General features: G+C 54.0%; 50 protein-coding genes (1 of these 50 running past the window's edge). 29 read left to right on the top strand and 21 right to left on the bottom strand.

What is annotated here, in order from left to right; all coding sequences use genetic code 11:
• The 15 genes from D467_RS0112595 to D467_RS0112525 form a co-directional block, all read left to right on the top strand.
• On the top strand, positions 1-589 hold the 3' portion of the coding sequence (locus D467_RS0112595) for a mandelate racemase family protein (protein WP_018917879.1). Its footprint begins 566 nt before the window's first position; only the last 589 of its 1,155 coding nucleotides appear in the window; the start codon falls outside the window, past its left edge; its stop codon occupies positions 587-589.
• 105 nt (positions 590-694) lie between these two features.
• Positions 695-2,488 (top strand): sodium:solute symporter family transporter, encoded by a 1,794-nt coding sequence (locus D467_RS0112590; RefSeq protein WP_018917878.1) that lies wholly within the window; start codon positions 695-697, stop codon positions 2,486-2,488.
• Positions 2,489-2,843: 355 nt separating this feature from the next.
• Entirely contained in the window at positions 2,844-3,662 is an 819-nt protein-coding gene (locus D467_RS0112585) for an oligogalacturonate-specific porin KdgM family protein (RefSeq protein WP_018917877.1), read from the top strand.
• A 29-nt stretch (positions 3,663-3,691) separates the two neighbouring features.
• Positions 3,692-4,447 carry an oligogalacturonate-specific porin KdgM family protein gene (locus D467_RS0112580; protein WP_018917876.1) on the top strand — a complete coding sequence of 252 codons (756 nt, stop codon included), beginning with the start codon at positions 3,692-3,694 and terminating at the stop codon, positions 4,445-4,447.
• Between the two features lie 69 nt (positions 4,448-4,516).
• Positions 4,517-6,094 (top strand): SGNH/GDSL hydrolase family protein, encoded by a 1,578-nt coding sequence (locus D467_RS0112575; protein WP_018917875.1) that lies wholly within the window; start codon positions 4,517-4,519, stop codon positions 6,092-6,094.
• Between the two features lie 37 nt (positions 6,095-6,131).
• Entirely contained in the window at positions 6,132-7,229 is a 1,098-nt protein-coding gene (locus D467_RS0112570) for a pectinesterase family protein (protein WP_018917874.1), read from the top strand.
• A gap of 15 nt (positions 7,230-7,244) precedes the next feature.
• Positions 7,245-8,960, top strand: coding sequence for a hypothetical protein (locus D467_RS0112565; protein ID WP_018917873.1), 1,716 nt, complete (start codon positions 7,245-7,247; stop codon positions 8,958-8,960).
• A 310-nt stretch (positions 8,961-9,270) separates the two neighbouring features.
• Positions 9,271-10,188 (top strand): 5-dehydro-4-deoxyglucarate dehydratase, encoded by a 918-nt coding sequence (gene kdgD / locus D467_RS0112560; protein WP_018917872.1) that lies wholly within the window; start codon positions 9,271-9,273, stop codon positions 10,186-10,188.
• A 45-nt stretch (positions 10,189-10,233) separates the two neighbouring features.
• Entirely contained in the window at positions 10,234-11,094 is an 861-nt protein-coding gene (locus tag D467_RS0112555; RefSeq protein ID WP_018917871.1) for an amidohydrolase family protein, read from the top strand.
• Positions 11,095-11,157: 63 nt separating this feature from the next.
• Positions 11,158-11,955, top strand: coding sequence for an NAD-dependent epimerase/dehydratase family protein (locus tag D467_RS0112550; RefSeq protein WP_018917870.1), 798 nt, complete (start codon positions 11,158-11,160; stop codon positions 11,953-11,955).
• Positions 11,956-12,062: 107 nt separating this feature from the next.
• Complete coding sequence (locus D467_RS0112545) at positions 12,063-12,782, top strand: FadR/GntR family transcriptional regulator (protein ID WP_018917869.1); 720 nt, start codon at positions 12,063-12,065, stop codon at positions 12,780-12,782.
• A 49-nt stretch (positions 12,783-12,831) separates the two neighbouring features.
• Positions 12,832-14,409, top strand: coding sequence for an aldehyde dehydrogenase (NADP(+)) (locus D467_RS0112540; RefSeq protein WP_018917868.1), 1,578 nt, complete (start codon positions 12,832-12,834; stop codon positions 14,407-14,409).
• Positions 14,410-14,525: 116 nt separating this feature from the next.
• Complete coding sequence (locus D467_RS0112535; RefSeq protein WP_018917867.1) at positions 14,526-15,539, top strand: Ldh family oxidoreductase; 1,014 nt, start codon at positions 14,526-14,528, stop codon at positions 15,537-15,539.
• Between the two features lie 110 nt (positions 15,540-15,649).
• Positions 15,650-16,597, top strand: a complete 948-nt coding sequence (locus D467_RS0112530) for an AEC family transporter (protein WP_018917866.1) — start codon at positions 15,650-15,652, stop codon at positions 16,595-16,597.
• 164 nt (positions 16,598-16,761) lie between these two features.
• Entirely contained in the window at positions 16,762-18,009 is a 1,248-nt protein-coding gene (locus D467_RS0112525; RefSeq protein WP_051081740.1) for a PQQ-dependent sugar dehydrogenase, read from the top strand.
• Positions 18,010-18,072: 63 nt separating this feature from the next.
• Here the strand turns inward: D467_RS0112525 and D467_RS0112520 are convergent, their stop codons facing one another.
• Positions 18,073-19,452, bottom strand: a complete 1,380-nt coding sequence (locus tag D467_RS0112520) for an aminotransferase-like domain-containing protein (protein WP_018917864.1) — start codon at positions 19,450-19,452, stop codon at positions 18,073-18,075.
• Between the two features lie 136 nt (positions 19,453-19,588).
• On the opposite strand from D467_RS0112520, the gene D467_RS0112515 reads away from it, so the two are divergent.
• Complete coding sequence (locus D467_RS0112515) at positions 19,589-20,761, top strand: MFS transporter (protein WP_018917863.1); 1,173 nt, start codon at positions 19,589-19,591, stop codon at positions 20,759-20,761.
• Between the two features lie 11 nt (positions 20,762-20,772).
• Here the strand turns inward: D467_RS0112515 and D467_RS0112510 are convergent, their stop codons facing one another.
• Complete coding sequence (locus D467_RS0112510; protein ID WP_018917862.1) at positions 20,773-21,708, bottom strand: cation diffusion facilitator family transporter; 936 nt, start codon at positions 21,706-21,708, stop codon at positions 20,773-20,775.
• Positions 21,709-21,806: 98 nt separating this feature from the next.
• Between D467_RS0112510 and D467_RS0112505 the strand changes: the two genes are divergently transcribed.
• The 5 genes from D467_RS0112505 (at position 21,807) to D467_RS0112485 (ending at position 27,829) form a co-directional block, all read left to right on the top strand.
• Positions 21,807-22,367: a GNAT family N-acetyltransferase gene (locus tag D467_RS0112505; RefSeq protein WP_018917861.1), complete on the top strand. Its 561-nt coding sequence runs from the start codon at positions 21,807-21,809 to the stop codon at positions 22,365-22,367.
• 110 nt (positions 22,368-22,477) lie between these two features.
• A complete protein-coding gene (locus D467_RS0112500) occupies positions 22,478-23,314 on the top strand; it encodes an alpha/beta fold hydrolase (protein ID WP_018917860.1) in 837 nt (278 codons plus the stop codon).
• A gap of 196 nt (positions 23,315-23,510) precedes the next feature.
• On the top strand, positions 23,511-26,138 hold the full coding sequence (gene acnA / locus D467_RS0112495) for an aconitate hydratase AcnA (RefSeq protein ID WP_018917859.1): 2,628 nt from the start codon (positions 23,511-23,513) through the stop codon (positions 26,136-26,138).
• A gap of 37 nt (positions 26,139-26,175) precedes the next feature.
• Positions 26,176-26,907, top strand: coding sequence for an ABC transporter substrate-binding protein (locus D467_RS0112490; protein WP_018917858.1), 732 nt, complete (start codon positions 26,176-26,178; stop codon positions 26,905-26,907).
• A gap of 10 nt (positions 26,908-26,917) precedes the next feature.
• Positions 26,918-27,829 carry a GntR family transcriptional regulator gene (locus D467_RS0112485; protein ID WP_018917857.1) on the top strand — a complete coding sequence of 304 codons (912 nt, stop codon included), beginning with the start codon at positions 26,918-26,920 and terminating at the stop codon, positions 27,827-27,829.
• 60 nt (positions 27,830-27,889) lie between these two features.
• On the opposite strand, the gene nirD is transcribed toward D467_RS0112485, so the two are convergent.
• From nirD to D467_RS0112470, 3 genes are all read right to left on the bottom strand, one after another.
• The gene (gene nirD / locus D467_RS0112480; RefSeq protein ID WP_018917856.1) at positions 27,890-28,279 is read right to left on the bottom strand and encodes a nitrite reductase small subunit NirD; all 390 of its coding nucleotides are present in this window, start codon (positions 28,277-28,279) and stop codon (positions 27,890-27,892) included.
• 170 nt (positions 28,280-28,449) lie between these two features.
• Positions 28,450-30,960 (bottom strand): nitrite reductase large subunit NirB, encoded by a 2,511-nt coding sequence (gene nirB / locus D467_RS0112475; RefSeq protein ID WP_018917855.1) that lies wholly within the window; start codon positions 30,958-30,960, stop codon positions 28,450-28,452.
• 2 nt (positions 30,961-30,962) lie between these two features.
• A complete protein-coding gene (locus D467_RS0112470; RefSeq protein WP_018917854.1) occupies positions 30,963-32,246 on the bottom strand; it encodes an NAD(P)/FAD-dependent oxidoreductase in 1,284 nt (427 codons plus the stop codon).
• Positions 32,247-33,069: 823 nt separating this feature from the next.
• Here D467_RS0112470 and D467_RS0112465 point away from each other — a divergent pair.
• Complete coding sequence (locus tag D467_RS0112465; RefSeq protein WP_018917853.1) at positions 33,070-35,805, top strand: nitrate reductase; 2,736 nt, start codon at positions 33,070-33,072, stop codon at positions 35,803-35,805.
• A complete protein-coding gene (cobA, locus tag D467_RS0112460) occupies positions 35,765-36,679 on the top strand; it encodes a uroporphyrinogen-III C-methyltransferase (RefSeq protein ID WP_018917852.1) in 915 nt (304 codons plus the stop codon). The genes D467_RS0112465 and cobA overlap by 41 nt, the downstream gene beginning before the upstream one ends.
• Here the strand turns inward: cobA and D467_RS0112455 are convergent.
• Positions 36,644-37,903 (bottom strand): MFS transporter, encoded by a 1,260-nt coding sequence (locus D467_RS0112455; protein ID WP_018917851.1) that lies wholly within the window; start codon positions 37,901-37,903, stop codon positions 36,644-36,646. The genes cobA and D467_RS0112455 overlap by 36 nt on opposite strands.
• Positions 37,904-38,057: 154 nt before the next feature.
• Between D467_RS0112455 and dkgB the strand changes: the two genes are divergently transcribed.
• Together dkgB and arfA are read left to right on the top strand one after the other, a co-directional pair.
• Entirely contained in the window at positions 38,058-38,876 is an 819-nt protein-coding gene (gene dkgB / locus D467_RS0112450) for a 2,5-didehydrogluconate reductase DkgB (protein ID WP_026285746.1), read from the top strand.
• 115 nt (positions 38,877-38,991) lie between these two features.
• Positions 38,992-39,138: an alternative ribosome rescue factor ArfA gene (arfA, locus tag D467_RS19715; protein ID WP_018917849.1), complete on the top strand. Its 147-nt coding sequence runs from the start codon at positions 38,992-38,994 to the stop codon at positions 39,136-39,138.
• A 73-nt stretch (positions 39,139-39,211) separates the two neighbouring features.
• On the opposite strand, the gene D467_RS0112440 is transcribed toward arfA, so the two are convergent.
• From D467_RS0112440 to D467_RS0112425, 4 genes are all read right to left on the bottom strand, one after another.
• Positions 39,212-39,457: a hypothetical protein gene (locus tag D467_RS0112440; protein WP_018917848.1), complete on the bottom strand. Its 246-nt coding sequence runs from the start codon at positions 39,455-39,457 to the stop codon at positions 39,212-39,214.
• Between the two features lie 304 nt (positions 39,458-39,761).
• A complete protein-coding gene (locus tag D467_RS0112435) occupies positions 39,762-41,609 on the bottom strand; it encodes an ABC transporter ATP-binding protein (RefSeq protein WP_051081742.1) in 1,848 nt (615 codons plus the stop codon).
• A 117-nt stretch (positions 41,610-41,726) separates the two neighbouring features.
• Positions 41,727-42,257: a chromate transporter gene (locus tag D467_RS0112430; protein ID WP_018917846.1), complete on the bottom strand. Its 531-nt coding sequence runs from the start codon at positions 42,255-42,257 to the stop codon at positions 41,727-41,729.
• The gene (locus tag D467_RS0112425; protein WP_018917845.1) at positions 42,254-42,811 is read right to left on the bottom strand and encodes a chromate transporter; all 558 of its coding nucleotides are present in this window, start codon (positions 42,809-42,811) and stop codon (positions 42,254-42,256) included. Before D467_RS0112425 ends, D467_RS0112430 begins: the two co-directional genes overlap by 4 nt.
• A gap of 170 nt (positions 42,812-42,981) precedes the next feature.
• On the opposite strand from D467_RS0112425, the gene D467_RS0112420 reads away from it, so the two are divergent.
• Both D467_RS0112420 and D467_RS0112415 read left to right on the top strand, forming a co-directional pair.
• On the top strand, positions 42,982-43,671 hold the full coding sequence (locus D467_RS0112420; protein ID WP_018917844.1) for a GntR family transcriptional regulator: 690 nt from the start codon (positions 42,982-42,984) through the stop codon (positions 43,669-43,671).
• 81 nt (positions 43,672-43,752) lie between these two features.
• Complete coding sequence (locus D467_RS0112415; protein ID WP_018917843.1) at positions 43,753-44,328, top strand: DUF1415 domain-containing protein; 576 nt, start codon at positions 43,753-43,755, stop codon at positions 44,326-44,328.
• Positions 44,329-44,355: 27 nt separating this feature from the next.
• On the opposite strand, the gene D467_RS0112410 is transcribed toward D467_RS0112415, so the two are convergent.
• The 11 genes from D467_RS0112410 to D467_RS0112360 all read right to left on the bottom strand — a co-directional run bounded on the left by D467_RS0112410 (position 44,356) and on the right by D467_RS0112360 (position 55,585).
• Positions 44,356-45,267, bottom strand: a complete 912-nt coding sequence (locus D467_RS0112410; RefSeq protein WP_018917842.1) for a hypothetical protein — start codon at positions 45,265-45,267, stop codon at positions 44,356-44,358.
• A 126-nt stretch (positions 45,268-45,393) separates the two neighbouring features.
• Positions 45,394-47,049, bottom strand: a complete 1,656-nt coding sequence (locus tag D467_RS0112405; RefSeq protein ID WP_018917841.1) for a methyl-accepting chemotaxis protein — start codon at positions 47,047-47,049, stop codon at positions 45,394-45,396.
• Between the two features lie 140 nt (positions 47,050-47,189).
• The gene (locus tag D467_RS0112400; RefSeq protein WP_018917840.1) at positions 47,190-47,660 is read right to left on the bottom strand and encodes a GNAT family N-acetyltransferase; all 471 of its coding nucleotides are present in this window, start codon (positions 47,658-47,660) and stop codon (positions 47,190-47,192) included.
• 124 nt (positions 47,661-47,784) lie between these two features.
• Positions 47,785-48,090: an AzlD family protein gene (locus D467_RS0112395; protein ID WP_018917839.1), complete on the bottom strand. Its 306-nt coding sequence runs from the start codon at positions 48,088-48,090 to the stop codon at positions 47,785-47,787.
• Positions 48,091-48,092: 2 nt separating this feature from the next.
• Positions 48,093-48,755 (bottom strand): AzlC family ABC transporter permease, encoded by a 663-nt coding sequence (locus D467_RS0112390; RefSeq protein ID WP_081621241.1) that lies wholly within the window; start codon positions 48,753-48,755, stop codon positions 48,093-48,095.
• A gap of 44 nt (positions 48,756-48,799) precedes the next feature.
• Positions 48,800-49,792, bottom strand: coding sequence for an LLM class flavin-dependent oxidoreductase (locus tag D467_RS0112385; RefSeq protein WP_018917837.1), 993 nt, complete (start codon positions 49,790-49,792; stop codon positions 48,800-48,802).
• A gap of 170 nt (positions 49,793-49,962) precedes the next feature.
• Positions 49,963-50,649 (bottom strand): SDR family oxidoreductase, encoded by a 687-nt coding sequence (locus tag D467_RS0112380; RefSeq protein WP_018917836.1) that lies wholly within the window; start codon positions 50,647-50,649, stop codon positions 49,963-49,965.
• Positions 50,650-50,754: 105 nt separating this feature from the next.
• Positions 50,755-52,005, bottom strand: coding sequence for a nitrate regulatory protein (locus D467_RS0112375; protein WP_018917835.1), 1,251 nt, complete (start codon positions 52,003-52,005; stop codon positions 50,755-50,757).
• A 92-nt stretch (positions 52,006-52,097) separates the two neighbouring features.
• Positions 52,098-53,450, bottom strand: coding sequence for an MFS transporter (locus D467_RS0112370; RefSeq protein ID WP_018917834.1), 1,353 nt, complete (start codon positions 53,448-53,450; stop codon positions 52,098-52,100).
• Positions 53,451-53,755: 305 nt separating this feature from the next.
• A complete protein-coding gene (locus tag D467_RS0112365) occupies positions 53,756-54,775 on the bottom strand; it encodes a patatin-like phospholipase family protein (protein ID WP_018917833.1) in 1,020 nt (339 codons plus the stop codon).
• An 84-nt stretch (positions 54,776-54,859) separates the two neighbouring features.
• The gene (locus tag D467_RS0112360; RefSeq protein WP_018917832.1) at positions 54,860-55,585 is read right to left on the bottom strand and encodes a murein L,D-transpeptidase catalytic domain family protein; all 726 of its coding nucleotides are present in this window, start codon (positions 55,583-55,585) and stop codon (positions 54,860-54,862) included.
• A 105-nt stretch (positions 55,586-55,690) separates the two neighbouring features.
• Between D467_RS0112360 and D467_RS0112355 the strand changes: the two genes are divergently transcribed.
• Together D467_RS0112355 and D467_RS0112350 are read left to right on the top strand one after the other, a co-directional pair.
• Positions 55,691-57,331 (top strand): L,D-transpeptidase family protein, encoded by a 1,641-nt coding sequence (locus D467_RS0112355; RefSeq protein ID WP_018917831.1) that lies wholly within the window; start codon positions 55,691-55,693, stop codon positions 57,329-57,331.
• A gap of 132 nt (positions 57,332-57,463) precedes the next feature.
• On the top strand, positions 57,464-57,671 hold a 208-nt coding region (locus D467_RS0112350), incomplete at its 3' end, for a transposase (protein WP_018917830.1).

Below are 57,671 nucleotides of genomic sequence, written 5' to 3'. Positions count from 1 at the left end.
CTGTGAGGCCGTTCGGGAAGCAGTAGGGCCCAATGTGGCGCTCATGCTGGACGGCTATCATTGGTACAACCGCCTCGATGCCCTGAAAATCGGCCGCGCGCTTTCGCGTCTTGACTTCGCCTGGTTCGAAGAGCCGATGCCCGAGGATTCCATGGAGTCCTACCGCTGGCTGACCCAGCAGGTAGATGTGCCGGTTATCGGCCCGGAAACCATTGGCGGAAAGCACCAGAGCCGTGCCAGCTGGGTTCAGCACAATGCCTGCGACATCCTGCGCGCCGGTGTGGCCAACGGCGGGGGTATCACGCCCTGCATCAAGGCGGCGCATCTGGCTGAAGCGTTCGGTATGGACTGCGAAATTCACGGCAACGGCGCGCCGAACCTGGCGGTCGTGGGTGCTATTACCAATTGTCAGTGGTACGAGCGCGGCCTGCTGCACCCGCATATGGATTACGACGAGGCGCCTGCTTATCTGAACGTCATTGTCGATGAAATGGATGCACAAGGCTTCGTTCACTTGCCCGATCGACCAGGTCTGGGTGAAAGCATCAATTTTGATTACATCAAAAACAATACGTCAGAGAGCTATTAGTTCGGCTAACGGCCCGGGCTAGTTCACCGCGTATATTCCAAAGCGCCAGCTTTATAACTATTCGGCAACGCCGATGTTCCAATAATAAAGTGATAAGGGGTTCTTATGAGCGTCGATGTCTGGGTAATATTAATTTACCTTGTCTTTCTGGTAGTCATTGGTTGGGTTTTCAAGAACTTTAATACCAATACCAGTGACTACTTCCGCGGCGGCGGTAACATGCTGTGGTGGCTGGTCGGCTCGACCGCTTTCATGACGCAGTTCTCGGCCTGGACCTTTACGGGGGCGGCTTCCCAGGCCTACGTGAGTGGCTTTGCGATCATCTTCCTGTTCATGGCCAATGCTGCCGGCTATTTTCTGAACTATGTGTATTTTGCGCCACGTTTCAGGCAACTGCGTGTGGTCACAGCCGCTGAAGCATTGAAGATGCGCTACGGCAAGCCCAGTGAGCAGACCTTTATCTGGTTCAGCATGTTCGATGGCCTGGTGTCGGCAGCAACGTGGCTCAGCGCGCTGGCCATCATCACATCGGCCGTTTTCGACGTGCCGCTTGAAACCGTTATCCTGCTGGCCGGCATCGCGGTAGTAGCCATGTCCGTTACCGGTGGCGCCTGGGCAGTAGTAGCCTCTGACTATGTACAGATGCTCATCATCATGTCGGTAACCTTCGTCTGCTTCTTCGTTGCCTGGGGCAATACCGACAGCATCGGCACTATCATCTCAAGCTACGATGGCGAGTTCTTGACCGGCAGTGGATACGGCTATGCATGGCTATTTGGCTTCTGGGTGTTCATGCTGATCATCAAGCAGATCTTCATGATGAACAACACGCTCAACGGCTACCGCTACATGTGTGCCAAGAACAGCAAGAATGCCCGCTATGGCGCGCTATTCACGCTTTGCCTGGCGCTTATCGGGCCGATTGTGTGGTTCTTTCCGGCCTGGTTCATGCACGCCTATAGTCCTGAGTTCGCTCAAAACTTCACTTCGCTGGGTGCCAGCGCTAATGAGGCGGTATTTGTCGCGTTCGTCAGTGAATACATGCCGGCTGGTATGTTGGGTCTTCTGATGGCGGCCATGTTCGCTGCCAGCATGTCCTCCATGGATTCTGGCCTGAACCGTAACGCCGGTTTCTTCGTGCGTAACTTCTATCTCTCGGTCATCAAGCCTCATGCGACCGAAAAGGAAATGCTGCGCGTATCGCGGATCGTCACACTCTGCTTTGGCGCCATCATTATCGGCATCAGTCTGTTCATCAACTCGCTCAAGAGCATGAGCCTGTTTGAAATCCTGCTGACGGCCAGTGCCTTGATCACATTCCCGATCACCATTCCGGCCATGCTTGGATTGATCGTTCGCAAGACACCTGACTGGTCAGGCTGGGGAACGCTGGTAGTAGGCTGCATGGTTTCCTACGCTGTCGGCGCCTGGTTGAGCCCTGAGCTTGTGACCAGTGTGACGGGCATGGAGATCAGTCCGCGCGAGTGGTCCGACTTCCGCGTTGCCTTCGCTATCGGTGCCCACGCCGTTATCACAGGTGGCTTCTTCCTGCTCAGCAGCCTGTTCTACAAGTCTGAAGCACACTCGCCCGAGCGCGCGGCTGAGCGTCAGGAGATGTGGCAGCGCTGGGAGACTCCGGTCGAGAGCACTGATGCCGATCCTGCCGCCGACGCGGTGGACTATGGACAGAAAATCATCCTGGGTCGGCTGATTCTGATTGGCAGTGTCATGGTCATGGGGCTATCGCTACTGCCCAACTCGACCGATGGACGTCTAATCATGTTGCTGTGCGGAGCGTTGCTGCTGGTGCCTGCCGTCCTGATGCTGCTATCCGCTCGTTCTAGCAAACGGGCTATAGACAAGCATCAGCGTTTGAGCCAGCAACCTGCATATAAGTAAGTAGCAGGTTTAAGGTAAGTGGATAGATGGTGGGCAGGTTCAAAGTAGTATTACGGTTTACTGACATAATATGTATGACATGTGATGCTTATTGTTACCTGCCCGTCAACACATTGTTAACCACATAGTAAATGCATCTTGCGCAAGCGTGCCTTTTGTCGCAATGAACACATTGTTATTAAAAGGCAGGCCGCAGATTTATAAAAAGTGAACATGGCGTTATTGGGGTATTGCAATGGTGATGTGCTATGTCCCGCCATCAGGATGCACTTTGGTGCATATCAAACGAGTTAAATGAATATCTGATCTCAATCCTTGGGAGAGATATTTGCTTTCTAACAATAATGGGGAAGTCATGATGTTTCGTGCCTTAAACAAAAAAATAATGGTTGGGCTCTTGCTGGTAACTGCGTCACCAGCACTACTTGCCTCTGAAGGAAGGACAACGCTTCAGCTTGAGCACAATTTCAAGACCACAGACCGTCGACATAATGACTCTGTCAAACTTATTCATCGAATGCCAAGCCAGTGGCAGTTCGAGGTTAAGTTTGGCGCGTCAGGCGGCGGTGGACGTAACTATGATGTTGCTTTTGATGACATGCAAGGTGGTTCTGGTGGGTTGGTTGTTCAGCGTAATTTCAAGCTTGATGACGTCAATACGCTGACACCGCAAGCCGAAGTGTCGTTTGGCAATTCGTCAGTTACTTATCAGGGCGGGGCCAGGTTGTCTCATCGGGTTAACAGTGATTGGTCCGTTTATGGGCGCTACCGCTACGAGTATCGCAGCCGCTCAAATAACGATAGCTATCGGTCAGTGAGGCATAACGATAGCGATATTGATACTGTTTATCGCTCTCAGTCTGATACTGGGCGTCACCGATTTGATACTGGGTTTAGTTGGCGGGCAACCTCCAATTTGCAGTTAGGCTATACCCTCAACGTTTATCTTGGCGAAAATCTGAATAGTTCTTGGAATTATACCGATAACGAATTTGTGCCTAGAGGGTATGCCGCTTTTAACGGTAACCGCTGGGATTACGCCAACGAATTTAAATTACAGTATCGGATGGGGCAGCTAAGTCCCTATTTTGAAGTGCATGATGTTTCTGTTTCTGGAGACTCAAGTTCGCGCCAGGCGCAGGTTAAGTTCGGTATCAAGTATCAATTCGATTGATTTAATAATTACAAATAAGGAGTTAAAGCATGAAAAAGTTTCTTTCTTTAACAGGTATAACGCTGGGCGCGATGCTGGTCGGCAATACAGTTTCAGCCTCGGATACCTATTTTCACTACGAGCATAGTTACGCGACCGAGAATCGCTACCATGGCGACGAATTTGGGATATTTCACCAAACGGATATAGGGGCGTGGGTCGGTGTCGCCATTCGTCTTTATAACCAAGAGAGCGATGCTGTATTGGAAGATGTGGTTTCCAACTCCTATTCGTTGAAAACCGGTTACGACTATGCGCTTAGCCCTGAACTGACGCTTACTCCTAATCTAGAAACACGGTTTTACAGCGGTGGTAGTACAGATCAGGGGTTTGGTGAGGATCCGGGTGATTCTCAAAAGGCAGGCGCCCGCTACACCCCAGGCTTGAAGTTGAGCTGGCAAGCCGCCGAACCACTCAACCTTTATACCCAATACCGTTTCGATTACCGCAAGGTAACGCGCTCTATTGCCGATGAAGGCGAACAGAATCACCGCCGCCACCGCATCGAAGTGGGGGCTGATTACGCAGTGCTGGATAACCTCACGCTTTCTTATACCGCCTACTATTACGACGGCAATTATTGGCTGGCCGACAGTAAAGAGCATGACTACCGCCAGGATTTCGATATTGCTTTGGATGTTACTCCTCAATGGCAGCTCAATCTGGGCGCAGAAGACGTAGCACGCAGTGCCATCGAGAGTGGTCGAGAAGCGCGTATAAAAGCAGGCTTCACTTACCTTTTTTAATGACTGTTCCCCCAACGCTGGTTGTCAGGGTTGGGCATGTTCAGGGTTTAGAAGCTCGGGAGAATAATAATGCGTAACCCCGTAAAATTAGCCGTTTTATTATGCACGCTGCCGGTAGCTGCCCAGGCCGCTACCGTTCTGGAAGGTAGAGCAATTGCTGAAAAGCCCTTTGCTGATGCAAAGGTAACCATCATTGATAGTACGGGTAAACAGTTAGACACGATGACGGATAGCACGGGCCATTATCGTATTGATATTGATAGCTTAAGCCCGCCCTTGACGCTTTCTGTCATGGACAATGGCGAATCAGCTGACTGCCTTAACAGCGATATCCGCCGCGCCCGCTGTATGGCTTCATTGCTGGTTGATGTCCAGGACGATGCCATCAATACCGCCAACATTACTCCCTTTAGTGACCGCATCGTAGCCGAAGTGGCAGGAGAGCTGGGCTATGTAGGTCCCCAGCAATGGGTAGAACGCGGGGACCCTAGTGAGCTGAATGCACAACTGCTGGACGAGCCCCTGGCTAATTTCCAGCAGGGCATGGCAGGAGCACTCAGCGAATTGGCCATGCCGGTAGACGTTGACCCCGTACGTACGCCTATTCAGGCGGGGGATGGCATGACCCAGCTGTTATCGGTCATCAACCATAACCGGGGTTATCACAACGACAGTGGTGAAGCGGGCAGTACGATTCTGACCGATAGTGCGTTTCGCCCGATAGTAGGTCTACAGAACCACGGGCCGTGGGAGCCCTTCGATCTACAGCGCGCTCTACGCGATAAAGAGGCAATTACCGAAGCACAAACGCGCATTCTGATCGTTAGTGATTCAACAGCCGCGACCTACGAAGTTAGCCGCTTGCCCCGAATGGGCTGGGGGCAGGTGTTTCATGAGCAGTTCCAGCCAGAGAGCGGAGTCGTGATACTCAACGGCGCGCGAGCAGGGCGTTCCAGCCGAGATTTCTACAACGAGGGCTGGTACCAGCAAATGGCTCAGTACCTGGAGCCGGGCGATTATGTGCTGATAGCGCATGGCCATAATGACCAGAACTGCAATAGTGAAAAACCGGTTCGCGGCGCTGCGGATGTTCGCAATCTGTGTACTTATCCCAACGATGCAGAGGGTAACCCCCAGTATCCGGAAGGTCGGCCGGAAATGTCGTTTCAGCACTCGCTAGAGCGCTATATCACCCTGGCGCGTGACAACGATGCGATTCCCGTACTGTTGACACCTACCACTCGCGTTAAAAATGAAGCAGGCAAGACGGCTTTCGTAAACGGGCCAGATGATAGGGTCGTAAGCAGCCACTTTACACGTGACCGTGAGGGCTACCTTTTCAGCGGCGATTACGTCGCCACCATCAAGCAGACTGCCAGCGATAATCAGGTGCCTCTGATCGACCTGGAAGATGAAACCATTGCATTTGCCAATGCGCATGCCGATGACTGGATGGATTATTGGCTGGCGGTCGATGCCGAAGACCCCCGCTACCCTTGGTACCACACCCAGACCGCGGGCATTCGCACTAATCCTGATACTACCCACTTCCAGCAACGAGGAGCCGAAGCGGTTGCCAGCATAGTGGCTGAGCAAATCCAGCAAACACCCGAGTTGAGCACGCTGGCAGCGCGACTGAAGCCTTGAAAGCATACAACTATAAGCATAAAAATGAGGGTTTATCATGAACTCACGCCTATTTTCTTATCCTCTACTAGCGACATTAATTACCAGTACTTTGTCAGGGGCGGTTTACGCGAATGGCGACGAATGGAATGCGATCGTTTCTCTAACCCCTCAGCCCGGACAGTACGCCACTATTACTGAAGCGCTTGCTGCAGCCCCTGAAAGTAATAATGCGTGGCGCATTTTCATCGAAGATGGCCGCTGGAACGAGCGTCTGATCATTTCCAAGCCTGTGACGTTGATAGGTGAGTCGCGCGAGGACACCATCATTGAAGCGGATACGCCTGCCGGGGCGTTGGATGCCAACGGCGCAAAGCTTGGCACCTCACGCACAAGCACGGTCGACGTTAAAGCGACGGGCGTGACCATGGAAAATCTGACGATTCGTAACAGTTTTGATTACCCAGCCAACAAAGCGCTACCCGAAGGGGATCCTAATAAACTTCGTGATACCCAGGCCGTTGCGCTGATGCTTTCCAACGATGCCGATCAAGCCCGGTTTCGCAATGTTCGGCTGGAAGGTTATCAGGATACTTTCTATAGCAAGACAGGGAGTCGCAGCTACTTTACCGATTGTGAAATAAGTGGGCATGTCGACTTTATCTTCGGGTCTGGTGTAGCGGTTTTCGATAACTGCGACATCATTGCGCGTAATCGCGATGATATAGCTCCGCCGCTTGGGTATATCACCGCTCCTTCTACGAATTCTGCGCAAGAGTTTGGACTGATTTTCCTCAATAGCCGGATCATCAAAGAAGAGGGCGTACCCGCTGGAAGCTTTGCTCTGGGCCGCCCCTGGCATCCGACTACTCAATTCGAGGATGGTCGTTACGCCGATCCTGAGGCGATTGGCCTAGCTGCCTTCATCAACAGCGAGATCGATGACCATATTTACGGCTGGGATCGTATGTCGGGCACTGCCAGGTCCGGCGACAAGGTCTGGTTCTACCCCGAAGACAGTCGTTTTTATGAGTTTGGTAATCGTGGACCAGGTGCCGGGCAGGGTGGTGAGCATTATCAGCTCAGTGCTTCGGATGCCGAACGCTACACCCTTGATGCTTTCTTCGCTGGCTGGGAGCCAGAGCTACTCAATTAATCCGGAGCAACTAAAATGAATCTTCGTTTAGCCTTTAGAACATGCTGTGTACTGACTCTGGCGGCCAGTTATAACGTTTACGCTGACAGTGAGCGCTTGCAGGCGGTGCAGGCCTTTGCCGACACCGTGTTGGATCAGGCGAGTGATCACTACCACGGTGACAATCCTTCTCCGCTGCTGGCGAGCGGTGTCAATCCGCGTAACGGCGAGCAGTTGGAGTGGGTGTTCCCCGACGGAAGTACGGCAGTACTGTCCAACTTCTCTGCACAGCAGAATCTAATGCGCGTGTTGGTAGGGTTAAGTAACTTGACCGGTGACGAGCGTTACCGTGAGCAAGCCAAAGCCAACGTGCGTTATTACTTCGATAACTACCAAAATGATGGAGGACTGCTGTACTGGGGCGGTCACCGCTTCGTCGATATGAAAACGCTTGAGCCGGCAGGGCCCAGCGAAAAGGAGATGGTTCACGAGCTTAAAAACGCTTACCCCTACTATGAGCTGATGTTCGAAGTTGACCCAGACGCGACAATGGCGTTTATCCGCGGCTTCTGGAACGCCCATGTCTACGATTGGGAAGCCCTGGAAACCAGCCGTCACGGTGAGTACGGGCTGGAAATGGGAGCGCTATGGGATAGCGATTTCACCCAGCAGCCGCCGTTCTTTGCAACCCGGGGCTTGAGTTTTCTAAACACAGGCAATGATCTGATCTATTCGGCAGGTCTGCTCTACCACTATAACGACGAACCCGGTGCATTAACCTGGGCCAAGCGCCTTGCCGAGCAGTACGTGTTGCCGCGTAATCCTGAAACAGGGCTTGGCGTCTATCAGTTCACTCAGCCGCTTAAACGCGATGAAACGGACGACGATAGCGATACGCTCTCCAAGTACGGTGACCGTGCCCAGCGCCAGTTTGGCCCTGAATTTGGTCCCGATGCCCTGGAAGGCAATATGCTGGTGCGCGGGCGCACCGGTACCATCTACTCAGAAAATCCATTAATGCAGTTGGCATTGGCGGAATCACTGGGTGACGATGGTGAAGAACTCAAGAAGTGGACGCTAGATGGCTTAAAGGCGTTCGCCCAGTACGCCTACGATGAAGAAACAAATACCTTCCGGCCCATGATTGCTGACGGAACGGATCTTTCCAACTATACGCTGCCGCGTGATGGCTACTACGGTAAACAAGGTACGGTATTAGAGCCCTACACGGCAGGCAGTAACTTTATGCTCTCTTACGCACGTGCCTACACGCTAGAGCAGGATGCTGACCTGTGGCGAGTTGCCCGCGGGATAGCGAAAGGTCGAGAGCTTGGCGATATTGGCGATATGGGTGGGCAGAATTCGCAGGTCAATCTGGATACCAGCAACAGCGATCCCTATTCGATTTTCGCACTGATCGATTTATGGCAGGCGACCCAACAGCAGGCCTATCTGGATCTGGCCGAGAAAGTCGCTGACAACATTCTTGAAAATAAGCGCGTCAACGACTTCTTCGTAAGAAACCAGGAGGTGGAATACGCTGAAATCGATAGTATCGACCCCTATGCGATACTGGCATTGGAAGCGGCGCAGCGGGGCGAAACTGAGGCGGTAGCACCGTTCCTTAACGGTGGCGGCTTTACCGAGGGCGCTTATCGAATGGCGAATGGCGATGTTCGCTACTCGACCACTGATAATGAGCTGTTCTCGCTTAAGCCGGGCGAAGAGCTTAAACCTAACGGTAAACGATAGTTTTGGTGGTCCCATAGCCATTAGATAAGGTGGCTATGGGGTTGCAAATAGGCATGTGATAACAGCTTATTGATGTCTCGGAGCACTATATTCTTTCAGGCCTCTTACTGGTTAGGCTTGAAGATATCTGCTCCGAGGCTGCTTGCTTAAGCAGTAATAATTAAAGTTGTAACGATATATTGAACGGCACATCTGCAGGGCTAAATATTGATAGTGATTGAATATTCATCAAATTGATATTGAACCAGTCTCTGCTTCCCCTTATAGTTGTGTGATGTATTACAACATGACATGACACAGGAATGATATTATGAATTTTTCACGCGAAAACACCTTGGCTTCTATTTCAAATGGCTTGCTGTCTTTTCCAATTACGGATTTTGACAGCCAGGGCCGATTTGACCGCGAGAGCTATCAGGATCGCCTGAAGTGGTTTGTAAGCCATGAAATTTCCGCCGTGTTTGTTGCTGGCGGAACGGGTGAGTTCTTTAGCTTATCGCTGGAAGATTTCCGCGACGTGGTGACGACGGCAGTTGAAACCATTGGTGGTCAGTTGCCTGTTATTGCCAGCGCAGGCCAAAGCGTTGAGATGGCGAAAGCGCAGGCCAAAATTGCTGAAGAAGCGGGGGCTGACGGCATTCTCTTGATGCCTCCCTATCTGACGGAGTGCCCCCAGGACGGTTTGGTCGACTATGCGCGTGAAGTGTGTAACAGCACGTCTATTAACGTTATCTACTACAACCGTGGTAATGGCATTATGAATGCCGAGGCGGTTCAGCAGTTAGCAGATGCGTGTCCAAACCTGATTGGTCTTAAAGATGGTAAAGGCGATATTCAGGCGCTGAACAAGATCGTTAAAACAGTCGGTGACCGCCTGGCGTACATTGGAGGCGTACCTACCGCCGAGATTTTTGCTGAAGCCTACTTGTCGATCGGTGTTAATACGTACTCGTCGGCAGTGTTTAATTTCGTACCGGATATGGCATCAACGTTTTATAAAGCATTACGGGCAGGCGAGCATAAGACCGTAAAAGCGATTACCCGGGATTTCTTTATTCCGTTTGTCGATCTACGCGATCAGAAGAAAGGCTATGCCGTTAGTTTGATCAAGCTGGGCGCTGACATTATCGGCAAGCCAGCAGGTAAGGTGCGTGCACCGCTGGTGATGCCTTCAGAGTCAGAGCGCAAGCAATTGATCGACTTGATCAATGTGGCCAAACAATATTAAAGGCCGTTACAGCAGAAACCTTTATACAAGTCATTAGGAGACATGATGTCGATTCCAGAAAACACCCGTCCGTTAACTGGGCCAGCCCCGCGTTTCAAAGCACCAGCGGGAGCAACAGATTGTCATGTTCACGTTTTTCTACCCGGTTTCGAGGCTCAAGAAGGCGGGCCGCAAATTGCTGAGTTGGCCACGGTAGACAACTATCGTCAGCTACAGCAGTGGTTAGGGTTGGAGCGTGTGGTTATTACACAGCCGAATGCCTATCAAACCAACAACGCTGCCTTGGTCGAAGCGTTAAAGCAGTTTGGCCCCAACGTTGCTCGTGCCATTGCGGTCATTACGCCTGACACTACACAGAGTGAGCTTGAGCGGTTACATGAGAAGGGCGTACGCGGTGCTCGTATCATGCAGTTACCAGGCGGTGCGGTAGGTATTGATCGCATGCTGGCTGTGGAAGAGGTTATCCAGAATATGGGATGGCATCTGATGGTCCAGTTCAACGGCCGTGATCTGCCTGACTACCATGAAGAGCTGCAAAAGATTAAAGGACGCTACATTATCGACCATATCGGCAAGTTCATTGCCCCAGTGTCTGCCGATGACCAGCGTGTTGATGACATCCTGCGTTTGATCGATAAGGGTAATGCATGGTTCAAGATCTGTGGCGCTTATGAAACCAGCTTGACGGGCGGCCCGGATTACTCAGACGTATCGCCGATTGCCAAACGCGTTATCCAGCATGCACCCGACCGGATTATTTGGGGATCGAACTGGCCCCACGTTGGCGTTAATCGGGCGCAGTACCCAAGCGATGCTGAGCAGCTGGACATCCTATTGGACTGGGCTGACGCAGTAACACAGAAGAAAATATTGGTAGACAACCCGGCGTTTCTCTACGACTTCTAATTATAAGCAGGTTGTTGTTAACTATTTGATATCTAGTAACTATAAGATGAGCAGGAGATGGGTATGTTAAACAGATTATTAGTGACCGGTGCTGCAGGTGGTGTGGGGAAAGCGATTCGTCCTTACTTGACCAAACTTGCCAAGAATGTTCGCCTTTCCGATATTTCAGATATCCCAGATCCGGCTTCTCATGAAGAAGTAATGGTCTGTGATCTGGCCGATTATGAAGGTGTAAAAGCGCTGGTAGATGGCTGTGACGGTATTATCCACCTGGGTGGCGTCTCTGTTGAAAAGCCTTGGGAAGGTATTTTACAGTCAAATATCATTGGTACTTACAATCTTTATGAAGCGGCGCGCCATTTGAACAAGCCCCGCATCATTTTTGCCAGCTCAAACCATACCATTGGTTTTTACGAGCGCACTCAGAAAATCGATACCCGGGTACCGCGCCGGCCTGATTCGATTTACGGTCTTTCAAAGTGTTTTGGCGAAGACCTGGCGAGTCTCTACTTCGATAAGTTTGGTATTGAAACGTTAAGTATTCGGATTGGCTCCTGTTTCCCCAAGCCAGCTGATGCTCGGATGTTGGCAACCTGGCTACATCTCGAAGACTTGATGGATCTGTTCGAGCGTGCGTTCCAGGCGCCCAAGTTGGGTAACACCGTTATTTATGGCGCGTCAGACAATGCTGAGCAGTGGTGGGACAATCAGCTAGTTTCGTTTCTGGGTTGGAAGCCGCGCCATAGCTCTGAACAGTGGCGTGAGGAAATTGAATCACGGGGTAACTTAGTTGACCCCAATTCGCCGGAAGTGATCTATCAGGGCGGTAAGTTCGCCGCTACCGGCCACCCGGATGACTGATAGTCATATGTATGATTAAAAAAAGCAGTAGATGCTATATAGTACTAGGCACTACGGAGGGCATTAAACAAGCCTGAAACTTTGATATCAGTGAGAGTTGGTTAAGCATGAATAGTCTTGGCATAAAACCTTTAGTGCATGGTGGCAGCTTGTCGCGGCAGGTCTCCCAGCAGTTGGAAAGCATTATTGCAGGCCAGGAAATTCCGGTAGGTGACAAGCTCCCTCCAGAGGGAGCGTTGTGCGACATGTTCGGTGTTAGCCGTACGGTCATACGTGAAGCCATCACTCACCTAAAGTCTCAAGGGCTTGTGGAAACCCGTCGCGGGATCGGAACACGTGTACTGCGTTCAGTTCCTGAACATAAAAATCCTGAAAAGAAAATTCAGCTAAGCACGATTGAGGATATCTTAAACATTCTCGAGCTACGTCTCACTATTGAGCCAGAAGTAGCGGCATTAGCGGCCAGCAGGCACGATGAGCAGGACAAGCAGCGTCTGATAGATCTTCACCAAAAGTTCCTTCAAGCGTGCAAACACACTACGCAAGCGCGTGATGAAGATCTGGCTTTTCATGCCGCTATTGCTCAAGCAACGCATAACCCGGCATTCGTGACTATTTATGAACAGTGGGATGTCGGTGCTATACCACGCGCAAAGTTGATGTCAGTAGAGTTGGGCTCGCAAACGACTTACCAGTACCTGGAAAAAGTGAGCCAAGAGCACGCAGACATTCTCGAGGCAATTCTGGCACGCGATTCAAAGGCGGCAAATGCCGCCATGTATCAACATCTGAACCGTGCATACAAAACGTATTATTCATACAAGTAGGTGCGTTTGATGGTGGCGCCCTACGCGAATCTACTAGGAGAGATCGACCATGGCATTGGAAGGCAAACTCTTAATCGGTCAGCAGGCTGTCGCCGGCACACGTAAGAACATCCAAGCCACCAACCCGTCAACGGGCGAGCTGCTTGATCCGGTCTACGTAGGCGGCGATCGAAGCCACGTTGAACAGGCAACGCAGCTTGCCTGGGATGCATTTGATACCTATCGCGAAACTTCACTGGAAGCACGCGCCACCTTTCTTGAAACCATTGCCAATGAGATTGAAGCGATCGGTGATGAGTTGATTGAGCGTGCCATGTCGGAATCCGGTCTGCCGCAAGCACGTCTTGCCGGCGAGCGCGGCAGAACTTGTGGTCAGCTACGCTTATTTGCATCGGTAGTGCGCGCCGGTGAATGGTTGGATGTGCGTATCGATCCCGCCATGCCGGATCGTCAGCCGTTACCGCGTGCTGATTTACGCCAGCGTCATATCGCATTAGGGCCTGTGGCTGTGTTCGGTGCCAGCAACTTCCCGCTGGCATTCTCTGTCGCGGGTGGTGATACCGCCTCTGCGCTGGCGGCGGGCTGCCCGGTAATCGTGAAGGGGCATTCCGCTCACCCCGGTACATCCGAGCTGGTGGGTCGGGCGATCCAAAAAGCAGTGAAAGCCTGCAACCTGCCGGAAGGCGTGTTCTCGCTGCTGTTTGGTTCGGGTAATGAAATTGGTCAGGCGCTGGTCACCGACTCACGTATTCAGGCGGTAGGTTTCACCGGATCGCGCAGTGGCGGTACGGCGCTGATGCAGGCGGCGCAAAATCGCCCTCAGCCTATCCCGGTTTACGCTGAGATGAGCAGTATCAACCCGGTCTTTTTGCTACCCGAAGCCCTGAAAGCTAATAGCCAGGCGCTGGGCGAGGCATTCGTTGGCTCACTCAACATGGGCGCTGGCCAGTTCTGCACTAGCCCCGGTTTGGTGATTGCTGTCAAAGGCCCCGATCTGGATTCCTTTATTCAGTCGGCGCAAAAAGCGGTGCAGGGCAGCGGTGCGCAAACCATGCTGACTCCTGGCATCCATGAGGCCTATCAGAAAGGTGTCTCCGCGCTGAGCAGTGAAGCCAACGTACGTGAAATCGCGCGTGGGGAAACCGGTAGCGGTAGCTACCAGTGCCAAACCGGCCTATTCGCCACCTCGGCAAGCAACTTCCTTGCCTCTGAAGTGCTTCAGGAAGAGGTGTTTGGCGCGAGTTCACTGATCATTGAGTGCCAGGATATGGCCGAAGTGAAGCGAGTTGCCGAGCAGCTGGAAGGCCAGCTAACCGCGACACTCCATATGACGGATGGGGATGTCGATACCGCGAAGGGCTTGATCCCTACACTGGAGCGTAAAGCAGGGCGTATTCTTGCCAATGGCTGGCCAACAGGCGTTGAGGTATGCCACGCCATGGTACACGGCGGACCTTACCCTTCGACGTCGGATAGCCGCACTACCTCGGTAGGTACCGCCGCGATCAAGCGTTTCCTGCGCCCGGTATGCTATCAGTCACTGACCGAAGCGCTGCTGCCGGAAGCCTTGCGTGAAGGCAATCCTTTGAAGGTTAGCCGGCTGGTTGATGGCAAGCGGGAAGCGTAGTCCAGCGTTAGTAACGGTGGCTTGTTAATAACGAGCTAACCCATAAGATATAAAGCAGGTAAGCAATTACCTGCTTTTTTAACGCCTGCATCTAATAAAAATGAAGAGAGCCGATGATGAGTGAAACAATTACTATTTCTCTGCAGGATGCTGAATCCCTGAGCCTTAACGTGCTTCAGCATAACGGATATAACCAGGCCCATGCACAAGCCATTACGCGCAATGTGATTACAGTTCAGCGCGATGAATGCCATTCCCATGGTTTATATCGTCTGATCGGTTGTGTTCAAACGGCGCTCAATGGCGGCGTTGATACGCACGCCGTACCGGAAGTAATTGATCAGGCGCCTAGCGTGGTTAAGGTCAATGCCCGCCAGGGTAACTCCTTGTTAGCGTTTGAAATGGGTAAAGAACGGCTTGTAGAAAAAGCCAGGCAAACAGGGCTAGCCGCGCTGGCAATCAATAACGCCTTTCACTTTTCAGCCCTATGGCCTGAGGTCGAGGCCCTTTCAAGTGAGGGGCTCATTGGCATTGCCATGACACCCAGCCACGCTTTTGTAGCGCCAGCGGGTGGCACGAAGCCTTTGCTTGGCACCAACCCTATCGCCTTTTCCTGGCCGCGGCCGGGCGGCACGCCGTATACATTTGATTTTGCGACCAGTGTGGTGGCACGCGGTGAGATTGAACTGCATAAGCGCGCAGGTAAGCAGATTCCCACCGGCTGGGCAATTGATGCTCAAGGTGAAGCGACGACCAGCCCTGTGGATGCGCTGGCGGGGGCGATGCTCACGTTTGGCGGGTATAAGGGCTCGGCGCTATCTACCATGATTGAGCTATTAGCCGGGCCGCTAATTGGTGATGTATTGGGCCATGAAACCCAGCCCGCCAACGAACAGAAAACCGGCAAGCCGTTCCATGGCGAGCTGATTATTGCCATATCGCCGGATGTTTTCCTGGGCCAAGATGCTGCTCGTCATCTTCAGCATGCTGAAGTGCTGTTTGAAAACATTGTAGGCCAAGGCGCTCGGCTACCCTCACAGCGCCGCTTTGAGGCCCGAGAAAATAGCCTGCGTAATGGTATAACCCTACCCAAAGCGCTTTATGATGAGCTCATCGCACTGACCCATTGATTTACCGAGAGTAAATAGCGCTTTCGTTATACGACAGCGCTTTTATGGTCTGCTTTATATCGTTAGGAACAGACGCTTCATGAGGATCAACGCTCGTATGGATACGCCGCATGTTTGAAGTTGCCGCCATCATCACGCCTATCTTTTTATTGATTGGTGTTGGCTATTTTTCCATGCGGATCCGCATTCTTAACCGCGAGCAAATGCAGGGAGTGGGCCGATTTGTGCTGTATATCGCCCTCCCTGCACTTCTAATCCGCGCCATTACCCAGAACCCTCTGGAAGAAGTTTTCAATATCAACTACCTGCTGGCCTACGGGCTAGGCTCGCTGGGTGTTTTCGGATTAGCGCTTGGGTACACCGTCATGCTGAAAAAACAGCCACTGACCACCGGAAGTATTAGCGCGCTGGGGATGTCGATGTCCAATAGCGCGTTTAGTGGCTACCCGGTCGCGGTGATGATTATCGGCCCGCCTGCGGCTAATTTTTTAGCCTTGAATATGATAATCGAGAACCTGCTGATCATTCCGCTGGCGCTTATCCTGGCCGAAACGGGTCAGCAGGCCGGGCGAGGTGTTATAAAATCACTCCAAAAAACGCTCAAACAACTGATTAAAAATCCTATTCTCATTGGCTTGTTTATCGGGGTACTGATCGCCGTTACCGACACACACCTGCCCGGTCCGGTTACCCAGGCGGTCGATATGCTGGCAAAAGCGGCCGGCCCTGCCGCGCTATTTGCAATTGGCGGCGCGCTTTATGGTCTGCAGGTTCGCGGCGTAGTGGGGGAAGTGAGCCAAATCGTTACCGGTAAGCTTATTATTCATCCGCTGGGTGTATTGATTTGCATGTGGCTGATTGCGGGTAACGATCCGTTGCTTATCGCAGGTGCCTTGCTGTTTGCCAGTGCGCCGATGGCAAGTGTCTTTCCGCTGCTGGGTCAGCGTTATGGCATGGGCAATGTGGCCGCTGGCGCCCTTATGGCTTGCACGCTTATGTCGTTTATAACCATCAGCGTTATCGTCGGCTTAATGACTTATTTTGGGGTATTGGCTTGATGGGTAGCCCCTTCCCTGATGAATGCACGGCTCTGTTACTTAATACAGGCGGTATAAAAAGTAAGGCCTCTAACTATATTTGCCGTTTCGCTGAAGCCTTCTAGTCTAGTCAGCAGGTGCTGTATCCCGCTTGTTTCATTACAAATGCCAGGAGTGGCTGATTTATGTATAAACAACGACGTGGTTTCATACCCTTAAGGCTAAAGCGTGCAGTTTGTGCAGTAATGCTGTTTGGCACAGCAGGGGCGGCGTATGCCGATGTCAGTGTCGGTGAGGATATCATCGGGAATGGCTATGAGAGTGAAGAGGCCAATTTCAATATAGTGCAAGTGGTCTCCGGCCTTGAGCATCCTTGGGCAGTCGCTTGGCTCCCTGATGGCCGCATGCTGGTAACAGAGCGTCCGGGACGTATGAATTTGATCGATGGTGATGAGGTAATTGCGCTGGGTAACCTGCCGAAGATTGCCGGTTCAGACAATGATGAGACGCCGGTTGAAGGAGGCGGTCAGGGTGGGCTTCTTGATGTAGTGGTACACCCGGATTATGACGAAAATGGGTGGATCTACTTTACCTTCTCAAGCCCTGGCGATCCTCGCGCGTTTAGTACGTATGAGCCGGATTACGGTACCGGGCTTGCGGTCGGGCGTGCGCGTATTGATGCGGATAACGGTGAGCTTACCGATGTCGAGACGCTCTATACCCAGGTGCCACGTACGCATCCAGGTGCCCACTATGGGTCTCGCATTGTGTTTCCAGGTAATGGTGAAATCATTTTCCCGATTGGGGATCGCAACGCACAGAATCTGCCCCAGGACCTCACTAATCCTGGCGGCAAGATGATTCGGCTTTTGGAAGATGGCGGCGCCCATCCGGATAATCCTTTCATCGGCGTAGCACCGGGCAATTTACGCCCTGAAATTTTCTCCTACGGGCATCGCAATAATCAGGGACTAGCGCTGCATCCGGAAACAGGTGAGCTATGGGCCATTGATCATGGGCCCAACGGGGGCGATTTGCTCTACCGAGTCGAGGCGGGTAATAACCACGGCTGGCCAATGATTGCCTTTGGCACTGAATATACAACGGAGGCGCATATCGGCCTGGGTACTGAGGCGCCGGGCGTAACGGCCCCTGTTCATGTCTGGGAAGAAAATATGGCACCTTCTGGTATGACGTTCTATACAGCAGATGGCGTGACCGAATGGCAGAACAGTCTGTTTGTTGGTTCACTTAAGCTTGAGCAGCTTCATCGGCTAGTGCTGGATGGGGACAACGTTACCCACGAAGAGATATTGCTAAGTGATACGCTTGGGCGCATCCGCGATGTGCGCCAAGGGCCGGACGGCATGTTATACATCGTGACCGATGAAGAGGATGGCGGAGTCTATCGGCTTGAACCCGAAGATGCTTAAGCTATCGTAACGGCTAGCGTTAGCCGCTGGCGCTTAGAAGGCATCTATAAATAGGTGCCTTTTTTAGGTTAGTGCTTTAATAAAGAGCTGAGCCCTTGGGTCTTGTAGGTAGGCGACATTCAGGCGCAGCCATGGCGTGGTTTGATTGTCAGGAAAAAACAAATGGCTGGGCGATAGCATGATGTCAAAGCGACGTGCGCTAGCCGTTATTGCCTCCTCATCCACAGGCGGTTTGGCCCATACAAACATGCCGCCTGTCGGCTTAGTGAATACTTCCCAACCGGCTTGTCGGAGCTGCGTAAGCGCCAATGCCATCTGATTGGAAAGCCGAGTTTTTAAGCGTTCAATGAGTTTTCGATAGCTGCCGTTTTGAAGCAGCGTGATCAGCACCTGCTCAGCAAAACGCGAGGAGGAAATGCTGGTCAACATCTTGATATCCACAAGCCTCTGCACTAACGAAGGTGGGACGGCAATAAAGCCCACCCGCAGCGATGAGGAAAGCGTTTTGGAAAAACTGGCCAAGTAAATAACCCGTTCAAGGCCATCCAGGGCTGAGAGTCGTGTGGTCGGTGTATGCTGAAAATCAGCGTAAATATCGTCTTCTACAATAGTGAAATCGTACTGTTGGGCGAGCTGTAAAACGCGATGTGCAATCGCCGGTGTCAGCGTACTGCCGGTCGGGTTGTGAAATACGCTGTTCACATAAAAAAGCTTAGGACGATGTTGTGCTAACAGGGCCTCCAGGCGGTTAATATCCGGCCCATCAGCAAGGCGCGGTACTCCTATCACGCGGATACGCTGTAAATGCAGCAGGCCGAACAGGTTGTAATAGCCCGGTGATTCCACAAACACCACGTCGTCGGGCTCAAGCAGCATTCTCACCAATAAATCCAGTGAATGGCTGCCGCCGCTGGTCATGACAATTTGCTCAGCATTTGCCGTTATTGCGAGTGGGCGCAAGCGTTCCTGGATCAAGCTACGAAGCGCCAGCAGTCCTTGGGGTGTGCTGTATTCAAAAATTCCTGATTGGCTTTTACGCGTCACCTGGCGAATAGCGTAGGTCAGGTCTTCGCTCTCACGCCAGGCATTGGGCAACCACCCACAGCCCAGTTTTAGTGAGTGTTCATTAGCGCTAAAAAGCCCCCATAGGCCATTGGTAACTTCTTGAAGAGGGGTAGATGCTAACGATGGCTGGGCAGTAACGGCTGCTCCATCAGCGATAAAGAACCCGGAGCCGGGCCTTGAGCGAACCAGGCCAGAGGCCACCAACCGTTCGTAGGCGTCAATAACCGCGTTACGGCTAATATCGTGCTCTGCCGCCAGGCGGCGTATGGAAGGTAAGCGACGCCCCCCTGCTCCATTTTCTTGAATCCAATGGCGAATACTCTCTTCAAGCTGCTGCGCAATCGGGATAGCGGCATGTCGGTCTACCTGAAGTTTCATAAAAATCTCTGCTGCCTGCCACTGTTCGCAAAAACGCAGGAACAGTGCTTGGGTAATGATGAATAAGTGTACCTTACCTCCAAGCGGTAAGGGTGCGAGCGTAATGGCTTAACCCACGACCCGTTTAGGAAAAAAGATGAACCGATATAACGCACCCCGGTTGGCTTTTGCGCTATGCATGATTACCACTGCGGTTAATTTGCAGGCACCGCTTTACGATATGCTAGCGGCGAAAGCAGGCGTCGGGGTGGGGGCCGCCTCACTCGCGTTTGCCTGTTACGTAGCGGGCGTCATGCCGGTATTGCTGGGTCTTAATGGGCTAGCGGATCGAGTGGGCCCTAAACCGTTAATCATTGTCGCACTTCTTCTCTGTTTAAGTGCCACCACGCTAACACTGTTGATGCCTGGCTTGATAACGCTGGGGGTTGCACGCTTTTTATTGGGCATTGGTACTGGGCTGACCTCAGCCGTCGCGCCTGGATATATGCATCAGTTGCTTAATCGTGACGACAGTCGCGAGGCAACGAAGTACGTAACGTCTAGTACGGCGCTTGGATTTGGTTTGGGTGCGGCGGTTACCAGCCTGTTTATTTTCCATACGCCCAGTGTCACGCCGCCAAGCCTATGGCTGTATCTGGGCGCTGGCATAGTCGCGTTAGTCGCTGTAATGCCGCTGAAAAATATAGCGCCTGCTACTACCCAAGGCGCGATGTGGCGACTGCCAGGTTACCCGTCGGGAACATTGAGCTTTGGGCTAGCCATTTTACTTGCATGGGCAACCGTAGGGCTGGTGATTGCTATATTACCCTCCACGTTAAGCCAGCACGGTTTAACACCTTGGAGTGGTTTTGCCACGTTTGGCATTTGCAGCTGCGGGGTATTGTTTCAGCCTTGGGCACGTGCCTTGACACCCGCTAAGGCCACGGTACTAGGGCTGATGGTTTTACCTGTCGCCTACGGATTAATCGCCTGGGGCGCCCTTCAGGGAAGTCTAATAGCTGTGTTACTGGGAGCGGTTGCGGCCAGCAGCGCCTGCTATGGATTTATTTATTTGGGCGGATTAAGTGGTGTGCTGGCCATTGCCGGCACGTTCTCTACCCAGGCAAGCGCTGGGTATTTTTTGATGGCGTATGTGGGATTTAGCCTTCCGGTAATTACGACGGGCGCTCTGATTGATTCAGTCGGGCATGTAGCCGCATTGAGGCTATTTGGCGTGGCGTTACTGGTGGGTGTCATCGCCACGGTTAGCTTGCTGCTCATCGGCCCGAACAAATCCTCCGGGCGACTGGCTGCCATTCGGCAGCCATAAATCGTGCGCTTTTAAGTATGTCGCTCAATCAGCAACCCACAGGAAGGCGCCGCCCAGTGCGTATTCGCGGTAAACACCACATCACATACCACCGGCGAGTAGCAGCGGCGTATCTCATCATCGATACGTGCGCGTAGAGCGTCTTGGGCCTTTAACGAGGCGCTGGTGCCTTCTTCGCGTAAAACAATGTGTACCATGACATAAAGTAAGCGGCCGGGCCGCACCATGCGCACGCGTACCTCCTGGGTATGCGTGCCAGCCAGCGCTATGGATATGGCTTGGCGCACAGGAGCGGCAATTGCTTCATCAGGCGTTTTATTAAGCAGCTCTTTTAGGGCTTGGGACGCCATACGCACGGGTACGCCCAGGCAAAGCAACACCACTGCCATGACCAGAACGGAATCGACATACGCCACTACGTTGTTCCAGTTCAGCCACTCAAACACCATTACCATACAAAACGCTGCGAGTACCGCGGCGGAAATGATGCTATTGACTACCCAGTTGAGTTTGTCGGCCGCAATTAGCGGACTATGGGTATAGCGCTGGCTGCGATGCATAACCCACGCGGTCACCGAGCAGGCAAGCGTCGCAAACAGCGCGTAGATAACGGCAAGGCCTGCAGCAATTTCCCGACCACCCGTTAGCAAAGCGGCAATGGCATCTACCAGTGCAAAGACGGATACCCCTAGAATCAGTAGCCCTTTGCATAGGTTAACCAGCGACTCGAAGTAGCTGTAACCAAATGGGTAGGATTCGCTATCCGGGCGGCTGGCTAGTCTACTTACCTTGATCGTCACCAAAGCTACGCTAAAGTAGATAAGGTTAAATAACCCATCGAGCAAAATAGCCTGGGAATTGGAGGCTAGCGTGGCGGTAATACCGGCACAGCCGATCAAGAGCGCCATAAAGGCAGAAAAGGCCAGCGTGCGTGCTTCTGTTTTCATGAATGTTTTGGCTCCAACGCCATTCGTATAACCCGCTAGCATAGCAATATTGATAGCTTATTCACTAACCATAGCTGCGCCTACAAGGACGAACGGCGATGACTCCACAAAGAGATGTACGTATTCGCCATGCCAAGGGTTTAACCTTCAGCCTGTTAACGCCTGAAGACGCCTTTGAACTGTTGGCGTTTGAGACCGCAGAGCGGGCGTGGTTTGAGCAGCATATCGAAGCGCGCAGAAAGCAGTTTTATACCCCGCATGGTGTGTCACAGCATATTGTTGAGTGTCTGGCACTCAATGCTCAGGGGCGTATGAGCCCTCAGCTTATTCGCCATAATGGCGTCATTATCGGGCGCGCCAATCTGCGTGATATTGATCAGGGCAGTGCTCAGGTCGGCTATCGCCTTGCTGAAAACGCCTGCGGGCAGGGAATCGCCCAAAAAGCGCTTCATCACTTGATGAAAGAGGCCCGCTGTATTTATGGTCTGGACACGCTGACAGCGACTGTTTCGGTTGAAAACAAGGCATCTCAGCGCGTGCTCGAAAAAGCCAAGTTCACATTAGTTGAAAAACTGTCGGCTTATTCTCACGTCGCCGATCAGCACCTGGAGTGCGTGGTGTATCAATGTGCGCTAAGGGAAAAGGTTGAATGCCCGTAAGCTCAAGCTGTTCCCATACGGGCTGATCGTCTTTTGGTAAGTGGTAATAACGTGTACTAACCTTTAAACGCATTAATGGACAAACATTACGCCAACGGGAGGGTTTAACAATGCCTATGCTGAGCGTCGGCACGGAGCAGGGTACGCCGGTAGAGCTTTATTACGAAGTATACGGAGCAGGTAAGCCCGTGGTACTTATCCACGGCTGGCCATTGAGCGGCCGTTCCTGGGAAAAGCAGGTGCCCGCCCTAGTAGAAGCAGGCTACAAGGTTATTACTTACGACCGCCGTGGGTTTGGTTGGTCCACCCAGGCAGATGGCGGGTACGACTACGATACGCTGGCCGCCGACCTGAAAAAGCTGATTGATACGCTTGATCTCCACGACGCTACGCTGGTGGGCTTCTCCATGGGCGGTGGCGAAGTGGCCCGCTATCTTGGAAGCTACGGTACTGGCCGCGTGACAAAAGGCGTATTTGCCGCTGCCGTTCCGCCTTACCTGTATAAGGCAGACGATAACCCGGATGGTGGGTTGGATGACGCGACCATTAACGGGTTTTTGGAAGGTGTTCGCGGTGACCGGATCGCTTTTCTCGAAGACTTCACCAAGGATTTTTTCTCAACCGCTGAGAACAGTGACTTAATCAGCGAGCCCAATCGGCTCTATCATCGCGATATCGCCGCCTTTGCCTCGCCGCTAGCCACCTATGAGTGTGTTAAAGCGTTTAGCTATACCGACTTTCGCAAAGACCTGCCCAAAATCGATGTGCCTACGCTGATACTCCATGGCGATGGCGATCAGATTGTTCCGTTTGAGGTCAGCGGGAAACGCGCCGCCGAGCTTTTATCTAAAGCGCAAACGCATGTCATTGAAGGCGGACCGCATGCGATTAACACAACCCACGCTGATGAATTTAATAAAGCGCTGATCGATTTTCTTAATACTTAATGGCTAATGGTTGTAAAGCGCTTCTAACGCCGCCTATCAGGCGGCGTTTTCGTTGGGGAAAACCAACAGTCGATTTCTTCAAAACAGAAATCGGCTAAAACACTATATTGTATTTTTGATTCATAAAGTGCAATTATGGCGCCTGAGATCGACTCATCAATCAATAACGACAATCGTCAGATACGGCAGCTGAACTATGCACAATATTGAGAAGCTAACCCACTACACGCATGGCAATTTGACGTTCAAGGGCCATGATTACGCGATTATCGAACTACCCAAATTACTCGGCGAGACGCTTCACAAGCTGCCCTATGTGCTGCGCCTTCTGCTTGAAAATATTATGCGTAATACGACGGGTGAGGAGCGCAAGCGCAGTGCTCAAGCGCTTTTGAGGTGGCTGGAAAACGGCACGAGCAGTGCCGAAATCGCCTTTCAGCCGGGGCGGATATTGATGCACGATACAACGAGTACACCTGCGTTAGTCGACATTGCCGCTATGCGTGACGCAATACGTGAAGCGGGTGGTGACCCTGAAGTGCTTAAACCGCATTTACCGGTAGATGTTTCAGTAGATCATTCGCTTGCTGTAGAGGTGTTCGCCAGCAGCAGCGCCTCAGAAGACAACCTTCAGCATGAAATGCGCCGTAACCACGAGCGGTATCGTTTTTTACGCTGGGCCTCTAGTGCACTTGAAGGCGTGACCATTCACCCACCGGGCACCGGTATTATGCACACGCTAAACCTTGAGCAACTGGCCACTGTCGTAACCACTCAAGAGCGTGGCGAAGAACGCTGGATGGTGCCCGATACGATGCTAGGTACTGATAGCCATACGCCAATGATTAACGGCATTGGTGTATTGGGCTGGGGAGTAGGTGGCCTGGAGGCGGAAACGGTAATGTTTGGTGTCCCCACCATGCTGCGCATTCCCGACGTGGTGGGGGTTAAGTTGATAGGCACACTGGCGCCGCAAGCACAGGCCACCGACTTGGCGCTGATAGTTACTCAGCGCTTGAGGGCGCTAAACGTAACGGGCAAGTTCGTTGAGTTTTTTGGACCGGGCGTGGGCACCTTAACGGCCGGTGATCGTGCTGTCGTGGCTAATATGGCGCCTGAGTACGGTGCCACTACTGGTTTTTTTGCGGTGGATGAGCAAACCCTGCGCTATCTTGACCAAACAGGGCGCTCAAAAGAAGCCGTTGAACGGGTAAAGCACTACTGCAAAGCGACAGGGCTTTGGTTTGAAGCCGATGAGCAGCCTACCTATACACAGTGTATAGAGATTGATTTAAGCGGGATTGGTGTACAGGTCGCCGGGCCTACGCGACCCCAGGATGTGCATGACTACACCTATATGGGAGAAGTGTTGTCACAGCTTGAATTTAAGCCAAGTGCAGTATCTCACCGCGCAGTTTCAGACCTGCCTCGCCACCCCGTAGCGATTGCTGCCATTACCAGCTGCACCAACACGAGCGATCCACGCCTTATTATCACCGCAGGGCTATTAGCCAGAAAGGCTCGCCGCTATGGATTAACACCGCCTGCTTGGGTAAAAACCTCGCTTGCTCCAGGCTCACCAGCAGCGGCTACCTATCTCAAGCGGGCGGGGCTAATGGATGATCTGGCCGCTATCGGCTTTGATATCGTCGGGTATGGGTGTACCACCTGCATCGGTAACTCGGGGCCATTGACCCCAGAGATCAGGCAGGCACAGAAAGCAGGCAACTGCCGTGCAGTAGCGATGCTGTCGGGTAATCGAAACTTCCCTGGCCGCGTGCACCCAGATCTTGACCTGGGTTTTATCATGTCGCCTGCGCTGGTTGTGGGTTTTGCCCTGGCCGGTAATGCCGAGCATGATTTCAAGCAGCCACTGGCGGAGTACGAAGGTAGGAATATCTACCTGCGTGACCTATGGCCTGCCAGGGAAGACGTCGATGCCGCGTTAGCCAAGGCGCTGAACGCTGCCGATTTTGCAAAAGATTTCAAACAGGCAAGCCGTAACGCCCGTTGGGGGGCTCTGGATGTGCCTAAAACAGCAACCTTCCCATGGGAGGAAACCTCCAACACGCTGCGCCGCCCACCGTTTGCTGCGGTATCCGAGGGCAGTCAATTAGGCCATTACACTGCTTACCCGCTGCTGATAGTCGGTGATGATGTCACGACCGACCATATATCACCTGCCAGCGCCATTCCGGCTGATAGCCGTGTCGCTGACTATCTGGTTAAGCGCGGTGAACGTCGTGACGATCTAAACGTTTTTGCCTCACGCCGGGGCAATTGGGAGGTCATGGTAAGGGCCGCCTTTCACAATAAAACGTTAAAAAACTATCTTGCTCTTGATGCACCGGTTGCACACACGCGTCATATACCCAGCGGCGATGTTATGCCTCTTTTTGAGGCAGCCAAGCGCTACCGTGAAGCCAATGAACCCGTTGTAGTCGTCGCGGGTGAGCGCTACGGTATGGGGTCATCGAGAGACTGGGCTGCAAAAGGGCAGCGGCTGCTGGGCGTTCGTGCGGTACTTGCCGCAAGTTTTGAGCGTATTCACCGCTCAAACCTGATCGGCATGGGAATTTTGCCGCTGAACTTACCCGCGGGCGTTAGCTCAACCACGCTGAATATTGAGCCGGGTGATCAAATCGAAATTCAGGCGCAGGCCGATACGCTAACCCCTCGCGCTCGGATTCAAGTTAATATTTTAAGAGTGCAAGGCGGGATAGAGACGCTAATGGCTATCGCCCAGGTCGATACGCAGGCAGAAATTGCACTGCTTAAAGAAGGCGGCGTCATTCCCTCTCTACTGAAAAAAACATTGGCCTGAGTAATACTGGCCAAACCATTCATAAGGAAAGTGATAAGTGAACGATATTAACCGGTTAAGAGAGCTAATGGCGCCCACCGGCGTGTTGCGCACTACTATTAACGTGGGTAACCCGATATTGGCGGGACTCGATGCCGACCAGCAGCCTTATGGTGTTTCGGTTGATTTGGCAAAGATGATCGCACACAGGCTGGAGGTTGAGCTTGAGCTTCAAGTATATGCCTCTGCCGGTGAGGCCGTTGCCGTTGTCAGCGATGAAAAGGCCGATATGGGCTTTTTTGCGCTAGATCCCAAGCGTGCTGAAAGTATTCAATTTACCGCGCCTTACGTGCTGATTGAAGGCTGCTATCTGGTGCGCGAGGATTCGCCAATTACGGATCAGCAAGAGGCTGACCGCCATGGTCAGAAGATCGTGGTTGGTAAGGGCAGTGCTTATGATCTTTACCTTAGCCGCGCTATTCAACACGCCGAGCTGGTTAGAGCCCCTACTTCTCCGAAAGTGGTGGAGTTTTTTATTGAACACAACCTGGATATCGCCGCAGGCGTGAAGCAGCAGCTGGAAGCGGGTATTGAAGAGTTTGGTGGTTTGCGGCTGTTGCCTGGGCACTTTATGACGATCCAGCAGGCGATGGGCGTTCCGAAAAACCGGCCCCAGGAAGCCGCCGCTTTTCTGTCCGCGTTTATTGAAGAGGCAAAAGCGGAAGGGGAGGTCGCTCGCTTGTTAGCCAAGCATAATATTCAGGGTGCCTCGGTCGCGCCAAGCGCTTAAAGGATGGGTCGTGGCTAATAGTGCATCTCCTCTTACCGCTGAGCTTTTGGCAAAGCGTATTCACACGTTGATTAATGAAGAGGCTATACCCGTAGGGAGCCACCTGACGGAGGCGAGCTATGTAACGAAATTGAAGGTCTCGCGAACGCCCATTCGTGCGGCCTTCCAGTTTTTGGAAGAGCAGGGGGTGGTGAAGCGCCAGCCTAATCGCGGCTTCTTTTTAGTGGATACCAAGCGTGGGCTTTTTGCCGATGCTGACGAGCCGCTAGAGCAAGGCTCTTCTATCTCGCCACTGTGTTTTACGATTGGCGTCGATTATTTAAATAATCAGATTGCCGGAAAAATTACCGAGGCGGAACTTGCCAAAAAATACACGCTTGGTCGCAGCACGATTCTTCAAGCGATGCATGCCATGGAAGCCGAAGGCTGGGTGTCCAGGCTTTTGGGCTATGGGTGGGAATTTAATGAATTCTTAACCTCTCAGGCAACGTATGATCAGTGTTTTCGTTTTCGTCTGTTAATTGAACCCGCCGCGTTAAGAGAGCCTGGCTACCAGATTAATAAGAAAGTCTTCAAGCAGTTAAGGGAATCGTTAACGGAGGCAGTGTCTGAAGAAGGTAGCACGATCTCTGAGCGTCAAATGTATATAAACGGCACCTACTTCCATGAAAGTATCGTTAACGGCTCAAATAACCAATTTCTGATTGAGAGCCTTAAGCGCGCTAATAGGCTGCGTCGCCTGATTGAATACCACGTTTATGCCCGGCGTGAATCGCCAGTGCCTGAGTATAAAGAGCACTTGGCGATTCTTGACCTGCTGGAGGAGGGGGATAATCAACAAGCGGCTGTCTATCTAACGGAACACCTGGAGCGAACGCGTCAGGAAAAAATGCGCATTGCCCAAGGTATTTTTGCCCGTTAACGGCACGGTAGGGAAAGATGAAGCTGCCTCTTGCATAGGCATCCGCTTCGCCTATGTGGCTTATTCCTCAATCCACACATCAGCTCCTTTAAAGCTCACCTTCCAGGTAGCTAGCTTGACGCTGTCGTCTTCCACGCACTGGCCATCTTCCAAACGAAAGTGCTGCTTGTAAATGGGTGACGCCACCACGGCGGCGCCCTGTATATCGCCCACAATACCGTGGGCGATCACATTGGCGTTGGAAAACGGGTCGTGGTGATCAATGGCGTAAAGCTCACGCTCAAAGCCCGGCAAGTAGAATAGCGCGACTTGCGTCGGCCCCTGTGGCGTTTCAAGCCACGCAGCAACCCCGGAAAACGCGACCAGATCAGTTTTGCTGCACAGTTTCTGGCCGGTCGGTGCCTGTCTGCTTTGCGTAACCGTTGCTTGCTTCACTGCGGTAGCGGTCATGGAGTAGCCCCTTTAAAGTGATGTTGGTTAGTCTTTGTACGAAAACTGCTTGCGCTCGACCATACGGCGTTAAAAATCAGCTCAAAATACTCATTTACACTCGTAAACTCCGTTTTTTCGCTAATTTTTGCCTTGTCTGGTCTTCGCTCAGCGACTTTTCGTAACAAACCCTAGGCAGGCCGTAGCTGGCCGCGCTCACTGGTCATGATGATCGATGGGTCGGGGCGGCTGTCGTTGACGTAGCTTCTAAAGCGCTTGAGCTTATCCGGGTCACTGATGGCGCCTGCCCATTCGCACTGATAGTTATCCACCACGGTTTGCATCTGGCGCTCCAGTTCATCACCCATGCCCAGGCTGTCGTCGAGAATTACCTCTTTCAGATACTCCAGCCCGCCTTCCAGGTTTTCCCGCCATACCGAGGTGCGCTGCAAGCGATCCGCCGTGCGCACGTAGAACATTAGAAAGCGGTCGATGGTGCGGTAGAGGGCTTCATCGTCAAGGTCGGTGGCAAACAGCTCAGCGTGGCGTGGGCGCATGCCGCCGTTGCCGCATACGTAAAGGTTCCAACCGTTTTCGGTGGCTATAATCCCGATATCCTTGCTTTGCGCTTCGGCGCACTCGCGGGTACAGCCTGATACGCCAAACTTGATCTTGTGCGGTGCACGAAGGCCCTTGTAGCGGTTCTCAAGTTTGATCGCCATGCCCACGCTGTCCTGCACGCCGTAACGACACCAGGTGCTGCCCACGCAGGATTTCACCGTACGCAGCGACTTGCCGTAGGCGTGTCCGGTTTCAAAGCCGGCCTCGATCAGCTCGCCCCAGATCTCAGGCAGGTCTTCCAGGCGGGCGCCGAACAGATCAATCCGCTGGCCGCCGGTGATCTTGCTATAAAGGCCATACTTTTGCGCTACCTGACCCAGCACCACCAGTTTATCCGGCGTGATTTCCCCGCCTGCAATGCGCGGCACGACCGAATAGGTGCCGTTTTTCTGCATATTGGCCATGAAGGTGTCGTTGGTATCCTGAAGCGGAATATGCGCAGCGTCGGTAATCGGCTCGTTAAAGCAGGAGGCGAGAATGGAACCGACCGCAGGCTTGCAGATATCGCAGCCCAAGTGGTGAGTGCTAGGCGCGCCGTGCTTTTCGATCAGCTCGCTGAAGGTCTTGATGCCCTCCACACGCACGATGTCGTAAAGCTCCTGGCGGGTGTGCTGAAAGTGCTCGCAAATCGACTTGTCCACCTCAACGCCGCGTGCGGCCAGCTCATGATCCACCACGCTTTTCAACAGCGACGCGCAGCCACCGCAGCCGGTGCTGGCGCGGGTATTGCTTTTTACCGCCCCCAAGTCGCTGGCGCCTGCGTCAATGGTCGCGCAAATGCTGGCCTTGGTGACGTTATGGCACGAGCAGATCATCGCTGTTTCCGGCAGCGCGTCCGGGCCAAGTGCCGGGGCGGCGCCGCTTTGCGGCAAAATCAATGAGGCGGGTTCTTTGGGCAGCTCGATACCGTTGGCGTAGTACTGAAGCAGGGTGTCGTAGACGCTGTTATCGCCCACCAGCATGGCGCCCAAGAGCTTCTTGCCGTCGCTTGAGACCACCATCTTGCGGTAAATCTGGGTAAGTGGGTCAAGGTAGCGAAACATCCGTGCGCCGGGGTTTTGATTGCCGTGGGCATCGCCAATCGAGCCGACGTCTACCCCCAGAAGCTTGAGCTTGGTGCTCATATCGGCACCGGCAAAAGAAGCGTCGCCGTCGGTGAGCGTCGAAAGCGCTGTCTTTGCCATCTGATAGCCAGGCGCCACCAGGCCAAAAATGCTCTGATTCCACAGCGCCACTTCGCCAATGGCTAAAATCGCCGGGTCGCTGGTCTGGCACTGATCGTTGATCACCACGCCGCCGCGCTCGCCAATTTCCAGGCCGCACTCCCGGGCCAGTTGATCGCGGGGACGAATACCCGCCGAGAACACGATCAGGTCGGTTTCCAGTATCTTGTCATCCTGAAACACCATGCGATGGCGGCTGGCTGCACCATCTTCAATGCGCTGAGTGGCCCGCTCGGTGAGTACCTGAACACCCAAGGCTTCGATTTTTTCGCGCAGCAGCTCGCCGCCCTCGCTATCCACCTGCATGGGCATCAGGCGTGGAGCAAACTCAATCACCGCGGTTTCCAGATTCAATCCGCGCAGCGCGTTGGCCGCCTCCAAGCCCAGCAGGCCGCCACCTACCACAACGCCGGTGGCCGCACTTTGCGCCGCCTCGCGGATGGCGTCCAGGTCGTCCAGCGTGCGATACACCAGGCAGCCTTCGCGATCGTTACCGGGAATAGGTGGCACGAAGGGGTAGGAGCCGGTGGCCAGTACCAGGTGATCATAGGCGTAATTGCCGCGCTCAGTAGCGAGCGTTTTTGCCGCGCGGTTGATGGATATCACCGCTTCGCTGCTGTTGAACGTAACGCCATGGCTTGCGTAGTAATCGCCATCGCACAGTGCAAGGGCTTCGGCGTCGCGGCCCTTGAAGTATTCAGAAAGGTGCACGCGATCATAAGCACGGTGGCGCTCTTCGCCAAACACGGTGACGTTCATCTGTGACAGGGCACCGTTTTCAACCAGCTGCTCGACCAGGTGGTGGCCGACCATACCGTTACCAATAATAATCACGTTGCGTTTAGAGGTGATGGACATGGCTAAGCTGCCTCCAGCGTCGATGAGGGAGTGGGCGGGTTATCAAGAAGCAGGGCGTTGGCATCGGCTTCACCGAACAACAACGCCTGGCGGCAGGCGGCCAGATCGGTTTTGGCCAGCGCCTGGGCGAAATACCAGGGGCCGGAATGGGTATCGCCATACAGCACGGCGCCTTCAAGCCTTCCGTTGCGCAGTAACAGGCGGCGGTAGTCGCCGTTTTCCGGGTCGCTGTAGTGCAGTACTTCGTGTTCTGGCGCGGCCTCAGTGGGGCCAAACGCGTAGAGGGCCAAGCCGCTGATTTTAAGCTTGGTGGCGGTTGGCGCCTCACGATAGCGGGCGCTGCCATCGCCACACAGCGTGTTGGCTAACACATCTACCTGGCGCCAGATCGGCTCGACCAGGCCGTAGGTGTGCTGCTCGAACTGGCAACACTCACCCAATGCATGAATATGCGGGTCGGAAGTAGTGAGCGTGTCATCAACCATGATGGCGCGCTGTGTAGCCAAGCCTGCCTGATGGCCAAGTTCTGCGTTAGGCGTAACGCCGGTTGCCACGATGACGCTTTGGGCAGGCAGGCGCTGGCCATCCTCAAGTACAACAGCGGCCAGGCTTCCCGCGCCATCGTCTTCAAAATGGCGGATACGCGCATTGGTTAAGATGGTCAAGCCACGTTGGGCAAGCGTCGTTTTCAGCAGCCCAGCGGCCGTGCTATCCAGCTGACGATTCATCAACCGCTCGCTGCGCTGTAGAACGCTGACGCTGGCACCCCGCTTGCGGAGCCCTTCAGCGGCCTCCAGGCCCAACAGACCGCCGCCGACCACGACACATTCGCCGCCCTGCAAGGCAAGCTTTGCGAGCGTGTCGGCATCTTGCAGGGTACGAAACCCATACACGCCGTTAAGGCCAATGCCGGGTACCTCGGGCAGCGTCGGGCGTGAGCCGGTGGCAATCACCAAGCGGTCATAAGTTAGCGTGCGGCAGGGAGTGACAACGCGCTGTTCTGCACGGTTGATCTCCAGCACGCATTCATTTAAGTGCAGGGTGATACCTTGCTTGGCGTACCACTGCGCATCCCGCAAGGTGAGGGCGCTAGGCGGCATTTCATCGGCGAGCAGTGGCGATAGCAGTATCCGGTTATAAGCGGGAGATGCTTCTGCACCAATCACCGTTATTTGCTGGGGTCGGTGAGGCAATTTAACGACCGCCTCTAGCAGACGCTGGCTCGCCATGCCGTTGCCGATAATGACCAAGTGATCATCAGACGAGCACCGAGAGATAGCGATCATGGGTTGCTCCTTACTGTTTCGCGCTTGGCTGCCAATACCTGTCTACAAAGACCTGTCTACAAAGACCTGGCTACAAATATCTGGCTACAAATATCTGGCAGCGATAAATGCTGTCGTGGCGCAGCGCTGAAGAAAAAACAATAAAAAAGCCCCTGAGTTAGCGTCCCGGGCAAGTGGATTGCCAGGAAAGCCGTATCAGGGGCTTCGTTGCCCGGTAGCTGAGGCCAAACCCGTTCGTGGGTTAAGCACAGAGCAGCCACCGTTGGCTGCCAGCTAGACTTGAATTTATCTAATCAGTACAGGGCAATTAATCAGCCAAACATCGCTCGTTATTTATTTTTATATTACTTATCAATAGGTTGATTTAAATAAATAGGTTGAAGAAAGCGCCTTTTCAGCCGCTTACGCTCAGCCTGCGCACGCTCTTGGTGCGCTAAGCGGTAAAGATGCACCGTGAGTAGTCAGCGTTAGCAAAAAACCTACCTACAAGATAAGTCGAAAGATATTTTATTGTTTATTAACCTGCTGTTTAATTTGGCATTTTTATTTTAATAGGCTGGTTGGCGCAGGCCTTGCTATTACCTTGGTAACAAGCAACAAAGCACAGATGGGTTTATCGGCACAATAAAATGCAGCCATCGAGTTTGACGGGCAAATAACAACGCTAACGCCATCAGACGACAGGCCATTAATAAATGTGTCCAATCCCAGCAGTGCGACATTCGGCACCGGTGCAGGTGTCCCTGAGACAACGGCGTCCAGGCAGGCTTCTTATGAGGCTCGCTTGGGCGCTTTTTGCTTTTTTAAGCGGGAGGAAATCAGTATGTCCCAGGCCACACGCTCGGCTTGTAAAGCAAACACGACGTGCCCTTATTGCGGTGTCGGCTGCGGCGTCACCGCCACTGTGGCAGGCGGCACAATCAGCGCGGTTGAAGGCGACCGCGACCACCCCGCCAATTTTGGTCGGCTGTGTGTGAAAGGCTCAGCACTGCACGAAACCCTTGGCCACCATGACCGGCTCACCACGCCCTGGGTCGATGGGCAAGCGGTTGACTGGAATGTGGCGTTAACCACCTTGGCAGAGCGGTTGCAAACGACTCGCGCAACTTACGGTGCGGAGTCCGTCGGTGCTTACCTTTCTGGCCAGCTATTAACCGAAGATTACTATGTGGCCAATAAGCTGTTTAAAGGCTTTTTAGGCACGCCGCACCTGGATACCAACTCGCGACTCTGCATGGCCTCTGCCGTGGCGGCGTATAAACGCTCGTTGGGCGCAGACGCCGTTCCCTGCAACTATGAAGATATTGAAGAGGCCGAACTGGTGGTGCTGGTGGGCTCGAATCTGGCCTGGAACCACCCGGTGCTTTATCAGCGCTTGAAGGTCGCCAAAACGCGCAATCCGCTGATGCGGGTGGTGGTCATCGACCCGCGCGTGACCGACAGCTGCGAAATTGCCGACCTGTACCTGGGCATCGCCCCCGGCAGCGATGCGGTGCTGTTTAACGGCCTGCTGGCCTGGATGGCTGAGAATAACAAGCTGGATCAGCTCTATCTGGAGCGTCATACACAAGGTTTCGATGAAGCGCTGCTGGCCGCGAGCCACTGCGACATTAATGACGTGGCGGCGATATGTGATATCGACCCTGAGCGGCTGGAGACCTTTTATTACTGGTTTGCCAGCCAGCTCCATGTCGTGACGCTCTACTCCCAGGGCGTCAATCAATCCACCAGCGGCACTGATAAGTGCAATGCGATCATTAACTGCCACTTGGCGGGCGGCAAAATCGGCTTGCCGGGAGCAGGGCCTTTCTCGATTACCGGCCAGCCCAATGCCATGGGCGGGCGCGAAGTGGGTGGGCTTTCCAACCAGCTGGCCGCGCATATGGATTACCACACCCCCGGCGCCCTCGGCCGGGTCTCCCGCTTTTGGGCGACTGAAACGTTAACGCCCGAACTGCCCCAGGCGCCCGGCTATAAGGCGATTGAGCTTTTTGACGCGGTTGAGCGGGGCGAAATAAAGGCGCTGTGGATAATGGCCACCAACCCGGCGGTCAGCTTGCCGGATGCCGCCCGCGTGCGGCGTGCGCTTGAAAAGTGCCCGCTGGTGATTGTATCTGAATGCGCAAGCCATACCGACTTGCTGGCCTACGCCGATATCATTTTGCCCGCGACGGGGTGGTCTGAAAAAGACGGCACGGTGACCAACTCCGAGCGGCGTATTTCACGCCAGCGTGGCTTGCTACCCGCGCCAGGCCAAGCGCGTCACGACTGGTGGATTATGTGCGAAGTTGCCAAACGCTTGGGATTTCAAGAGGCATTTGACTACACCCATCCCCATGAAATTTTCGACGAGCACGCACGCCTTTCCGGCTTTGAGAACGTAGAGGAGAGCAAACAGCTCTTCGATATTTCGGGCCTGGTGGGCCTTGGGCGAGAAGGCTACGATGCGCTGGCGCCGATTCAGTGGCCGGTTACCTCTTCATCGCCTCACGGAACGGCGCGGCTGTTTGAAGATGGCAAGTTTGCCACGCCTGATGGGCGCGCCAACTTTATCGCCATAACGCCGCGCTTGCCGGAGCAACGCTTGAGTGACGCCTATCCGCTGCGCCTGAATACCGGGCGTATTCGCGACCAGTGGCACACCATGACACGCACGGCACGCGCGCCCCGGCTGATGAATCATCGCCACGAGCCATTTATCGAACTCCACCCAAGCGATGCTGCGAGCTATGGTATTGGCGATCAGCAGCTGGCAGTATTGTCCGCCGCCCATGGCGAGTATCGGGGGCGAGTGCGCATCTCAAACGCCCAGCGGCGTGGCGAGGTGTTTATTCCCATGCACTGGAGCGATGCGTTCAGTAAATCGGCGCGTAGCGGCGCCATGCTGGAGGCCATCACCGATCCCGTTTCAGGCCAGCCGGAAGCCAAGCACGGCGCGGTGGCACTGGCGCCGCTGAACACCGCCTGGGAGGCAACGCTGTTGATTGCCCAACCATTAGGGGATAATAGGCAGGAAGTGCCCGCGTGGTGCAAAAGCGATTACTGGGCACGCGTACCCATGCAGGGCTGTCAGCGCTGGCAGCTGGCTGATGCAAATCCGGTACATGACTGGCTGGCGCTACTCGCCACGTGGCTACCCGATGAGGCTAGTTTGTGGTGTGAAGACAGCGGTAAGGGTCGCCTGCGCGCTGCGGCCATTGTGCAGGGCAAACTGCGCTGGTGGCTGATGGTCGGCCCGCCGCGCGAATTGCCCGGGCTTGCCTGGCTTGAAGCACGTTTTAACGAAACAGCCATAAGTGATAAGCACCGGCGCCGGCTGCTGGCGGGGTGTGATGATGGCGCCGCGGATACCGGCCCCGTGGTATGCAGCTGCCACCAAGTGGGCCAAACGGCGATTGTTAATGCCATTCGGGGCGGTGATACCAGCGTGGAAGCCTTGGGTGCACGGCTTGCCTGCGGAACCCAGTGCGGTAGTTGTTTGCCTGAATTAAAGTCCCTGATCGAAGAGGAGCGTTCACATGCGCGTGCCAAGCAAGCGTCTACTACAGAAGTGGCCTGAGGCTTTGATGTGCTTTACGCAGCGTGTGCTGTCGCCATTTCAGCGCTCCACGAGCAGCGCACCAAGCGTGCCTTCGCTTAAACTACGCGGCGATTGCACTGCCGGGCATGTGTATCTGGTCGGCGCGGGCAGTGGGGATATGGAGCTGTTAACGCTGAAAGCCGCGCGGCTGTTAATGCAGGCTGATGCTATCGTGTATGACCGTTTGGTAGGCGACGATGTGTTGGGGCTGGTTCCGCTTTCCGCTGAGCGCTACTACGTCGGCAAGGCCAGCGGCCATCACAGCATGCCGCAGGCGGAAATTGGCGCCTTGATGGTCAAACTGGCGACCGCCGGCAAATCGGTGGTGCGTTTGAAAGGCGGCGACCCCGGTATATTTGCGCGTATGGGCGAAGAGCTTGCCGCCCTGGCGGATGCCAATGTGCCCGCGCACATTGTGCCCGGTATTACCGCGGCATCTGCCGCTGCCGCGAGCCTGGGGATTCCGCTCACCGACCGCGGCCACTCTCAGCAGTTGCGCTTTATTACCGCCCAGCTCTGCCGTGAGGGTGGCGCGCCCGACTGGCAAACCCTGGCCCGCCGTGATGAAACCCTGGTGTTTTATATGGGGCTTTCCAAGGTAGAGGCCATTTGTGCAGGGCTACGCCAGGCCGGGCTGCCCGATGAGTGGCCGATCATGCTGGTAGCCAATGCCAGCCTGCCCGAACAGCAGGCGTTGGTGGGTACGCTTACAGATATGCCTCAACGCCTGGCGAATCATCCGCTGCCGTCACCCTGCGTGATTCTGGTGGGCAGCGTGGTGAGTATGGTGGCGAGCAGCCCCGCGAATGCGCTTGCCTCAGCGGGCATCATCGAAGCGGTCGACCTGACGTAGTGTCGGGAACAGGCGCATCCACAGGCCGACCACCGCCAGCGTGCCCACGCCGCCAATCACCGCGGCGGGCACCACGCCAAATCCGGCCGCCATACTGCCCGCGCGGAACTCGCCCAATTCATTGCTTGAGCCAATAAACAGCATATTGACGGCATTCACCCGGCCGCGCATTTCATCCGGCGTGGCCAGCTGGATCACGGTGGTGCGTACATAAACGCTGATCATATCGGCCGCACCCGCCACCAGCATGGCGATCATCGATACCCAGAACAGGGTTGAGAACGCGAACACCAGATTCGCCAACCCGAACACGGCCACGGCGGCAAACATCACGTGTCCTGCTCGACGCTTGATGCCACGAACGCCAAGATAAAGCCCCATCAATAGCGCGCCCACCGCAATCGCGCTGCGCAATGCACCCAAGCCTTCCGGGCCCACATGCAGAACTTCTTGCGCGTAAATGGGCAGCAATGCCACGACACCGCCCAGCAGCACGGCAAACAGATCCAACGAAATGGCGCCCAGAATAATCGGCTGATAGCGGATATAACGAATGCCGGCAGAAAAGCGCTTCCAGGCGGTACTTTCCAGAACCTTGGCTTTCTCGACATAGCGCACCGGTACCAGCACCAGTAAGGCCAGCGCGACGATAAAGCACCCCAAACACACGGCATAAGCCAGGCTGCCGCCGCCCACACTGTAAAGCACGCCGCCCAGCAAGGGCCCGCTAATCACCGCGACTTTCATGATCGAGCTATTCAACGCAATGGCCTGGGCCAGCTGAGCGCGGGGCACAATATTGGGCAACATACTTTGCAGCGTCGGGCCGGTAAACGCCCGAGCACAGCCAAACAGAGCCAGCACGGCATAAAATTCAATAACGCTACCGTGATTGGCCTGGGCCAATAAAAGCAGCAGCGCGCTACAAATGCCCTGTACCGCCCAGCTGAGTTGCAGAATGCGCTTGCGCGGAAAACGGTCAACCACATCGCCTGCGGGCAGCAGTAAAATCACCATAGGCAGAAATTGCGCAAGCCCCACGTAGGCCAGCGACATGGCGTCTCGGGTAATGTCATATACCTGCCAGGCCACCACGATGGCCTGAATCTGCATGGCAAACACCGCCGCTAATCGAGAAAGAAGAAAGCTTAGAAAGCCCGGTTGGCGATGAATGGGAAGCAGCGGGGCATCGGTAGCGGCAAGCGTGTCGTTATCTGGGGGCATGGGCGGTATCTTGGTTAGCTAGAGAATGTTAGCAAGCGAATTTTTATAATTCTATCGCTTATGGCGCCAAACTTGGTATGGGCTTTTTTGAATGGGTGGTTGAAGTCATGCGGTGGCTGCCCCATGTTAATTAACACGCTATCAATAGAAAAGGATGTTAATGATGCAAAAGGTTATGCCTAACCCGGGTTTCGGTACCTTTCGCCTGGAAGGCGATACGCTTAAAGAGAGCATCCATGCGGCGCTTGAAGCAGGCTACCGTCATATCGACACCGCCCAGTTTTACGGTAACGAGAAGGGTGTTGGCGAAGCGATTCGTGACAGCAGCGTGCGGCGTGGCGACATCTTTCTGACCACCAAGGTGTGGCACGACAACCTGGCGCCGCAGCGCTTGAAAGAGAGCGTTGATGAAAGCCTCGAAAAGTTTGGCACCGATTACGTTGACCTGCTGCTGATCCATTGGCCATCGCCGGATAACGAAGTGCCGATGCAAGACTATCTGACTGCTCTCAAGGAAGTGAAGGCACTGGGTAAGGCGCGCCATATCGGCGTATCCAACTTCACTATTGAACAGCTTGATAAAGCGGTGGAGATTTTGGGTAAAGGCGAAATCCTCACTAATCAGATTGAAGTGCATCCTTTCCTGCAAAACCGCAAGCTGGTTGAGCGCTGTGAGCATCATGGCATTCAGGTAACGGCCTTTATGCCGCTGGCGGTGGGCAAGGTAATGGACGATGCCACGCTCAAGCAGATCGCGGATGCGCATAGCGTAACGCCTGCGCAAATTGCCCTGGCCTGGGTTAATCAGCGCAACATGATCACGATTCCCTCATCCACCAAGGCACGTAACATTCAAAGCAATATTGCCGCGTTTGATCTTGTGCTAAGCGACAGCGAAATGGCCGATATTGCCAAGCTTGATCGCAAGGAGCGCATCGCCAACCCTGACTTTGCACCTAAATGGGATGAGTGATTTTAAATGAGTGCCTAGGAACGTTAGGCATCTCATAATGTCTTAACGGTGCCTGTTTCAGCAGGCACCGCTTTTATATACAAGTTGTATAACTCCGCTTTACAGGAAAGGTTCCATGAAGCAAAAGATTCGCGACAACGCGCTCAAAGCCCAGCTACGCACGCCCATGTTCAAGATGCAGCAGCAAACGCCCAAAAGAGGTAAAGGCAGCTACTCCCGTAAAGGGCGCAAGGCCCAGCGGGGGTATCGCCAAGCCGCTTGATCAGGCGTTTTGGCAATACTTCTGTATTTCTCTATCAAAACGCCCCAGCCACTTCCTGTGACCGGGGCGTTGGCTATGTCAACTGGCTCCCGCAGTGGGGACACGTTTCATAGGCATCACGTGTTTCAGCTTGGTGACGCTGTGTGCGGGTGGCCGCTTCTTCTACACCATGAATAGAAACAAGTTGGCCTTGCTCCCAGCGTAAGCCGATATCGTTAAGCAGGCGAGGATCGTGTAAGCGAATGTCTGTATATAGGCGACGCTGAGTGCGGCGCTGTTTTAAGATCGTAAGTAGTTTGCGGGTAATGATGATTGCCATGGGGTCGGTCTCCATAAGTTGGGAGGCCGGACAGACTTGCGGTCAGAAAGTTAAGAGAAGTGCTTTTAACTGAGGCTGGCCGCGAGATCGTCGCGGCCAGTGATGACTAACTTACTCTGGCGCACGATGACAATAAGTACTCGCCACGTTATGCATAACGTGGAGTATTTTATTGGATCGTGTGACGCGGTTTTGCCAGCGCATGATAGTTTCTCGAGTAATATAGCCAGTTAAAACAAAGAGGTTGCCTGATGAAGGCAACCTCTTTGTTTTAACCTATTGATAAAAAAACTGCAAGTTTTACTTAGCGATAGCCTTTCGCCTGCAGGTGAAATAAATGGGCGTAGCGGCCATTGATCGCGAGTAGCCCTTCATGAGTGCCGCGTTCAATAATCTCGCCTTGATCAATGACCAGGATAAGATCTGCACTGCGCACCGTCGAGAAGCGATGCGAGATGAGAATGGTCATTTTATCGCGGCTATGTTCGCGAAAGCGGGTAAATACATCGGCTTCAGCAGCAGCGTCCATCGCGGCGGTCGGCTCGTCCAGCACCAGAATATCGGCCTCTTCGCGCATGTAGGCGCGGGAGAGCGCTATCTTTTGCCACTGCCCGCCGGAAAGTTCCTGTCCATCTTTAAACCAGCGGCCCAATTGGGTGTTATAGCCTTGGGGCATACGTTTGATAAAGCTATCGGCCATGCCGTTATGGGCCGCTTGCTGCCAGCGCGTTTGATCATTAAATGCCTGAATGTCGCCCACACCCAGGTTTTCGCCTACCTGCAGCTGGTAGCGCACGAAATCCTGAAAAATGACCCCGATACGCTTTCGCAACGCGCCGGTTTCCCAGTCGCGCAGGTCGCTGCCATCCAGCAGAATACGCCCGTGGGTGGGTTGATAAAGCCGCGTTAAAAGCTTGATCAGGGTTGTCTTGCCCGAGCCGTTTTCGCCCACCAGCGCAAGGCTCTGCCCGGGCGCCAGGTGCAGGGAGATATTCTGCAGTACCTGTTTACCGCCTGGGTAGGCAAAGCTGACGTCCTCGAAGCGCAGCCCGTCGCCTGCGCTCTCACCCTGTGTCAGGCTGCCGCCTTCAGGTTGAGTAGGCTGCTCCAGGTACTCGTAGAGGTTGGATAAGTAAAGGTTGTCTTCATACATGCCGCTGATCGCGGTGAGGCTTGCCGAAAGCGCCGACTGGCCCTGCTTGAATACCATCAGGTACATGGTCATCTGGCCCAGGGTCAGCGCACCGGCGATGGTTTCAATCACCACCCAGGCGTAAGCGGCGTAAAATGTCAGCGTGCCGAGCAGGCCCAGCACGAACCCCCAGCCTTCCCGGTGCAGCGTCAGAAGGCGGTCTTCGGCAAACAGGCGGGTAAAGATATCCCGGTAACGCTGTAGAAACAGCCCTTCGAGACCGAACAGCTTGACCTCCTTGATGCTGTCTTCACGCGCCAGCACGGTTTCCAAGTAGCCCTGCATACGCGTTTCCGGTGAACGGCGGCGGAACAGGCGAAAGGCGTCGCCGGAAAACTTGGCCTCCGAGATAAATACCGGCAGTGCGCCCACCGCGAGTATCAGCAGCGCCCAGGGCGAAAACTGAATCAGCAGAACGCTGAAGCTGCCGAGCGAAATGGCGTTCTGCATCAGACCAAAGGTTTTATTGACCAGGGCAAGGGGGCGTGTCGAGGCTTCACGGCGGGCGCGGGTGAGCTGGTCATATAGCTCGGAGTCTTCGAACTGGCCAAGCGAGAGTGTCCCGGCCTTTTCCAGAATCATCACGTTGACCTTTTGCCCCAGCAGCGCGCGTAGGAGTGCCTGCTGGGCGGAAAGCCCGCGCTGGGCGAGGGCAATGAGGCCGATAATCAGTGCTTCAACCCCCACCAGCTTCAACACCGGCGTGATGGACGTCAGTAGATCAGGATCATCTGCCGCTTGATGTGCCGCCATGGCGCTGACCACGCCGTCGACAATCAGCTGGCCCACCCAGGCGGCAACGGCGGGCAGTACGCCTGCCACCAGTGTGCATAAGGCCAGGCCAAACATCATCCAGCGTGAGGTTTCCCACACCAGGCCAAGGGCGCGCTGGCTGTAGCGAAAAACACTGAAAAAACCGCTAAGCGGTGAGGAGCTTGAGTGGGGCGAAGGCGGTTGCATGGCGTGGCTGAGCGGCATCCAGAAAAAAGGAGTGCCATGATGCGATGGAAAGGCGTGGATAGCTAGTCTGACTGCCGGGGGAAATGGCCGACAGTCAGAAGGGAACAGCAGAGTGGGTCAGGCAATGACAAAGGCGCCGTACACAAGGGCCGCCATGACCACGAAGGCTGGGTGGATCTTGAAGCGCACCAGCGCGATCGCGGCTACCACGCCAATGATCACCGTATGCAGCCAGCCTGCACCGTTGACGCCTTCGAGCAGAAAGCCCAGCGTCAGCCAGGCCATCATCATGGCTATCACCGGGCGCACCCACTGGCTCATACGCTTGACCTGGGGGGACTCGCGGTGGCGATACAAAAGCCCCAGCGCGGCAATCATCAGCAAAAGCGAAGGCACCACCGTGGCTGCAACCGCTACAAAGGCGCCGCCAATACCCGCCACTTCATAGCCTACGTAGCCGGCCATCTTGGTGGCAATGGGGCTTGGCAACGCGTTGCCGAGCGCCAGGGTTTCGGCAAACGTCTGCGAGGTCATCCAGCCGTAACGGCCAACGACCTCGGCTTCGATCAAGGGAATGATGGCCGGGCCGCCGCCGTAACCCACGATATTGGGAATGAAAAACGCCAGGAAAAGCTCCCAGTAGATCATGCCGAGCGCTCCGCTTTCTTGAATTTGGAGTAGGGGATAAACGCGGCCAGCAGAATCGCGCCGATAATGAAGCCCGGGTGAACGCCCAGCCAGTAAATCAGCGCCCCGGAAACGATGGCCATCACACCACTGACCAGCCAGCCCAGCGCCTTTTGCGATTTATCAAAGAAGTCCCAGGCCAGTTGGCCCATCATGATCATGACCACAGGCACCACGGCTTGCCCCATGCCGCGAATCCACGCAACATCGCGGTAGCGGCTGAAAATGCCCAGCATGACGATCATCGCCGCGATCATGGGTAGAATGACCGCCGTAACGGCAACGGCGCAGCCCAAGGGGCCGCCCACTCGATAGCCGATGTAACCGGGCATCTTGGTGGCAATCGGGCCGGGCAGGGTATTGCCAATGGCCAATATATCGGCAAACTCTTCGTCGGTAAGCCACTTGTAACGGGCGACCACTTCGGCATGCACTAGCGGTATCATCGAAGGACCACCACCAAAGCCGAAAATGCCGACCCGAAAGAAGGCCCAGAACAGTGCTGTCTGTTTCATTGGCAAAATACGCTATAGGAAATTAGTTGGAAAAACATATTTTTTCACTTTTTATCGTTTATATTAAAAAAATCGATTATTTATCTGGCGTAGAATATAGGCGAGAGTACTTAGAGGCGTCAACACTGAATAAGTAGTGCGTACGTAACGGTGGATGAAAGGACCCTACCATGAATCAATATATTCAGCCTTCAGCAAGTACGGCATCAAGTCGTATTTACGATACCTTACGCAAGGATCTAGTGAACGGACGCTTCGCGGCGGGTGAAAAACTTGCCATCAATGCGCTCAAAGAGCAGTACCAGGTAGGCCTTAGCCCTCTACGGGAGGCGTTAAACAAGCTGGCGGCCTATGGGTTGCTCCTTCAGGAAAACCAGCGTGGCTTTCGAGTACCAACGCTTTCCCATCGCGAGCTGGATGATATAGCGCAGACGCGCTTGTCACTTGAAAGCATGGCCTTTGAACAGGCCATCGCCCATGGGGACGCCGCTTGGGAAGCGGAGCTGCTGGCGGCGGAACACCGCCTGAAATGTGCCGATATGACGCTGGATAAGGACGATGAATGGGAGCGGTTGCATACCCAGTTTCATCGTACGCTGGTAGCCCCATGTGGCTCCGTATGGCTACTCCGCTTTATTGAGCAGCTGCATGATCAATTTGATCGTTACCGCCGGCTGGGTCCTAAAATGCCGGTGATTCGCCAGGAACTGGACCAGCAGCACCATGAGTTGGTGGAGCTTGCCTTGAAGCGCGATGTGAAAGCGGCGCGCAAGCTTCTGGATGAACATATTCGCAAATCCTATGATGTGGCGCTTCAGCGGTTTACCCAGCATGGTGAAGGGGCGCCCAATCAGTGCTGAGCAGCGCTTGAGTTTAATGATAACGATAGGTGTACACTGGCGCCCATCAAACATGCGATCGAGCGGGTGTAAAAAAGAGTAATGCAATATTCAGATAACGACGTAATCGAGCAAACGATGAGCTGGGTGCGCAATTTTATTGTGGCGCAAAACGTATGTCCGTTTGCTCAGCGTGAAGTGGAACGCGCCTCTATCCGTGTGGAAGTCGTGCGCTCCAAAAAACTTGAAGTTGCGTTAGAAGAACTCATGGTGGAAGTGCAGTGGCTGGATGAGCACCCGGAAACGGAAACCACGCTGCTGGTTTTCCCCACACTGTTCAAGCATTTTGATCACTACCTGGATTATGTGGAACTGGCCGAAAGCATCTTGGCCGAGCAGGGCTACGAAGGTGTTTACCAGCTAGCTACCTTCCATCCTGATTACTGTTTTGAAGACGCCGAGCCTGACGATGCCTCGAACTATACCAACCGCTCGCCCTACGCGATGGTGCATTTACTGCGCGAAGCGAGTGTCGAAAAGGCCATCGAGTTTTATGGCGACACGTCGGTAATTCCTGAACGCAACGTCGCACATTTAACGGCTATGGGAAGTAGTGAAGCGGAGCGCTACCTTCAGGAAGCGTTAGCGCAACGCGCCTCTTCTGCTAAAAACCCCTAATACGGCAGCGCTCTGCTCGTCGCTTATTTAACACTCGCGCTCAAGCATTCTAGGCTGGGCTGAGGGCGCAGGAGTGCTGAAGCGCTCAGAAGGGTATGCGTGATCGCGAGGAGCCGCCGTCGACGTGCTGATCTCTTCCAGCAATATGGGGCTGAATCTGGCGCTTATGTGAGTGCTGTCTGGTGCTTGCTCTTTAGCAGCTAACGTCGGCTGCCTGTCGTTTACCGCGCTATAGCCATACCCTGCTGTGTTATCGCCATACTCTTCAAAGCTAAGAGCCGGGCTGTCATTGAGGACATTATTCTGGGCTTGGGCAGCACGTTGAAGAGGTCTTACTACAAATACATGGATTGCGCCTTTAAACGCAATATAAAGGGCTCCCGCTAAGGCAATGAGCAGGGCCACTGTCATTAATACTATCCTGCTGTCTTTCTGTTCGCTGCTGGTTAACTGGTTTGCCCATTCAAGCACGTTCCGGTCGACGTTAACCATGGTCTTGCTAACAGCGGAAAGGTGCGCGTTGGTTGCATTTCGAAAAGTCTGGAAATGATCTAAATAGCGTTGCAGTGGGTTGTCTATCAGGCGTTTATAAGTGTCAAGCATCGCGTCAATCAAAGGGCGCTGTGCAGAGTGGGACGGTAAATCGAGTTCTTGAACCGCCTGGCTTGCATGCTCAAGGTTGTCCCGCGTCTGGCTCAATGTCGTTGCTGCTTGGTCAATATCGCTACTTAAGCGTGCCAACCGCTGGCGTACTTCCATTAAATGAATATTTGCTTGGCGGGTAGCGTTAGTTAGGTGGGTGGTGCTTTCTTTGGAGAACGTTAGCTGAGGCCCTGGCGAGTGCCCGTTTTTTAAGTGCAGTAGGCCCAGCAGCACAATCATGCCCAACAGGGCGATAAATATCCATGCAAATAGCGGTTTGAAAAAAGCAGGTTTCATAGTGGGCTTTGCGTGCAGGTTTAACTGCCATCGTCTGAATTTGCCGATGGCAAGGGCGAGCCATGATACGCGATTGGCAACGCATCGGGCAGCGAATGCTGCCCGATAACTGAAAATAACGGTGTATTAAAAAGCTTCCCACTCAGGTTCGGCAGAGGCACGCTTACTAGGCAGCGAGGTTCTGCTGGCTGGCAAAGGGCGGGCTGATTTTAATGGTGCTGATTGCGTCTGGCTTGAGTGAGGTAATTTAAACGCGCTCACAAGCTCCGCCAAGCGGCTAGCTTCATCTTCAAGTGACGCCGACGCCGTGCTGGTCTCCTCTACTAACGACACGTTTTCCTGAGTCGCCGAGTCCATTTGTGCAATGGCAGTGCTAATTTGGTTAATACCCGAGTCCTGTTCTTTGGCAGCCAGCGACAGCTCCTGCATCATATCGGTGACATGGCGGATAGCTGTATTAATCTCACCCATGCTTTCACCGTTGTGCATGGCCTGATTAGCCCCTTCAGCAATACGCTGGGCAATATCCTCAATCATGGTGCGTATTTCTTTCGATGAGTTGGACGTCTTGGTCGCCAATGAGCGAACTTCGCTGGCGACGACGGCAAAGCCACGGCCATGCTCGCCCGCACGGGCAGCTTCCACTGAGGCGTTTAACGCAAGAATATTGGTCTGAAAAGCGATAGAGTCGATCACCTGAACGATGTCGTGAACCTTATGGGAGTCCTTCTCGAGTTCCTGCATCCACTGGCCCGACCGCTGAGCTTCGGTTTGGCCTTGTTCAGCTTTACTGGCGGCGTTAACTGTTAACTGTTCCGCTTGAGAAGCCGTGTCGGCATTTTGCCGCACGATGGATGAAATCTCATCCATACTCGCTGCCGTTTGCTGAAGCGCCGCTGCCTGCTGCTCTGTGCGAGAAGCTAGGTCCTGGCTGCCGCTGGCAATTTCCTTTGAGCTTGAGGCTACAGCGCTGCTGCTTTGGCCAAGCGTTTCTATCATCTTTTGTAGCTGTGCCTGCATATCGTTCATCGCGCTATAAAGGCGGCCTATCTCATTACGACCACGCGATTCGATAGCATTCGTTAAATTTCCTTGAGCGATGTTTTCACATAGTGCGACAGCACGTTGTAGCGGTCGAACGATGATACGGTTAATGCCTACCTGCACAGCGATATAGACCATAAGTGCGATAGTAATTAACCCAATACTAATAAACATATTGCGCTGGCTGCGCGAATGAGCTTTTAAAACAGTGGCTTCCGCCAAATCTTGAGCATTATAGTTGAAATCGCGTACACCGCTGGTAAAAGCCTCAATCTGTTCGCTAAAGCGGTCACGGTGTGCCATTAAAGAAGTAATATCCCTCGTCTCAAGATCGCGTCTGAAGGAGTCGCTAATCAAGCGATGGTATTCAGATTCAATAGTGGAAACTAACGGCGCGCGGGGTGAGTCGCTGGGGACGCGGATAGCCAAAAACGCATCTAGACGTGTATCAGCTAGCTTTAAAGAAGCGTTTGCCAACTCTAATGATCTTTGGGCTAAAGCGGTTTCACCACGTTCGGTATAAGTATCAAGACGTTCAAGGCGCACCCAAACCTGCATCAAGTTAACTTCGGTTTGCGTGATAAACGCTACTTGACGGGCAGCTACTTCATCCAGCTCGTTTAGGCTTGTTACGGCTCTTTTCTCTGCTTGGATGCCAAGTGTTGCTACCAACACCAACATCGTAATTAGCAAACCTAATGCACCAGCTAGGGCATATTTCACAGATAAATCTTTCATCAAGGTAATTCTCATTCGTTCGAGGGGAAGCAAGGGCTTATAAGAAGGGGCAGTCACACCACAATGAGCAAGGGGGGAGGCTCATTGTGGTGGCTATAGTATCGGCGCGAAGCGGAAGGAGTTGAGGAAGTAGAAAGAAATTAAAGAAGTTTATACATGATATGCGTATTCACGAGCCCTTGTGTCGCATGCCGGTAAGCGTTGGGCACTGTACCCACAATGCTGAACCCTAACCGTTGCCAGAGCGCCACGGCTACCTCATTGGTACTCACTACGGCGTTGAACTGCATGGCCTTAAACCCATGCGTTTGGGCTATCTGTTGAGAATGCTCGCACATCGCCCGTGCAACGCCTTTACCGCGAGCGGCAGCGGTCACCATATAGCCGCAGTTACAGATATGATCGCCGGGGCCGGCTGCATTGGCTTTTAAGTAGTAGCTACCGACTAATTCGCCTGCTGCATCTTTAACCACATAGGTGGCTTTGGGCGCTTGGCACCAGAGCTGATAGGCCGCATCGTAGCTGATATCAGGGTCAATCGCGTAGGTCTGCTGATCCGCAATAATGGCCTGAAAGGTCGGCCAGAAGATAACGAAGTCATCTTGAGTCATCGGCGTGAACGTGAGGGAAGACGCATTATTTGAAGACATTGTATTTGAAGGCATAGTATTTGAAGACATCGTATTTGATGACATAGCCAGTACCTGATGGAAATAAGTAGGGCAGCGTTAACCGCTATGATAATAAGCGCCATAACGCAGCGGTGGCCATTCCCGCAGCAATCGCTACGAGCGGCTTATGCAGTATCAGCATGGCGCCTAACGTGGCGAGCAGACCAAGCCGAGCGCCCCAGTCTCCCTGGGCTGCTAACGGTACAATAACCGCGACCAGAACGGACCCCGCCATAGCGTTGATGAATCGCTCTACCTTAGGGCCGATGGGGATACGTGACATGATAATCGAGCCACCGATACGGGTGGTAAACGTCACCAGTGCCATGATAACGATAGCAAGTAGCGCAGTGGCTGGGGTTAGCGGCACGCCTATTGTCCTTTTTGTTGATTCGCTTGGGGCAATAGCATGCCCGCCAAACCACCCGCCAGCGCACCCACAATAACGTGAGCGTTGGGCGGCAAATAATAAAGCGCGAGCAGCGCGGCCACGCCAGCCACGCCCCAGGGAAGTAGCATCGTAAGCGACGGTTTGTTTTTACCGCCGACCAGCATGGAAAGTAAGAAACAGCCCATGATGACGTCTAATCCAAAGCGTTCGGGCTGGCTGATCCCGCTACCAAACGCGACCCCCAGCAGCGTGCCCAGCACCCAGGAGAGCCATAAGGCAATACCGCCGCCAAAAAGAACGCCGACATTGGTTTCTCCTCGCTGATGGTCAGCTGCCGCCATGGCCCAGTTGGAGTCACTCATCATCCCAAGGCAGGCATAACGCTGGCCTGAGGGAAGGTGGCGCAGCCAGGGGTAAAGCGAAGCGCCCATCAATAAGTGACGGGCGTTAATGGCAAACGTGGTGGCAATAAGCGCTGTGAGCGGAATGGTAGGCCCCCACAGTTCCAGTGCCGCAAACTGAGCGGTGCCCGCGAACACCAGGCTGCTCATCAACAGCGTTTCCCAGCTGCTTAAGCCATGTTGAATAGCGGCAACGCCAAACGCTAAGCCAAACGCAACCACGAACAGGGAAAGCGGGGCCATTCGCTTAAAGCCCCATAACGTACCTTTTGCGTCTAGCTTTGCGCTCACCGCGCAGCCTCTGCAACAATCTCATAGCTGCGCAGACGGTCAGCATGATTATAAAAGTCGCTATTAATCATCAGCTCATCCGCACCGGTACGCTCCTGGAAAGCCGTCAATTCTGCTTTGACCGTTTCTGGGCCGCCGATAATCGCTGCGCCTAAAAACTGGCTTACCTGCGCCTGCTCCATGGCCGACCAGTCCAACTGTTCTACTGGGGGCAGCGACTGGGTCGGTTTGCCACGAATAAGATTTAGAAACTTCTGCTGAGCCGTGGTCGCAAGGTAGTGCGCCAGCGCATCGTTTTCAGCAGCGATAACCGGTAAACCTACCATGGCATGAGGTTTTTCCAGATGTTCAGACGGGCGGAAGTTATCGCGATATAGGCGTAGGGCTTCAAACAAGTAGCCGGGGGCGAACTGCGCGGCAAAGGCGAAGGGAAGGCCAAGCTTGGCCGCCAACTGAGCGCTATAACCGCTTGAACCCAACAGCCAAATAGGCACGTTGGTTCCCTGACCGGGCACTGCTTTAACCTGCTGGCCGGGCTCGGCGTCTGCCAGGTAGCGGCGCAGCTCGCTTAACTGCTCGGGGAAGTCGTCCACGCCCGCATGCATGCTGCGCCGCATAGCGCGCATGGTCGCGCCGTCAGAGCCGGGCGCACGGCCTAAGCCCAGATCGATTCGGCCAGGATAAAGAGTTTCCAGCGTGCCAAACTGCTCGGCGATGACCAGCGGCGGATGATTGGGCAGCATAATCCCGCCACTACCCACCCGAATGGTGGAGGTCTGGCCCGCTACATGGCCAATTAATACCGAAGTTGCCGCGCTGGCGATTCCGGCAATGTTGTGATGTTCGGCAAGCCAGTAGCGGGTATAGCCCAACTGTTCGGTTCGCTGAGCGAGAGAAACGCTATCACGAAACGTTTCAGCAGCGCTTCCGCCTTGGCGTATCGGAGCAAGGTCGAGAACGGAAAGCGCTGTCGAAGAAAGCTGGCTCATAATTCACCTACTATTGAAAACGTGGGGTGCGTTTGAAAGACCAAGGCGCGTACGCAATGGAAAGGCACGCGGCTTACAATCATTAGCACGCTTGGTAGTAGTGTGTTATGCGGGCTACGCCGACAAAATACAAGGAGCAGCCACGCTGGCTGCTGAATATGCTTGCTCGTCTACTCAATCGGCGGGGTAGGGCGAATTAAAATTTCATTTACGTCGACGTGGGCGGGTTGCGCGAGCGCATAGATAACGGCATTGGCGATGTCGCGGTCTTCCAGCGAGTATTCGGGCGATTCATCAAAGAACGGCGTATCGACCATGCCGGGCTCAATAAGTGTGACGCGCATTCCGCTACCCCGCAACTCTTCACGAAGGTTATAGCCAATCCCCGTAACCGCCCATTTGGTGGCACTGTACATGGAGCCTGGAATGGTGGTTCGGCCGGCGGCAGAGCCCGTCATCAGGACATGGCCTTTGCTACGTTTAAGTGCCGGAAGGCTTGCCTGAAGGGTAAGGCCCACACCATAAATATTAGTCATAATCATGTCGCGCCAGACGGTGTGGTCGGCGCCGCTAAATCCGCCTGGCGAGCCGCCTTGTCCGGCATTGGCAAACACCGCGTCCAGGCGACCAAAGGTTTCAAGCGTCTGATCGATCATCGCCTGCTGCTGATCCATATCGGTAACATCAACTACGCAGGTGAGTACGTTTTCAGGCCCGAATTCATGGGCAAGTGCGGCTAATTTGTCGGCTGAACGGGCGGCGAGTACAAGCTGGTAGCCTTCGCGCGCGGCGGCTCTTGCCGTGGCTGCGCCAATACCGCTTGAGGCACCGGTAATCAATAATACGCCGTGTTGCATGGTTGGCACTCCTTGCTAAGCCATAAACAGGAGTTTTCAGAATGGCTAATACAACGCTACCTTGCAAACCGTCGGCGTTTTTGGCGACGAAACCTACGGGCGCAACTAGGCTTTTTTGAGTATTGAAGAGAGGTCAAGAATAGTCTGCGCCATATCCGCCATGCTTTTGCTTTGATCCATAGAGGTCTTGCGCAGAAAGCGGTAGGCCTCTTCTTCCGTCATGGATTGGTGCGCCATGATCAAGCCTTTAGCGCGCTCTATCAGCTTGCGTTCGCGCAGTGCCTTGCGGGTATTCTCCAGCTCATCGCTCAACCCTTGTAAACGGCTTGACTGCGCCTGAGTGAGCTCAATCAATGACCGTCCAAGCGGTGAGGTCAACGCGCTGGCGGTTAAGTCTCCCAGTGGCTGTGTAGGGCTAAGTGCGAGTAATTGCTCACAAGGGGCGGGCGTATGGGGCTGGGGTTTGGCTTTAGCGTGTTCAAGCGCGGCTTTCGCCTGGGCTATTTTGCGATAGCAAAGCGCCGCTAGCTGGGTACTTAAAGCGTCTTCGACGATTTTGAGCGCATCAATGCGCAGCGTGGTTAGCTCGTACCACGTTTCACCCAGAGCATTGGTGGTAACGTGTTGAGAGGTGGGCTGGCAGGCAGCCTCACGCAATTGGTGAATGCCGGTCAAGGTACTGGTTGAAACCGCCTGCTGCCAGGCAAGTTCAGCTTCTGGCGTGGCAAACTCAACGAAGGTATCAAAGCAGCGCTGCTGATCCTCGACCAGCTGGCCGAGTAACTGGCGATGCGTTTTATCAAAGTGGCCTTGAGTAAAGCCAAACGCACCGCAGGCCCGCTCCTGGCCCGCGAGTTCCTTGCCTTGCATCAGGTGGAAGATCGCCACAAGGGTGCGGGTAATCTCCGGGTCGTCGGAGGTGTCTGCGGCTTCGAAAACAATCGCCAGTAAACCGCCGATTAAATGGTTAAAGGCTTGGGTTGCGGCATCGGGGGAGATCGCCAAGACATCAATGGCGTTGCGCAAGGCAGCTAAATCGTCCAAGGCGTTCCAAACGGCTGCGATACGCCGCAATAAGCGTGCTGTACCCTGAGGGCGTGCTTCCTGGGTCAGCGCCTCCAGACGCTTGCGCATGAGTATTTCAGCTTCCTGGCTATGTTTTAGATAGTCACGGCGGCGGGTTTTAAAGCGTGAGCCTTGAGAGGCAAGATAGATGGTCGAGGTGCCACGCTCACGCTGGAGTACGTGAATAAAGCGGCTAATGTCGGCGACAATTTCCGAGGTTGTCGCTAAATGCGTCAGGTTGTCGATATCACAACGAATGGCGGTTAAGAGTAGCTGCTGGGCAGATGACATAGTGATTTTCCTTTTACTCGCCGCCTTGATCTATCTCCCCGGGGCTGCCGCCACCGGGGATGAAAGATCTTGGTTTAGCATAGTGCCGGGTTTTAACGTAATGAAAGAGTCCCCGCGCCGGTATCGTCGCCCACGGCATCACGGTAGGCGCTGGCTTCCTGCGCTTCTGTTGTATCGCTAAAGCGCACGGCCAGTACGCATGAGGCGAGTACCAGTACGGTCAGCCCCAGATAAAACAGTCCTTGCTGGTAGCTTAAGTTTTCGCTACGAAACAAAAACGCCGCCGAGACGGCGCCCACATTACCACCGGCACCCACAATACCCGCCACGGCACCCAGGGCTTTTTTGTTGATAAACGGCACCACGCCAAACGTTGCTCCTTCAGCCATTTGAACGAACAGGCTAAAGACCAGCATGATGCCAATGGCAAGACTCAAGATATGCATTTGAGAAAATGCGATCAGTGCAATGCCTTCGCAGATCAAGGCAATAAACAGCCAGCGCACGCGACCCTTCAAGCCCCCCTGCTTGGCGAATAAGTCTGAGAAAACACCGCCCAGCGTACGGGCAAATATATTCATCAATCCAAACAGCCCGGCGATTAACCCAGCGGTTGCCAAGCTTAAGTTGAAATGATCAAAAAAGTAGATGGCTGCAATATTGTTGATCGTAAGTTCAACGCCAAAGCACAGCCCGTAAACGACAAATAGTGCCCACACGCGGATATCTTTCGCCGCGGAGAGGAAGCTTTGTAGCGCGCCATACTCCTTGGTGGCTTCCGGCAGCTCACCCCGTGCGCGCAGATCGCTAAAATTACCGTCCGGTGCATCCTGGGTGAGAAACCAGTAGCCGATGCCGGTAATTAACAGCACCACACCCGGCACTACCATGGCAAGGCGCCAGCCGAGCGCTTCATTAACGCCCAGCATTAACATTCCGGAGAATATAAGCGGCATCAGGATTTGCGTTGTACCGCCGCCTAAGTTGCCCCAGCCCGCGCTAGTCGCATTGGCCGTGCCCACCACATTAGGCGCAAACATCATGGTGGTGTGGTACTGGGTGATGACAAACGAAGCGCCAATTGCGCCAATTGCCAGGCGCGCCAGGAAAAAGCTTTCAAAACTATCGGCAAAGCCGATACTCATAACGGGAATGGAGCCTAAAACCAGCAGGCCAGTGTAGGTTTTACGCGGCCCTAGCCGGTCACACAGTAGCCCGATTAATAGCCGCACGATAACGGTAATCGCGACGGAAGCGATAATCGTATTACCGATTTGAGTCTGGGTCAGCGAAAGGTCTTCACGCACGATCGCCATCAGCGGCGCGATGCCGAACCAGCCAAAAAAACAGATATGAAAAGCAAACCACGACAGATGAAAGGCACGCATCTGAGGGGTTGAGAAATTGAGTAGGCGAATACGGTTGGCTTTATTGCGTATGTCCATGGGATGGCCTCACGGGATCTTAAACCAGTTGAGCATCACGCAACGCCGAGTCGCTCTATCGCGTCGCGTATTTACGAGAACATGCCTTCGCCATTGAAGGTCAGGCTCGACGCACTCGTACCCTGCTGGGCCTGGTCTACGCCTACCACCACAAAGTCTTGTTAAGCAATTATTTCGCCATATGGGTTTTTTATTATTTTTATCAATTGGTTATAAGTTTGAATAAAAAGGAGTACAAGAAGGGGATGGAGAGGATGCGCCATTGGCGAGCATGCCAGGAGCGGCATGCGTCACATTAGTGCCGTTTATTCGTTCAGATAAACGGAGTCGATATCCAGCGTTGAGTGATTGCCAATCGCCTCAAAGTGCTCATCCAGCCAGCGCTGGGCGGCTGCCCGTCCTTGCTCGAAAAGATGGGAAAGAAATACCCACTCAGAGTTCAGCTTGCTGGAGACAGAAAGATCTTCCAGCGCCTGCTCACCGCTAATACGATGAAACAGGGCTTGCTGATAGCAGTTGTTAATGCCCTGTTCTTCAAGTGCGTGCTGTAACAGCGCAATCATGCGTATTTCTTTAATCAGCGCCGCGTTAAAGGTAATTTCGTTTAAGCGGTTTAGAATCGACGAGGCAGAAGTAGGCACCGTATCCCGGCTGATAGGGTTGATCTGTACCAGCAGGATATCCCGCGAGCTGCACTCCTCCATCAGCGGGAAGAGCGCCGGGTTGCCCATATAGCCACCGTCCCAGTAAGCCTCACCATCAATTTCTACGGCTTGGAACATTAGGGGTAAACAGGCAGAAGCCATCACCGCATCCAGGCTCATCTCTTCGCGGCGAAAGACGCGTTGCTTGCCGGTGCGTACGTTAGTGGCCGCCACAAACAGTTTGAGCTGATCGCACTGACGCACGCGCTCAAAATCGATGTGTTCGGCGACGATCTCACGCAGCGGGTTAACGTTAAGCGGGTTGAATTGATAAGGCGATACCAGGCGCGTCATGATATCCATCGCGATATAGCCCGGCGAATGGTCAAGGCTCCAGTTGCCGGTCCAGATATCCATGGGGGACCTACGTACTGGGCTTGCCATGCCGGCGCGACTGACGGCTTGCCAAAAATCCTTGAGTGCCCGTCTGGCTAACGGCTTGTCGCCCCGGGTGAGGGCATCCGCCATGACCACCCCATTCATGGCGCCAGCACTGGTGCCGCTAATGCCTTCAATTTCGATACGATCATCTTCAAGCAGTCGGTCGATCACGCCCCACGAGTAAGCGCCGTGGGCGCCACCACCTTGTAGAGCCAGGTCTAGCTTCTTTACTTGAGTCATAAGGCCTCATACGTTAGTAAGCTTATGCCATGCTGCATCGCCACTTAGCATGGCATAACAACGCCTGCTTAGCCTAAGAACCTATCAACGCTGCGCCAAGTGGGTTGAATTCACCGTGTTGCAGCGCAGGAAGTTTGAGGTGGCGAGCCACTCCTTATCCGGGTAATAGGCAAACACATACTGATCTTCACGCAGGCTATCGATGAGCGGGTAGGTAATATCCTGGCGCACCGCCGGGCAGCCATGGCTGCGGCCCAGGCGGCCGGTTTGAGCAATAAAGTCATCGCTGACGTAATCCGCCCCATGAATCACGATAGCGCGCTCATAGGCCAAGTCATTTACATCGGGCTCAAGCCCATTGAGCCTCAGCGAATAGCCGTTGCGCCCATAGTAGCTGTTCATGGTGCGAAACAGGCCAAGACTTGACTGATGGCTCTCGGGGGTATTGGAGAACGCTTCGGCGTAAGCATCACCCGACCCTTGGCCGTGGGAAACCAGTTCTTCAAACAGCAGTTTGTGTTGGTGTAGATCAAATACCCACATCCGCGGCTCGGTCGATGGAAGGGAGTAGTCAATAACCGCGAACCGCTCGGCATTGGGATTCGCACAGTTAAGCGCCTGGGCGGCAAGGCGTATGGCTTCTGGCGTGGCGGAAGGAGCGAGCTGCAAGAGCTGGTGCTGAAGCGATGATACGCCGGGAGGAGGTGTGGACGCTACGCTTGCAAAGAAACTGTTGGCTTGAAGAGGTAGGCTAATTAACGCGAAAGGTAAGCAACATAATAAAGAGAGAGAGCGTAAACGGGTTACCATACGGAGTAGTCCTGCCGACGATATCGATGACGAAAACAAGTAAACGGCTATGATAAAAGTAAGCATGCCGCGAATGGGAACTTATAGTAACGCAAGGAGAGGGCGATGAACGAGATGCAGTCACTAAGACAATGGGCGATAGGGGCCGCTCTAGGTCTGACGCTGTCCCAAATCCCCTTCGGAATAACGCCGGCGTATGCGGCCAATGAGCCGCTTCAACAAGCACTTACTCAGCAGGGTCAGACGGGCAGCCAGAAGCAGTTGCCGGTTGAAGAATTTTATCAATTACGCAACGAAACGTTGGCTTGGCAGAGTGAATCGGCAGTAGAAGCATTGGTTGCTGCACTTAATAGCCTTGAAAACGATGGCTTGAACCCTGCGGACTACCGTGCTGACAGATTGATGAGCGCTTTTCAGAATAGCCAGAATGCCGGGGAGTCTGCTCAGGCAGCTTTCGATATTCAGGCAACCCAGGCGCTGCTGCTGGCGCTTGATCATCTGGAACGTGGCAAGGTTAACCCTCGAGATGTTGAACCCAACTGGGACGTTGCGCGTCCTGAGCGGCGCTACTCGCTCTTGAGAGTCACTCACGCGGTTGATGATCAGGATTTGGAACGTGCGTTTAGTCTGGCGCGACCAGCTTCTAGCGAGTATCAGCAGCTACGTGAGGCGTTAAGCCAGTATCGGCATATCGCTACCCTGGGCAGTGCGCCCTACCTTGGCGCGCGGGAGGAGTCTCTGCGCCCGGGTGATGTCGACGATGACGTGACCACACTGCGCCAGCGCCTGACACTCTGGGGTGAAACCGGCCTGCTCGCAGCGGATAGCAGCGCCTACCCGATGATCGGTGTGCAGGTGGCAGGAAGCGATAAGCGAGCTTTTGATGCTGAGCTTGAAGCGGCGGTAAAGCGTTTTCAGCGCCGCCATCAGCTTAAAGAAGACGGCGTCGTTGGTGAGCAAACGCGCCTGGCGCTTAATGCGCCCGCCACCTCCCGGGTGGATCAACTGCGGGTCAATCTGGAGCGAGCCCGCTGGATCGGCCCCATGCAGGCTAGTGAACCGCGGGTTTGGGTGGATATTGCAGGTTATCAGCTGCACTATATCCGGCCAAACGGTCAGCAGTGGAATGCCCGGGTGGTCGTCGGGTCGCCGCGCCGCGAAACGCCTATTATCCACTCATCTATCAGCCATCTGACGATCAATCCCAGTTGGACGATTCCGCCTACCATCATGCGTGAAGATGTTCTGCCCCGGGTACGCCAGAACACCGACTATTTAGCCCAGCATAATATGCAGGTGATTAATATGGCTGGCGCGCAGCTGGACCCCGCTGAGGTCGATTGGCAGCGCCCCGGTGGCGTTATGCTTCGCCAGGTAGCGGGTGGTGGTAATCCTTTGGGACGAGTGGTGGTGCGCTTTCCCAATAACGATATGATCTATCTGCACGACACCCCGGCACAAGGGCTCTTTCAACGTGATCAACGGGCATTGAGCTCAGGCTGCGTACGTGTGGAAGGGGTGCGCGAATTCGCCCAAATGCTGCTTCAGGATAGCGGCAGCCGCTACCAGCTCAGCACGCTATTAAATAGCGGTGGCAGTGATCGTAACGTGAACTTGCCCCAGCGAATTCCTGTCGCGCTGCACTATTTGACCGCATGGCCTAATGCACAGGGAGAGGTGGAGTTCCGCTCGGATATCTACCGGCGCGATGCATCGCTATTGGCTGCACTACAACGCGCTGTGTAAGGTTCCCCAGCCAGTCAGAGTATAAGAGTATATAAGTAGCTCGGGTTTCACTTGACGTAGAAACATAAACGCCGCCCATTTTGAACTGCACCCCAAAAGTTGGACACTCATCCAACGATTGGGGTGTTTTTCATGGCGAAATACAATGAAGCATTTAAGCTATTAGTAGTGCAAAGCTATGTAGAAGGACAACACGGTTATAAGAGGCTGGCTAAACAATACGGCCTTGACCATGCCATCGTTAGGCGTTGGGTCAAAAGCTATGAACAGCATGGTCTGAGCGGCCTGCAGAAAAAGTTCAGCCACTACAGCGCCGAGTTCAAATTAGCGGTGTTGCAAC

The organism is Vreelandella zhanjiangensis DSM 21076 (assembly GCF_000377665.1).
In the GTDB taxonomy this organism is placed as follows: Bacteria; Pseudomonadota; Gammaproteobacteria; order Pseudomonadales; family Halomonadaceae; genus Vreelandella; species Vreelandella zhanjiangensis.
This window is presented reverse-complemented; position numbering and strand designations above follow the sequence as displayed.

Excerpts from the sequence above, each read along its gene's own strand:
- D467_RS0112580 (WP_018917876.1), top strand. The coding sequence starts at position 3,692 with ATGAAAAAGTTTCTTTCTTTAACAGGTATAACGCTGGGCGCGATGCTG.
- D467_RS0112410 (WP_018917842.1), bottom strand. The coding sequence starts at position 45,267 with ATGAAACCTGCTTTTTTCAAACCGCTATTTGCATGGATATTTATCGCC.
- D467_RS0112365 (WP_018917833.1), bottom strand. The coding sequence starts at position 54,775 with ATGACTCAAGTAAAGAAGCTAGACCTGGCTCTACAAGGTGGTGGCGCC.
- D467_RS0112405 (WP_018917841.1), bottom strand. The coding sequence starts at position 47,049 with ATGAAAGATTTATCTGTGAAATATGCCCTAGCTGGTGCATTAGGTTTG.
- D467_RS0112500 (WP_018917860.1), top strand. The coding sequence starts at position 22,478 with ATGCCTATGCTGAGCGTCGGCACGGAGCAGGGTACGCCGGTAGAGCTT.
- D467_RS0112355 (WP_018917831.1), top strand. The coding sequence starts at position 55,691 with ATGAACGAGATGCAGTCACTAAGACAATGGGCGATAGGGGCCGCTCTA.
- D467_RS0112550 (WP_018917870.1), top strand. The coding sequence starts at position 11,158 with ATGTTAAACAGATTATTAGTGACCGGTGCTGCAGGTGGTGTGGGGAAA.
- D467_RS0112430 (WP_018917846.1), bottom strand. The coding sequence starts at position 42,257 with ATGATCTACTGGGAGCTTTTCCTGGCGTTTTTCATTCCCAATATCGTG.
- D467_RS0112390 (WP_081621241.1), bottom strand. The coding sequence starts at position 48,755 with ATGGCCCCGCTTTCCCTGTTCGTGGTTGCGTTTGGCTTAGCGTTTGGC.
- D467_RS0112435 (WP_051081742.1), bottom strand. The coding sequence starts at position 41,609 with ATGCAACCGCCTTCGCCCCACTCAAGCTCCTCACCGCTTAGCGGTTTT.
- D467_RS0112565 (WP_018917873.1), top strand. The coding sequence starts at position 7,245 with ATGAATCTTCGTTTAGCCTTTAGAACATGCTGTGTACTGACTCTGGCG.
- D467_RS0112440 (WP_018917848.1), bottom strand. The coding sequence starts at position 39,457 with ATGGCAATCATCATTACCCGCAAACTACTTACGATCTTAAAACAGCGC.
- D467_RS0112515 (WP_018917863.1), top strand. The coding sequence starts at position 19,589 with ATGAACCGATATAACGCACCCCGGTTGGCTTTTGCGCTATGCATGATT.
- D467_RS0112525 (WP_051081740.1), top strand. The coding sequence starts at position 16,762 with ATGTATAAACAACGACGTGGTTTCATACCCTTAAGGCTAAAGCGTGCA.
- arfA (WP_018917849.1), top strand. The coding sequence starts at position 38,992 with ATGAAGCAAAAGATTCGCGACAACGCGCTCAAAGCCCAGCTACGCACG.
- D467_RS0112510 (WP_018917862.1), bottom strand. The coding sequence starts at position 21,708 with ATGAAAACAGAAGCACGCACGCTGGCCTTTTCTGCCTTTATGGCGCTC.
- D467_RS0112360 (WP_018917832.1), bottom strand. The coding sequence starts at position 55,585 with ATGGTAACCCGTTTACGCTCTCTCTCTTTATTATGTTGCTTACCTTTC.
- D467_RS0112420 (WP_018917844.1), top strand. The coding sequence starts at position 42,982 with ATGAATCAATATATTCAGCCTTCAGCAAGTACGGCATCAAGTCGTATT.
- D467_RS0112455 (WP_018917851.1), bottom strand. The coding sequence starts at position 37,903 with ATGCCCCCAGATAACGACACGCTTGCCGCTACCGATGCCCCGCTGCTT.
- D467_RS0112465 (WP_018917853.1), top strand. The coding sequence starts at position 33,070 with ATGTCCCAGGCCACACGCTCGGCTTGTAAAGCAAACACGACGTGCCCT.
- D467_RS0112535 (WP_018917867.1), top strand. The coding sequence starts at position 14,526 with ATGAGTGAAACAATTACTATTTCTCTGCAGGATGCTGAATCCCTGAGC.
- D467_RS0112425 (WP_018917845.1), bottom strand. The coding sequence starts at position 42,811 with ATGAAACAGACAGCACTGTTCTGGGCCTTCTTTCGGGTCGGCATTTTC.
- D467_RS0112540 (WP_018917868.1), top strand. The coding sequence starts at position 12,832 with ATGGCATTGGAAGGCAAACTCTTAATCGGTCAGCAGGCTGTCGCCGGC.
- D467_RS0112370 (WP_018917834.1), bottom strand. The coding sequence starts at position 53,450 with ATGGACATACGCAATAAAGCCAACCGTATTCGCCTACTCAATTTCTCA.
- kdgD (WP_018917872.1), top strand. The coding sequence starts at position 9,271 with ATGAATTTTTCACGCGAAAACACCTTGGCTTCTATTTCAAATGGCTTG.
- cobA (WP_018917852.1), top strand. The coding sequence starts at position 35,765 with ATGCGCGTGCCAAGCAAGCGTCTACTACAGAAGTGGCCTGAGGCTTTG.
- D467_RS0112545 (WP_018917869.1), top strand. The coding sequence starts at position 12,063 with ATGAATAGTCTTGGCATAAAACCTTTAGTGCATGGTGGCAGCTTGTCG.
- nirB (WP_018917855.1), bottom strand. The coding sequence starts at position 30,960 with ATGTCCATCACCTCTAAACGCAACGTGATTATTATTGGTAACGGTATG.
- D467_RS0112375 (WP_018917835.1), bottom strand. The coding sequence starts at position 52,005 with ATGTCATCTGCCCAGCAGCTACTCTTAACCGCCATTCGTTGTGATATC.
- D467_RS0112585 (WP_018917877.1), top strand. The coding sequence starts at position 2,844 with ATGATGTTTCGTGCCTTAAACAAAAAAATAATGGTTGGGCTCTTGCTG.
- D467_RS0112530 (WP_018917866.1), top strand. The coding sequence starts at position 15,650 with ATGTTTGAAGTTGCCGCCATCATCACGCCTATCTTTTTATTGATTGGT.
- D467_RS0112385 (WP_018917837.1), bottom strand. The coding sequence starts at position 49,792 with ATGAGCCAGCTTTCTTCGACAGCGCTTTCCGTTCTCGACCTTGCTCCG.
- D467_RS0112505 (WP_018917861.1), top strand. The coding sequence starts at position 21,807 with ATGACTCCACAAAGAGATGTACGTATTCGCCATGCCAAGGGTTTAACC.
- D467_RS0112400 (WP_018917840.1), bottom strand. The coding sequence starts at position 47,660 with ATGACTCAAGATGACTTCGTTATCTTCTGGCCGACCTTTCAGGCCATT.
- nirD (WP_018917856.1), bottom strand. The coding sequence starts at position 28,279 with ATGACCGCTACCGCAGTGAAGCAAGCAACGGTTACGCAAAGCAGACAG.
- D467_RS0112555 (WP_018917871.1), top strand. The coding sequence starts at position 10,234 with ATGTCGATTCCAGAAAACACCCGTCCGTTAACTGGGCCAGCCCCGCGT.
- D467_RS0112470 (WP_018917854.1), bottom strand. The coding sequence starts at position 32,246 with ATGATCGCTATCTCTCGGTGCTCGTCTGATGATCACTTGGTCATTATC.
- D467_RS0112380 (WP_018917836.1), bottom strand. The coding sequence starts at position 50,649 with ATGCAACACGGCGTATTATTGATTACCGGTGCCTCAAGCGGTATTGGC.
- D467_RS0112570 (WP_018917874.1), top strand. The coding sequence starts at position 6,132 with ATGAACTCACGCCTATTTTCTTATCCTCTACTAGCGACATTAATTACC.
- dkgB (WP_026285746.1), top strand. The coding sequence starts at position 38,058 with ATGTTAATGATGCAAAAGGTTATGCCTAACCCGGGTTTCGGTACCTTT.
- D467_RS0112415 (WP_018917843.1), top strand. The coding sequence starts at position 43,753 with ATGCAATATTCAGATAACGACGTAATCGAGCAAACGATGAGCTGGGTG.
- D467_RS0112520 (WP_018917864.1), bottom strand. The coding sequence starts at position 19,452 with ATGAAACTTCAGGTAGACCGACATGCCGCTATCCCGATTGCGCAGCAG.
- D467_RS0112575 (WP_018917875.1), top strand. The coding sequence starts at position 4,517 with ATGCGTAACCCCGTAAAATTAGCCGTTTTATTATGCACGCTGCCGGTA.
- D467_RS0112590 (WP_018917878.1), top strand. The coding sequence starts at position 695 with ATGAGCGTCGATGTCTGGGTAATATTAATTTACCTTGTCTTTCTGGTA.
- acnA (WP_018917859.1), top strand. The coding sequence starts at position 23,511 with ATGCACAATATTGAGAAGCTAACCCACTACACGCATGGCAATTTGACG.